The sequence below is a fragment of the Scandinavium sp. genome (assembly GCF_036271055.1).
GTDB lineage: Bacteria > Pseudomonadota > Gammaproteobacteria > Enterobacterales > Enterobacteriaceae > Scandinavium.
On the sequence record NZ_DATBBJ010000100.1, the window covers coordinates 57,672 to 115,342 of the forward strand.

The following is a 57,671-nucleotide window of genomic DNA, read 5'->3' on the forward strand; positions in this document are numbered from 1 at the left end:
GCCGCGCAGACGGAAACCGTTCAGCTGTGCGCCCTGACCACGGGTCGCGGTGAACAGTTCGTTACGCATTGGATCGTAAACCACAGCCACTTCAGTACGGCCTTTGATGCGTACGGCGATGGAAACAGAGAAATGAGGAAGACGTTTAACGAAGTTGGTGGTGCCATCCAGTGGATCGATAACCCATTGAACATCCTGATCTTCGCCTGCTAATTCGCCGGATTCTTCGGCGATGATGGTGTGCTGCGGGTAAGATTTGCGGATCGTTTCGATAATCATCGCTTCAGCGGCTTTATCGACGTTAGTCACGAAATCATTGCTGCCTTTCTGGCTGGTTTCTACGGAATCTGGCATTTCGTAGTGCTTGGCAATTACATTACCCGCCTTGCGCGCTGCGCGCACGGCGATGGTCAACATAGGATGTTGCATCGGTCACTCTCACTGGATGTTAAAGAACGGGAAAAACGGCGCATATCATAGCAGTGAATTCGGATCCTGTCTTCGCTTTATGATAATATGGGTGAATAATCTTTAGCCGAAGACTCATAATGCTGCAAAATATCCGAATCGTACTGGTAGAAACGTCTCACACTGGCAACATGGGCTCCGTGGCCCGCGCGATGAAAACCATGGGGTTAACCAACCTGTGGCTGGTCAATCCGCTGGTGAAACCTGACTCTCAGGCCATTGCTCTGGCGGCCGGTGCCAGCGACGTCATTGGTAACGCGCACATCGTCGATACCCTGGACGACGCGCTCGCCGGTTGTAGCCTTGTGGTGGGCACAAGCGCACGTTCTCGTACGCTGCCGTGGCCGATGCTCGACCCGCGTGAGTGCGGGCTGAAAAGCATTGGCGAAGCCGCTCAGGCGCCTGTTGCTCTGGTGTTTGGTCGCGAACGTGTGGGCCTGACCAACGACGAACTGCAAAAATGTCACTATCACGTAGCGATCGCGGCGAACCCGGATTACAGCTCGCTGAACCTGGCGATGGCTGTGCAGGTGATTGCCTATGAAGTGCGTATGGCATGGCTTGCGGCGCAGGAAAAAGAGCAGCCAGCGGAAGTGAATGAAGACGATGTCGCTTACCCATTGGTCGATGACCTGGAACGTTTCTACGGTCATCTTGAGCAAACGTTGCTGTCGACAGGCTTTATTCGCGCCAGTCATCCCGGCCAGGTGATGAATAAACTGCGTCGTCTGTTTACCCGCGCACGTCCAGAAAGCCAGGAACTGAATATCCTGCGCGGGATGCTGGCATCGATTGAGCAAAAGAATAAAGAGCAGTAAAACGGCATTGCCGGCGGCGCATCGCTTACAGGACCGACAAAACCGTAGGCCCGTGCAAGCGAAGCGCCGCCTGGCGATAAACCGCGAAAAAGCCAGAACGCACGTAACGTTAAATACCTGACTAAAACAGTCGGGTAAATAGTTGACTGTTTTAGTCGGGAATGTCAGACTTGCCCCCTGCTATGCGATATCACCATTTTAATAACAACCCCGGGCAGGGGCGAGTTTGAGGTTAAGTAAGACATGAGACTGACATCTAAAGGGCGTTATGCCGTGACCGCGATGCTGGACGTTGCGCTCAACTCCGAATCGGGTCCGGTTCCGTTGGCTGATATTTCTGAACGTCAGGGGATTTCACTTTCCTACCTGGAACAGCTGTTCTCCCGTCTGCGTAAGAATGGACTGGTGTCCAGCGTACGTGGCCCGGGCGGCGGTTATCTGCTGGGTAAAGAAGCCGGTAGCATTGCGGTGGGTGAAGTGATAAGCGCCGTTGACGAATCTGTAGACGCCACTCGTTGTCAGGGCAAAGGCGGCTGTCAGGGTGGCGATAAATGCCTGACTCACGCACTGTGGCGTGATCTGAGCGATCGTCTGACCGGTTTCCTGAATAACATCACCCTGGGTGAACTGGTGAATAACCAGGAAGTGCTCGACGTGTCTGACCGTCAGCACACAAACGAATCCCAACGTAGTACCCGCGGACAAGACGCTATCGACGTCAAACTGCGCGCATAATTTATCCGTCATATTTCGCGCTGCAACTGCGTTGGCCGCACTTGCTCGCCCCAGTCACTTACTTGATGTAAGCTCCTGGGGATTCTCAAGTTTGCCGCCTTGCTGCAACACGAACTATTTAGGGTAAAAATAACAAGATTTCAGAATCAGGCCGGGGCATTAAGCCCCGTCAACACGGTCGTACATCCAGCCGGTTGCCTGGTTCATTGCATTGAGTGATGTACGGAGTTTAAGAGCAATGAAATTACCGATTTATCTCGACTACTCCGCAACCACGCCTGTGGACCCGCGTGTTGCCGAGAAAATGATGCAGTGTCTGACCCTGGACGGAAACTTTGGTAACCCAGCTTCCCGTTCACACCGTTTTGGCTGGCATGCTGAAGAGGCGGTTGATATCGCCCGTAATCAGATTGCAGAGCTTGTCGGCGCTGACCCACGCGAAATCGTCTTTACTTCTGGTGCTACTGAATCCGACAACCTGGCCATTAAAGGTGCGGCAAACTTCTATCAGAAGAAAGGCAAGCACATCATCACCAGCAAAACCGAGCACAAAGCGGTTCTCGACACTTGTCGTCAGCTGGAGCGTGAAGGGTTTGAAGTGACTTACCTCGCCCCGCAGCGCAACGGTATTATCGACCTGAAAGAACTCGAAGCGGCGATGCGTGCTGACACCATCCTCGTTTCCATCATGCACGTGAACAACGAAATCGGCGTGGTGCAGGACATCGCAACCATCGGTGAGTTGTGCCGCGAGCGTGGCATTATCTATCACGTTGACGCCACCCAGAGCGTGGGCAAGCTGCCTATCGATCTGAGCCAACTGAAAGTGGATCTGATGTCCTTCTCCGGCCATAAAATTTACGGCCCGAAAGGTATCGGTGCGCTGTACGTGCGTCGTAAACCACGTATTCGTATTGAAGCGCAGATGCATGGCGGCGGTCACGAGCGCGGCATGCGTTCGGGTACTCTGCCAGTCCACCAGATTGTGGGCATGGGTGAAGCTTACCGTATCGCCAAAGAAGAGATGGAAACCGAGATGGCACGCATGCGTACCCTGCGTAACCGTCTGTGGGAAGGCGTGAAAGATATGGAAGAGGTGTACCTGAACGGTGACCTCGAGCAGGGCGCGCCAAACATTCTCAACGTCAGCTTTAACTACGTTGAAGGCGAATCGCTGATCATGGCCCTGAAAGACCTGGCCGTGTCTTCCGGCTCTGCCTGTACATCTGCAAGCCTTGAGCCATCCTACGTGCTGCGCGCACTGGGCATGACTGACGAGCTGGCACACAGCTCCATCCGTTTCTCTTTAGGTCGTTTTACTACCGAAGAAGAGATCGACTACACCATCGCGCTGGTACAGAAATCCATCGGTCGTCTGCGTGAACTCTCCCCACTGTGGGACATGTTCAAACAGGGCGTGGATATCAACAGCATCGAATGGTCGCATCACTAATCGGATTTAATAAGGAGAATTCATCATGGCTTACAGCGAAAAAGTTATCGATCATTACGAGAATCCACGCAACGTCGGTTCGTTTGACAACAGCGACGACAGCGTTGGCAGCGGCATGGTCGGTGCACCAGCCTGCGGCGACGTGATGAAGTTGCAGATTAAAGTCAACAATGAAGGTATCATTGAAGACGCGCGCTTCAAGACCTACGGCTGCGGTTCTGCTATCGCGTCCAGCTCGCTCGTGACCGAGTGGGTGAAGGGGAAATCCCTGGACGAAGCACAGGCTATCAAGAACACCGATATCGCCGAAGAACTCGAACTGCCACCAGTGAAAATTCACTGTTCTATCCTGGCAGAAGACGCGATCAAAGCCGCCATTGCGGACTACAAAAGCAAACGTGAAGCAAAATAAGAATTGAGGTCTGGTATGTCGATTACCCTTAGCGACAGCGCTGCCGCGCGAGTAAGTTCCTTCCTGTCCAACCGTGGTAAAGGCTTCGGTTTGCGTCTGGGCGTACGAACTTCCGGTTGCTCTGGCATGGCCTACGTGCTGGAATTTGTCGACGAACCAAACGCCGAAGACACGGTATTTGAAGACAAAGGCGTGAAGGTTGTGGTCGATGGCAAAAGCCTGCAGTTCCTCAACGGCACCGAGCTGGACTTCGTCAAAGAAGGCCTCAACGAAGGGTTTAAATTCACCAACCCGAACGTTAAAGACGAGTGCGGTTGCGGCGAAAGCTTCCACGTTTAATCACGCGTAAGATAACCCCACGGTGGCTCAGCTGCCTGTGGGGTTTGCTTTTTCAGAGATAGCTATGGACTACTTCACTCTCTTTGGCTTGCCTGCCTCTTATCACCTCGATAGTCAGCAGCTCGTCACGCGCTTTCAGGATTTACAGCGCCAGTTCCATCCGGACAAATTCGCCAGTCACTCTTCGGCCGACCAGCTCGCTGCGGTGCAGCAATCCGCAACCATTAATCAGGCCTGGCAAACGCTGCGTAATCCGCTGACTCGCGCGGAATACCTGCTTTCCCTGCACGGTTTTGATCTTGCCAGCGAACAGCACACGGTGCGCGATACGGCGTTTTTGATGGAACAACTGGAGCTGCGCGAAGAGCTTGATGAGATTGACCGCGCCAAAGACAGCAGTTGTCTGGAAGCCTTCATGAAGCGGGTGAAAGGGATGTTCGACACGCGCCATCAGCAGATGGTGGCGGAACTCGATAATGAAACGTGGGACGCGGCGGCAGATACCGTGCGTAAACTGCGTTTTCTCGATAAACTGCGCAGCTCAGCAGAACAACTCGAAGAAAAGCTGCTCGATTTTTGATTCTGGAAGCGTAATTACTATGGCCTTATTACAAATCAGTGAGCCTGGCCTGAGTGCCGCGCCGCACCAGCGTCGTCTGGCGGCGGGCATCGACTTAGGCACCACCAATTCTCTGGTCGCGACCGTGCGTAGCGGTCAGGCCGAAACGCTGGCCGATCATCAAGGCCGTCATCTGCTGCCGTCTGTGGTTCATTACCAGGCGCAGGGGCATGAAGTGGGTTATGACGCGCGCACTAACGCCACGCTGGATCCGGTCAATACCATCAGTTCCGTGAAACGTCTGATGGGCCGTTCGCTTGCCGATGTGCAGGCGCGTTACCCGCATTTGCCTTATCAGTTACAGGCCAGTGAAAACGGTCTGCCCATGTTGGCGACTAACGCCGGTCTGCTGAACCCGATTCGTATCTCCGCGGATATCCTCAAAGCCCTGGCGACCCGCGCACGCGAAGCGCTGGAAGGTGAGCTTGATGGCGTGGTGATCACCGTTCCGGCTTATTTTGACGATGCACAGCGTCAGGGCACCAAAGACGCCGCGCGTCTGGCGGGCCTGCACGTGCTGCGTTTGCTGAATGAGCCAACGGCAGCGGCTATCGCTTACGGCCTCGATTCTGGTCAGGAAGGCGTGATTGCGGTTTACGATCTCGGCGGCGGGACTTTTGATATTTCCATTCTGCGCCTGAGTCGTGGGGTGTTTGAAGTGTTGGCGACGGGCGGCGATTCCGCGCTCGGCGGTGACGACTTCGACCACCTGTTGGCCGATTTTATCCGTGAACAAGCGGGTATCAGCGATCGCAGCGACAACCGCGTACAGCGTGAATTGTTAGACGCGGCCATCGCTGCCAAAATTGCGCTTAGCGATGCCGACAGCGTTCACGTTGATGTCGCTGGCTGGCAGGGTGACATCACTCGCGAGCAGTTCAACGAGCTGATTTCAGCGCTGGTGAAACGTACCTTGCTGGCTTGCCGTCGTGCGTTGAAAGATGCGGGCGTTGAGTCAGAAGAAGTCAAAGACGTGGTGATGGTGGGCGGGTCAACCCGTGTGCCATTGGTGCGCGAACGCGTGGGCGAATTCTTTGGTCGCACGCCGCTGACCTCCATCGACCCTGACAAAGTGGTCGCCATTGGCGCTGCGATTCAGGCCGACATTCTGGTTGGTAACAAGCCAGACAGCGAAATGCTGCTGCTCGATGTCATTCCGTTGTCGCTCGGTCTTGAGACCATGGGCGGCCTGGTGGAGAAAGTTATTCCGCGTAACACCACCATTCCGGTGGCGTGCGCGCAGGAGTTCACCACCTTCAAAGATGGTCAGACCGCGATGTCCATCCACGTGATGCAGGGCGAACGCGAACTGGTGCAGGACTGCCGTTCTCTGGCGCGTTTCGCGCTGCGTGGGATCCCGTCGATGCCAGCAGGCGGGGCGCATATTCGCGTGACATTCCAGGTCGATGCCGACGGTCTGTTGAGCGTTACGGCGATGGAAAAATCAACCGGCGTGGAATCCTCTATTCAGGTGAAACCATCCTATGGTCTGAGCGATAACGAAATCGCTTCGATGATCAAAGACTCGATGAGTTTCGCCGAACACGACGTACAAGCGCGTATGCTCGCCGAGCAAAAAGTGGAAGCTGCACGTGTGCTGGAAAGCCTGCACGGTGCGCTGGCTGCCGATGCCGCGCTGTTGAGCAATGAAGAACGTATTGCGATTGACGACGGTATGTCTGCTCTGCAGAGTGCCGCCGCAGGCAGTGATGCCGACGCCATAAAAGAAGCCATTAAAAATATCGACACACAAACCCAGGAATTTGCCGCACGCCGTATGGATCAATCGGTCCGTAAAGCGCTGAAAGGCCAGTCCGTGGACGAGGTTTAATATGCCAAAGATTGTTTTTCTGCCACATCAGGATCTCTGTCCGGATGGCGCAGTTCTGGAAGCGAAGAGCGGTGAAACCATTCTTGACGTTGCGCTGCGCAACGGCATCGAGATTGAACACGCCTGTGAAAAATCCTGTGCTTGCACCACTTGCCACTGCGTCGTGCGCGAAGGCTTCGATTCTCTGCCGGAAAGCACAGAAGACGAAGACGATATGCTGGACAAAGCCTGGGGTCTGGAGCCGGAAAGCCGTTTAAGCTGTCAGGCACGCGTTACCGACGAAGACTTAGTCGTCGAGATGCCGCGCTACACCATCAACCACGCACGCGAGCATTGATATGGCGCTGAAATGGACCGACAGCCGTGAAATCGGCGAAGCTTTGTACGATGCGTACCCGGATACCGATCCGAAAACCGTCCGCTTCACAGATATGCATCAGTGGATTTGCGCGCTGGAAGATTTTGAGGATGATCCCAACGCATCCAATGAAAAAATTCTCGAGGCGATTCTGTTAGTCTGGTTAGACGAAGCAGAATAGTTTACCTGACGGGCTGCCTCTGGCGGCCCGTTTGCTCAATAAGGATAAAACAATGACCGAAGCGATGAAGATTACGCTGTCGACTCAGCCTGCCGATGCGCGCTGGGGCGAGAAAGCCGCTTATAGCATTAACAACGACGGCATTACCCTGCACCTGAACGGCAAAGACGATTTGGGTCTTATCCAGCGCGCCGCACGCAAAATCGACGGCATGGGCATCAAACATGTCGCGCTGGCGGGTGAGGGCTGGGATACCGACCGTAGCTGGTCTTTCTGGGCTGGTTACAAAGGGCCAAAAGGCAGCCGTAACGTCGAATGGGCAAGCGAAGATGATGAACTGAAAAATCGTCTGGCGATCATCGACTGGGTGCGCGACACCATCAATGCTTCAGCCGAAGAATTAGGCCCTGAGCAGTTGGCTGCGCGTGCGGTCGATCTGCTGTGTCGCTTTGGCTGCGACAACGTGCATTACCGCATCACCAAAGGCGAAGATCTGCGCGAGCAGAATTACATGGGGATCCATACCGTAGGCCGTGGCTCTGAACGCCCGCCGGTATTGCTGGCGCTGGATTACAACCCGACCGGTGACGCCAATGCCCCAGTGTTCGCCTGTCTCGTCGGCAAAGGGATCACCTTCGATTCCGGCGGTTACAGCATCAAACAGAGCGCGTTCATGGATTCCATGAAGTCCGACATGGGCGGCGCGGCGCTGGTAACCGGTGCACTGGCGTTTGCTATCACTCGTGGTCTGAACAAGCGCGTGAAGCTGTATCTGTGCTGCGCGGACAATATGGTGAGCGGCAATGCGTTCAAACTGGGCGATATCATTCGCTATCGCAACGGCAAAAACGTTGAGGTGATGAACACCGACGCCGAGGGCCGTCTGGTATTGGCTGATGGTCTGATCGACGCCTGTGCGCAAAAACCAGAGCTGATTATCGATGCGGCAACACTGACCGGCGCGGCGAAAACGGCGCTGGGGAATGATTATCACGCGCTGTTTAGCTTCGATGACAAACTGGCCGCGCGCCTGCTGGCGAGTGCGAGTGCTGAGAACGAACCCTTCTGGCGTCTGCCACTGGCGGAATTCCACCGCAGTCAACTGCCGTCGAACTTTGCCGAACTGAACAACACGTCCAACGCCTCTTTCCCGGCGGGGGCCAGCACGGCGGCAGGTTTCCTGTCTCACTTCGTGGAAAATTATCACGAAGGCTGGCTGCACATTGACTGCTCCGCGACCTACCGCAAATCAGCGGTAGATCAGTGGGCAGCCGGTGCGACAGGTCTTGGTGTGCGGACCATTGCGAATCTGTTGACCGCTGAGTAATTGTCTTGCCGGGTGGCGCTACGCTTACCCGGCCTACAAAGCCCGTAGGTGCGCAAATGCGGCGCCGCTGGCCAACAAAGCCCGTAGGCCCGTGCAAGCGCAGTGCCGCCGGGCGATTTTGATGTAGCGAAATTATGTCTGAACAAAAAAACGAATTAGAAACTTTACTGGAACAGGCAGCGACTGAACCCGCTCATCGTCCGGCTTTCTTCCGCGCACTGCTTGAATCCACCGTTTGGGTGCCAGGCACGGCGGCGGAAGGCGAGCAGGTGGTTGACGGCAGCGCTGTTGATTTGCAGCACTGGGAAAAAGATGACGGCACGTCAGTTGTTCCGTTCTTCACTTCCCTGGAAGCCTTGCAACAGGCGGTGGAAGACGAACAGGCTTTCGTCGTCATGCCAGTGCGTACGTTATTTGAAATGACACTGGGCGAGACTCTGTTCCTCAACGCTAAACTGCCGACCGGGAAAGAGTTCACGCCACGTGAAATCAAACATTTGATCGGCGAAGAAGGCAATCCGCTGAGCACGCAAACGGTGCTGGAAGGCGGTGCGTCCCTGCTGCTGTCTGAAGTTACAGAGCCGCCAGCGCAGATGATTGACTCGTTGACCACGTTGTTCAAGACGCTCAAAACCGTCAGACGCGCGTTTGTATGCTCGATTAAAGAGCATGCTGATGAGCAGCCGAACCTGCTGATTGGTATTGAAGCCGAAGGGGATATCGAGGTGATTATTCAGGCGGCGGGCAGTGTTGCCACCGACACCTTGCCGGGCGATGAGCCGATTGATATTTGCCAGGTAGTCGAAGGCGAGAAGGGCATCAGTCACTTTATGTTGGCGCACATCACACCATTCTACGAAAAACGCTGGGGCAGCTTCCTGCGCGACTTTAAGCAGAATCGAATTATTTAATGGCGTGCCCGGCGGCGCTACGCTTACGAGACCTACATTTTGAACTGTAGGCCCGTGCCAGCGCAGCGCCGCCGGGCAAAGATGTTAAGCAGGCTCAATCGGTAAATCAGACCGCGCGCCCCATTCACTCCATGAACCGTCATACAGCGTCACATCAGGCGCATTCAACGTGGCGAGTGCCAAAACGACAACCGCAGCCGTTACCCCTGAGCCACAGCTGGCGATGATTGGGGCTGCGATATCTACGCCCTGACGCTTAAAAATCGCTTCCAGCTCATCGGTGGTTTTCAGCTCGCCGTTAATCACTAAATCACCCCACGGCACATTTCGTGCACCCGGAATATGTCCACGTTTCAGGCCTGGACGCGGTTCATCCGCTTCGGCACGAAAACGAGGCGCCGGACGCGCATCGACAATCTGAGCATTGCCTTCGTGGCTGGCAAGCAACACGTCGGTCAGGCGCTTGACGTTATGCGCCGCAAACGTCACTTCAAAATCGCCTTCTGGGCGTTTGACTCCGCCGGTTTCCAGCAGTAATTCATCACGCTGCCAGCCCGCTAAACCGCCTGCCAGAATCGACACATTCTCCACGCCAAACGTGCGCAGCATCCACCATGCGCGTGGGGCGGAGAAAAGATTTCCCTCGTCATACACCACCAGATGTTTTTCACTATCAATCCCCAACTCACGCATGGCGACAGCGAAAGCCTCCGGGCGCGGCATCATGTGGGGAAGAGGGCTGGTGTGATCGGATAACGCTTCGATATCAAAAAAGACCGCACCCGGCAGATGTCCGGCGCGATATTCTGCGCTGAGATCGCGGTGCTCTTGTCCCGGCGGCGCCATGCGCGCGTCGATAATCTGAATTTGCGGATCATTGATGTGTTCTGCCAGCCAGTCGGCGGCAACAAAATAAGAGGTGGTCATGGCGCTCTCCATTTACTCTGTATTTTTCGATTGTCGGCTGTTTTACCGTTAGCGACAAGAGGTCTGATTTCATAATTGCTTCAAATAACCGGATTTATATGCTGTTGGTAAAACCGCTAATTAAGCATAATACTGTGTTGGTAAAATTTGAGGCTATCAGGGCCAGGGGTTAATGGATGAAACCGTATCGTTTGGCGGCGTTGTCATTTGCGCTACTTACTGCACTTTCGCTGGTGGGCTGCGACAATAACGACAAAGCGCAGACTGTGAAACCCACCGCTTCTGTGGCCGATAAACCGGCGAAACCTGCTCCGGCAGCCCCTGATGCCGCCACGCTTGATAAGTTGGCAGCGCAAAGCAAGGGCAAAGCGCTGACGCTGATCGATGCCTCGGAAGTGCAGCTCGATGGCGCTGCGACGCTGGTGCTGACTTTCTCCATTCCGCTTAACCCCGCTCAGGATTTCTCCAGCCGTGTACACCTTGTCGATAAAAAAACCGGCAAAGTGGATGGCGCCTGGGAACTGGCACCTAATCTGAAAGAATTGCGGATGCGCCATCTCGAGCCTAAACGCAATCTGGTGCTCACCGTTGATCCGGATCTGGTCGCGGTGAATAAAGCCAACTTCGATAAAACCTATGAACAGGCTATCGCCACCCGTGATGTGGCCCCAAGTGTGGGCTTCGCCAGCCGTGGTTCGCTGCTGCCGGGTAAAGTCGTCGCTGGTTTGCCGGTGATGGCGCTGAACGTTAATAACGTTGACGTGAATTTCTTCCGTATTAAACCTGAATCTCTGGCGTCATTTGTCAGTCAATGGGAATACCGCAGCTCGCTCAGCAACTGGGAATCCGATGAACTGCTGAAAATGGCAGATCTGGTGTACACCGGGCGCTTCGACCTCAATCCAGAACGGAATACCCGCGAAAAGCTACTGTTGCCACTGAGTGATATCAAACCGTTACAGCAGGCGGGCGTGTACGTCGCGGTGATGAATCAGGCGGGCCACTATACCTACAGTAATGCGGCAACACTCTTTACGCTGAGCGATATTGGCGTTTCAGCGCACCGTTATCATAACCGCCTCGATGTATTCACTCAGAGTCTCGAAAATGGTTCAGCACAAAGTGGCATTGATGTTCAGTTGCTGAATGACAAAGGCCAGACGTTGGCTCAGGCCAATAGCGATGCCAAAGGCCATGTCTCTTTACAGACAGATAAAGAGGCCGCGTTGCTGCTTGCCCGCAAAGATGGGCAAACCACACTGCTGGACCTCAAACTTCCGGCGCTCGATCTAGCCGAATTTGATATTGCAGGTGCGCCGGGTTACAGCAAACAATTCTTCATGTTTGGCCCTCGCGACCTTTATCGTCCGGGTGAAACGGTGATTGTGAATGGCCTGCTGCGTGACAGCGATGGCAAGCCGCTGCCCGATCAACCCGTTAAACTGGAAGTGGTTCAGCCGGACGGGCAAGTCGTTCGTACCGTCATGAGCAAAGCTGTGAATGGTCTGTATCAGTTCAACTGGGCGCTGGATGCCAGCGCAGCAACCGGCATGTGGCATGTCCGTGCCAGCGCGGGTGATAATCAGAAACGTGAGTGGGATTTCCAGGTTGAAGATTTTATGCCAGAACGCATGGCGCTGAATCTGACACCTGCAAAAGCACCGATTGCGCCGGATCAAGACGCGAGTTTTGGCGTGACGGGTTATTACTTATATGGCGCACCGGCCAATGGTAACGCGTTGCAGGGCAAATTGTTCTTACGCCCACTGCGTGAAGCGGTAACGGCGCTGCCGGGCTTTGAATTTGGCGATATCGCTGAAGAGAATCTCTCGCGCACGCTCGACGAAGTACAGATCAAACTTGATGGTCAGGGTCGCGGTGAGGTGAAAACCCAAAGTCAGTGGCAGGAAAGCCACTCACCGTTGCAAGTGATTCTGCAGGCGAGCCTGCTGGAATCTGGCGGTCGTCCGGTGACGCGCCGCGCAGAACAGGCTGTCTGGCCTGCTAATATTTTACCGGGCATCCGTCCGGAATTTACCAGCAAAGCCGTGTATGACTACCGCACTGACACCACCACTAATCAGCCGATGGTGGATGAAAACAGCAATGCCGGATTCGATATCGTTTATGCCAATGCGCAGGGCGAGAAAAAAGCCGTTTCTGGGTTGCAGGTGCGTCTTATCCGCGAACGTCGGGATTATTCGTGGAACTGGTCTGACAGTGAAGGCTGGCAGTCACAGTACGATCAAAAGGATCTGGTGGAAGGCGAACAGTCGCTGGATCTGAAAGCCGATGAAACCGGCAAAGTCAGCTTCCCGGTTGACTGGGGTTCCTATCGTCTGGAAGTGAAAGCCCCGGATGAGACCGTCAGCAGTGTGCGTTTTTGGGCCGGTTACAGCTGGCAGGATAACAGTGACGGTACGGGTGCAGCGCGTCCAGATCGTGTCACTATGAAGCTCGATAAACCGTCTTATAAGCCAGGCGACACCATCAAGTTGCACCTCTCCGCCCCGGCGGCAGGTAAAGGCTACGCGATGGTGGAATCCAGCGAAGGTCCGCTGTGGTGGCAGGAAATTGATGTGCCTGCGGAAGGCATGGACCTGTCAATTCCGGTCGATCAGAAATGGAATCGCCACGATCTTTACCTCAGTACACTGGTGATTCGCCCTGGCGATAAATCAAAATCCGCCACGCCGAAGCGCGCGGTGGGGCTGCTACATTTACCGCTTGGCGATGAAAACCGTCGTCTGAATCTGGCGCTTGAAACGCCGCAAAAAATGCGTCCGAATCAGCCGCTGACCGTCAAAATCAAAGCCAGCACCAAAGATGGTGTGTTACCTAAACAAGTGAACGTGCTGGTGTCTGCTGTGGATAGCGGCGTGCTCAATATCACCGACTACACTACGCCCGATCCGTGGAATGCCTTCTTTGGACAGAAGCGTTACGGCGCGGATATCTATGACATTTACGGTCAGGTGATTGAAGGCCAGGGACGTCTGGCGAGCCTGCGTTTTGGTGGTGATGGCGACGAGCTAAAACGTGGCGGCAAACCGCCAGTGAATCACGTGACGATTGTTGCTCAACAGGCGCAACCGGTCACACTGGATGACAAAGGCGAAGGTACTGTCACATTGCCGATTGGTGATTTTAATGGGGAACTGCGGGTGATGGCGCAAGCCTGGAACGCCGATGATTTCGGCAGCAGCGACAGCAAAGTCGTGGTTGCCGCACCGGTTATCGCCGAGCTGAACACGCCACGCTTCCTGGCGAGTGGTGACAGCAGTCGCTTGACGCTGGACATCACCAACCTGACCGATAAACAGCAAACGCTGAATGTGCAACTGGCTGCCAGTGGTTTGTTGCAGTTACAAGGCTCACAGCCGCAGCCTATCAACCTTGAGCCGGGTGCGCGGATGACGCTGTTTATCCCGGTTAGCGCGCAGGATGGCTTTGGTGACGGAACTGTGCAGGCCACCGTCAGCGGTTTGACACTGCCGGGTGAAACGTTCACGCCGCTGCAAAAAGAGTGGAAGATTGGCGTACGTCCGGCCTTCCCGGCGCAAACCGTTAACTCCGGGATTGCGTTACAGCCAGGTGAAAGCTGGACGCCTCCGGCTTCTCATCTTCAAGGATTTATCCCCGAAACGCTGCAAAGCCAGTTGCTGTTCAGTGGTAAACCGCCGTTGAATCTGGGGCGCTATATCCGTGAACTGAAAGCCTACCCTTACGGGTGTCTGGAACAAACCGCCAGCGGCCTGTTCCCGCAGCTTTATACCAATGCTGAGCAGTTAAAAGCGTTAGGCATTGCTGGCGATAGCGACGAAAAACGCCGTGCCGCCGTGGATATCGGTATTGCACGTCTGCTGCAAATGCAGCGTGACGATGGCGGCTTTGCGCTTTGGGATAAAGAAGGGGCCGAAGAATATTGGCTTAGCGCCTATGTTATGGACTTCCTGACCCGCGCAAGCGAGCAAGGTTACAGCGTTCCGGCCGATGCCATTACTCGCGGTAATAACCGCTTGTTGCGTTATTTGCAGGAGCCGGGGCTGATGACCATTCGCTATACCGATGATAGCCAGACTAGCCGCTTTGCCGTGCAGTCCTATGCTGCATTGGTTCTTGCGCGTCAGCAGAAGGCACCGCTGGGTGCGCTGCGTGAAATCTGGGAGCGCCATGCGCAGGCGAAAGCAGGCTTGCCGTTGTTGCAACTAGGTGTGGCCCTGAAAGCGATGGGCGATGCTGCGCGCGGTGATGAGGCGATTGCGCTGGCGCAGAACACGCCGCGTCAGGATAAAAACAGCTGGATGGCAGATTACGGCAGCGAGCTTCGTGACAATGCACTGATGCTGAGCCTGCTGGAAGAAAACAAACTGCTTCCAGACGTGCAGAATACGTTGCTGAATACACTTTCGCAGCAAGCATTCGGCGAGCGCTGGCTGTCAACGCAGGAAATGAATGCATTGTTCCTGGCCGCAAAAGGTTTGCAAGATTTGCCGGGCAACTGGCAGGCAGAAACGTCGTTGCAGGCGGAGCCGCTGAGCGGCGATAAAGCGCAGTCTCGAAATGTAGATGCTGATCAACTGGCTACGCTCAGCGTGAAAAACACTGGCACAGAGCCGATGTGGCTGCGTCTCGACAGCAGTGGCTATCCGCAATATGCACCTGATCCTGCCAGTAATGTGCTGCAAATTGAACGTCAGTTCCTTGGGACCGACGGCCAACTGAAATCACTCTCTTCGCTGCGCAGTGGCGATCTGGTGTTGGTGCATTTGCAAATTAAAGCCAACCAGAATGTGCCTGATGCGCTGGTGGTTGATTTGTTACCTGCAGGTCTGGAGCTGGAAAACCAGAACCTGGCGAACAGCAGTGCCAGTCTGCAAGACAACGCAGGCGAGGTTCAGAACCTGCTCAATCAAATGCAGCAGGCCGATATTCAGCATATTGAATTCCGCGACGATCGCTTTGTTGCGGCAGTTGCGGTCAATCAAGGCCAGCCGGTGACTCTGGTGTATCTTGCACGCGCCGTTACGCCAGGCACGTATGCTGTACCTGTTTCACAGGTGGAATCGATGTATGTGCCGCAATGGCGCGCCACCGGTACTGCCGATGGGCCGCTGATTATCGTTCCGTAAGATGACATTTACGCGTCTCAAAAAATCCCGCTGGCTGAGGCTAGCGGGATTTCTCATTTTTATCTGGCTGGCGGCACTGATCGCCGATCGCCTCTGGCCGTTACCGCTTAATGAAGTTGCGCCTGCCCGTGTGGTCGTTGCCGAAGACGGGACGCCGCTTTGGCGTTTTGCCGATACCGAAGGTATCTGGCGCTATCCAGTGACGATCGATGACGTTTCCCCTCGCTACCTACAAGCGCTGATCCAGTATGAGGATCGCTGGTTCTGGGATCATCCCGGTGTGAATCCGCTGTCGGTGTTGCGCGCCGCATGGCAGGATCTCACTGCCGGGCGGATCATTTCTGGCGGCAGTACCTTGACGATGCAGGTCGCGCGCCTGCTCGATCCGCATTCTCGTACCTTCGGGGGCAAGGTTCGCCAACTGTGGCGGGCGATCCAACTGGAATGGCATCTCGATAAACGCCAGATCCTGACGTTGTACCTGAATCGCGCCCCGTTTGGTGGCACGCTGCAAGGCATTGGCGCGGCGAGCTGGGCTTATCTTGGCAAACCGCCACAACAACTGAGCTATTCAGAAGCCGCTCTTTTGGCCGTGCTGCCACAGGCGCCGAGCCGTCTGCGACCGGACCGCTGGCCTGAGCGTGCGCAGGCCGCTCGCGACAAAGTATTGGAGCGAATGCTGACGCAAGGCGTGTGGTCGAAACAGGTTGTGAAAGAAGCCCGACAGGAACCGGTATGGCTTTTCCCGCGACAAATGCCGCAGTTAGCCCCGCTGTTCTCCCGTCGTGTTTTGGCGAGCAGTCGCAGTGAAAAAGTGGTCACTACGCTGGACGCTTCTTTACAGCGTCAGCTTGAAGAGCTGGCATTGAACTGGAAATCACGTCTGCCGCCGCGCAGTTCGTTGGCAATGATTGTCGTCGATCACACCAATATGAAAGTGCGCGGCTGGGTTGGGTCGGTGGATATCAGTGACGACAGCCGCTTTGGTCATGTTGACATGGTGAGCGCGGTGCGTTCGCCAGGGTCGGTGCTTAAGCCCTTTATTTACGGGCTGGCAATGGATGACGGGCTGATCCATCCCGCCTCTCTGCTTCAGGACGTGCCGCGCCGTTTTAGCGATTATCGCCCGGGTAATTTCGACAGCGGTTTCCATGGCCCCGTCAGTATGAGCGATGCTCTGGTTCGATCATTGAATCTTCCGGCGGTACAGGTGCTGGAAGCCTACGGGCCGAAACAGTTTGCCGCGCGTTTGCGTAATGCCGGATTGCCGCTGATCCTGCCTAACGGCGCAGAACCGAATTTGTCGCTGATCCTGGGTGGTGCTGGGGCGCGACTGGCGGATATTACCGCTGCGTATAGCGCATTCGCCCGTCATGGGCAGGCAGGGCGCTTACGCTTGTTGCCAGGTGATCCTTTGATCGAACGGCCACTTTTGTCGCCAGGATCGGCATGGATTATTCGTCGGATCCTCGCGGGCGAAGATCAACCTCTGCCAGACGGTTCGCTACCCGCAGTCGTGCCGCTGGCGTGGAAAACCGGAACCAGTTACGGGTATCGTGATGCATGGGCTATCGGCATTAATGCCCGTTATGTGATTGGGATCTGGACAGGTCGTCCGGACGGCACCCCTGTAGTCGGGCAATTTGGTTTTATCAGCGCAATCCCGTTACTGAATCAGGTCAGCAATATGCTGCTCTCCCGCGCCGCGTCGGCGAAAAGCGGGCTACCTTCTGACCCACGGCCCGCATCAGTGAGTTCAGGTACAATCTGCTGGCCAGGCGGTCAGTCTTTACCAGAGGGTGACAGTAACTGTCGCCGTCGCTTATCAAGCTGGCTGCTCGACAACAGTCAACCGCCTACACTGTTGCTGCCGGGGCAGGACGGTTTACGTGGGATCCGTTTCCCGGTATGGCTGGATGCGCAGGGGCAACGCGTCGCCGCAGATTGTCCTGGTGCGAAACAAACCACGCTTGATGTCTGGCCGCTGCCGCTAGAGCCGTGGTTGCCCGCAGGTGAACGCCGGGCTGCCCGTCTGCCTGCTGCATCCAAAACTTGTCCGCCATTACACCAACAGGATCTTATTCCATTGACCCTCTCCGGAGTGCGTGATGGGGCGATCATCAAACGTCTGCCGGGTGAAAAGCAGGTGGCGCTGGCGCTACAAACTTACGGTGGGGAAGGACGACGCTGGTGGTTTATCAATGGCGAACCGACCGAAAACACTGGCCCTAACGTGACATTGAATCTGAATAAAGCCGGGGACTATCAACTGGTGGTGATGGATGAGGCCGGACAAGTTGTGGCATTAAGTTTTACTCTGCAATAGGTACACTTTCAGTCACTTAGTCAGGTGTGTTGCTAATAATCATCTTATTTTAACAAAATGTTACCTTCATCCATATGCAGAGTCTTTATTGCTCACTATAATGCGCGCCAGGTCATACACCCCGTATGCACGCACAACAACAGAATATCGATTAGAGGTTATCATGACTATTGAACGTACTTTTTCCATCATCAAGCCGAACGCGGTGGCAAAAAACGTTATTGGCAACATCTTTGCGCGCTTTGAAGCTGCAGGGTTCAAGATTGTCGGTACTAAAATGCTGCACCTGACCGTTGAGCAAGCTCGCGGTTTCTACGCTGAACACGACGGCAAACCTTTCTTCGACGGTCTGGTTGAGTTCATGACCTCCGGCCCAATCGTTGTTTCCGTACTGGAAAGCGAAAATGCAGTACAGCGTCACCGTGACCTGATGGGCGCAACTAACCCGGCAAACGCGCTGGCTGGCACTCTGCGTGCTGACTACGCTGACAGCTTCACCGAAAACGGCACCCACGGTTCCGATTCCGTTGAATCCGCTCAGCGTGAAATCGCTTACTTCTTCGCAGAAGGCGAAGTGTGCGCGCGTACCCGTTAATCGGGGATTACACTTTATTTTGCTGATGCCGCGTGCAGACGTGGCATCCGTGCACCAAAATTTGTACAATGCAACGCCCCCGGACGAGCAGACTGCTCACCGGGGCGTTTCTTTTTCAACCCTCCAGGGGCCATAACGTGTAATAACGAGGCCGGAAAAAATTATGTCTGAATTAGTTAATACCAGTGAAGTCATCACACCTGCGGTGCCCAATAAAGATGCCAAAATCAATCTGCTAGATTTAAATCGTCAGCAGATGCGCGAGTTTTTCAACAACTTAGGTGAAAAGCCGTTCCGCGCCGATCAGGTGATGAAGTGGTTGTATCACTACTGCTGTGATGACTTTGATGAGATGACTGACATCAATAAAGTCCTGCGCGGTAAGCTCAAAGAAGTCGCTGAAATTCGTGCTCCGGAAGTCGTGGAAGAGCAGCGTTCTTCAGACGGCACCATCAAATGGGCTATCGCCGTGGGCGATCAGCGCGTTGAAACGGTTTATATTCCTGAAGACGATCGCGCCACTCTGTGCGTGTCTTCACAGGTCGGCTGTGCGCTGGAGTGTAAATTCTGTTCCACAGCGCAGCAGGGCTTTAACCGTAACCTGCGCGTTTCGGAAATTATTGGCCAGGTCTGGCGTGCGGCGAAAATTATCGGCGCACAGAAAAAAACCGGCGTGCGTCCGATCACCAACGTGGTGATGATGGGCATGGGTGAGCCACTGCTCAATCTGACGAACGTGGTTCCCGCGATGGAAATCATGCTCGATGATTTCGGTTTCGGGCTGTCTAAACGTCGCGTTACGCTCTCAACTTCAGGTGTTGTGCCTGCGCTTGATAAACTCGGTGATATGATTGATGTCGCGCTGGCGATTTCACTGCACGCGCCGAATGATGAAATCCGTGACGAGATTGTACCGATTAACAAAAAGTACAATATCGAGACATTCCTTGGTGCCGTACGTCGTTATCTGGAAAAATCTAACGCCAATCAGGGCCGCGTAACCATCGAATATGTCATGCTCGACCACGTCAACGATGAAACCGATCACGCGCATCAGCTTGCCGAACTGTTGAAAGACACGCCTTGTAAGATAAACCTGATCCCATGGAACCCGTTCCCGGGTGCGCCGTATGGCCGCAGTTCTAATAGCCGAATCGACCGTTTCTCCAAAGTTTTGATGGGCTATGGCTTTACCACGATTGTGCGCAAAACCCGCGGCGACGATATTGATGCCGCCTGTGGTCAGTTGGCAGGCGATGTTATCGACCGTACCAAGCGTACGATGCGTAAACGCATGCAGGGTGAACCTATCGCGGTAAAAGCAGTCTGACAGACCGTACCCCATACACGTTTTTCTGTATGGGGTCTAAAATGTTTAAGGAATAACCGAAACGCACTGATCCGATTAATAATTACGGTGCGTTTCTGCCCGGTTTGAGGCAGTATGTAACGAAGCAACAATAAGTTAGCCTGATGTATCAAAGGCAAGCCGAACAGGTTGATACTGTCTGTCAAATGACGGGCAATGAGATGTTTCGCGGTGGTGGATAATTCCGCCACAGGACCTTAAATTTACGTACCAGCAGCTGTAGCGAATGAATACTGAAGCCACTCAAGACTCACAAGCAGCACAAAGCACGGGGACGCGTCTGCGTAACGCCCGTGAACAACTCGGACTCAGCCAGCAAGCTGTCGCTGAACGCTTATGCCTGAAGGTTTCCACGGTTCGCGATCTTGAAGACGATACAATGCCTGCGGATCTCGCTTCAACCTTCCTGCGTGGCTATATCCGTTCCTATGCTCGCCTTGTTCATATCCCTGAAGAAGAGCTTTTGCCAATCCTCGAGAAAGAGGTTCCGGTTCGTGCGGCTAAAATGGCGCCGATGCAGAACATGTCTCTGGGCAAGCGCCGTAAAAAGCGTGATGGCTGGCTGATGAGCTTCACCTGGCTGGTTTTGTTTGTGGTCATTGGTCTGACTGGCGCGTGGTGGTGGCAAAACCATAAAGCGCAGCAGGAAGAGATCTCCACGATGGCCGATCAATCCAGCGCAGAATTGAATGCGAACGACAGCAGCAATGGTCAGAGTGTTCCACTGGATACCAGTGGTGCACAGGACCAGGCGCCTGACGCGACAGCGGATAATTCGCAAGCTGCGCCAGATGCTAACGCAACGGCTCCGGCCGTAACCGCACAGACAGCACCTGAACAAACCGCGCCTGCGGTGTCTCCGGACGCTCAAAGCAATGCGGTGGTTTCACCTTCTCAGGCAAATGTCGACAATACCGCGACAGCGCCAGCAAACCCTGAGGCTCCACTACCGACCGATCAGGCCGCAGTCACGCCAACGGCTGGCGCCAATGCGCTGGTGATGAATTTCAACGCTGACTGCTGGCTGGAAGTGAGCGACGCTACCGGTAAAAAACTGTTCAGCGGTTTGCAGCGCAAAGATGGCACACTCAATTTAGACGGTCAGGCACCGTATAAACTTAAAATCGGTGCGCCGTCTGCAGTACAAATTCAGTTCCAGGGTAAACCTGTCGACCTGAGCCGCTTTATCAGAACAAACCAGGTTGCACGTCTGACCCTGAATGCTGAAGAATCAGCGCCACAGGCTCAGTAACAGACGCGTAACGCGGGAGATTTTACATGCATAACCAGGCTCCGATTCAACGTAGAAAATCCACACGTATTTACGTTGGTAACGTGCCAATCGGCGATGGGGCACCTATCGCCGTCCAGTCTATGACCAACACGCGTACCACTGATGTGGCAGCGACGGTCAATCAGATTAAAGCCCTTGAGCGCGTCGGCGCGGATATCGTCCGTGTTTCCGTTCCAACCATGGATGCGGCAGAAGCGTTCAAGCTTATCAAGCAACAGGTTAACGTCCCGCTGGTGGCCGATATTCACTTCGACTATCGCATTGCGCTGAAAGTGGCTGAATATGGCGTTGACTGCCTGCGTATCAATCCCGGCAATATCGGCAGCGAAGAACGCATTCGTATGGTTGTCGACTGCGCCCGTGACAAAAATATTCCTATCCGCATCGGCGTAAATGCCGGATCGCTGGAAAAAGATCTGCAAGAGAAGTATGGCGAGCCGACGCCACAAGCGTTGCTGGAATCTGCCATGCGTCATGTCGATCATCTCGATCGTCTGAACTTCAGTCAATTCAAAGTCAGCGTAAAAGCCTCTGATGTGTTCCTGGCTGTGGAATCTTATCGCCTGCTGGCTAAGCAGATTGATCAGCCACTGCATTTAGGGATCACCGAAGCGGGCGGCGCACGTGCCGGTTCTGTAAAATCGGCGGTTGGCCTCGGTTTACTCCTTTCCGAAGGGATCGGCGACACCCTGCGTATTTCACTGGCGGCAGATCCTGTCGAAGAGATCAAAGTCGGTTTCGATATTCTTAAGTCTTTGCGTATCCGCGCTCGCGGGATCAACTTCATTGCCTGTCCGACCTGTTCGCGCCAGGAATTTGACGTGATCGGCACCGTGAATGCGCTGGAACAACGCCTGGAAGACATCATTACGCCGATGGATGTTTCAATCATCGGTTGTGTGGTCAACGGTCCGGGTGAAGCACTGGTTTCAACGCTCGGCGTCACTGGCGGCAACAAGAAAAGCGGCCTGTATGAAGACGGCGTGCGTAAAGATCGCCTCGACAACGACGACATGATTAGCCAGCTTGAAGCGCGTATTCGTGCCAAGGCGAGCATTCTCGACGAAGCCCGTCGTATCGACGTCCAGCAGGTTGACGCAAAATAACGTATTGGGAAGCGGCGCGCTTCCCGTGTATGATTGAACCCGCAGGCGCTACCTAAGCGTCAGGGTTCATTTTTGTATCTATAAAGAGAAAAAACGTGGCAAAGAACATTCAAGCCATTCGCGGCATGAACGATTACCTGCCGGGCGAAACCGCTCTCTGGCAGCGCATTGAAGGCACTTTGAAACAGGTGCTCGGCAGCTACGGTTATAGCGAAATTCGTTTGCCGATTGTAGAGCAGACCCCGTTATTCAAGCGCGCGATCGGCGAAGTGACCGACGTCGTTGAAAAAGAGATGTATACCTTCGAAGACCGCAATGGCGATAGCCTGACGCTGCGTCCTGAAGGGACTGCGGGCTGCGTACGCGCCGGCATTGAGCATGGTCTTCTGTACAATCAGGAACAGCGTCTGTGGTACATCGGTCCGATGTTCCGCCATGAGCGTCCACAGAAAGGGCGCTATCGTCAGTTCCATCAGTTGGGCTGTGAAGTCTTTGGCCTGCAAGGCCCGGACATCGACGCCGAACTGATCCTGCTCACCGCCCGCTGGTGGCGTGCGCTGGGTATTTCTGAACATGTCAGCCTTGAACTGAACTCCATCGGATCGCTGGAAGCGCGCGCAAATTATCGCGAAGCGTTGGTAGCGTATCTGGAACAGTTCAAGGACAAGCTCGACGAAGACTGCAAACGTCGCATGTATACCAATCCGCTGCGCGTGCTGGATTCGAAAAACCCGGACGTGCAGGCGTTGCTTGATAACGCGCCTGCGCTGGGTGATTACCTCGACGAAGAGTCTCGCGAACACTTTGCTGGCCTCTGTGCTCTGCTCGACGATGCTGGCATTGCATATACCGTTAATCAGCGCCTGGTGCGCGGTCTCGACTACTACAACCGTACCGTTTTCGAATGGGTCACGACGAGCCTTGGCTCCCAAGGAACCGTGTGTGCTGGTGGCCGTTATGATGGTTTAGTGGAACAGCTTGGTGGTCGTGCTACCCCATCGGTTGGCTTCGCAATGGGCCTTGAGCGTTTAGTTTTACTGGTTCAGGCTGTTAATCCGGAATTTAAAGCGGATCCTGTTGTCGATATATACCTGGTAGCATCAGGCACCGGTACTCAGTCTGCCGCTTTGCGTTTGGCTGAAGCGCTGCGTGATGAGATGCCAGCCATCAAACTGATGACCAACCACGGTGGTGGTAACTTCAAGAAACAGTTCGCTCGTGCAGATAAATGGGGCGCTCGCGTCGCATTGGTACTGGGTGAATCTGAAGTGGCCGACCGCAATGTCGTGGTAAAAGATTTGCGCTCTGGTGAGCAGACGACTGTAACGCAGGACAGCGTTGCCGCGCATTTGCGCACACTGCTGGGCTAATCGCCCGGGACTATTATTCAGGAGAAGAACTGCGTGGAAGTCTACAGTAACGATAACGAACAGGTCGACGCACTCAAAACTTTCTTTGCTGAGAACGGCAAAGCGCTGGCAGTGGGCGTTGTGCTTGGGATTGGAGCGCTGGTTGGCTGGCGCTACTGGACCTCGCATCAGGAAGGTAACTCACGTCAGACCTCACAGGCCTATGAAAGCGCCGTGAGTACCCTGAAAGCGGACAAACCTGAAACCTACGGCCCGGTTGAAAAAATCGCGACCAACGAAAAAAATGCTTATGGCGCATTTGCCGCCCTGGAACTGGCTCAGAACTTTGTCGATGCCAACCAGCTGGATAAAGCAGAAAAACAACTGCAACTGGGATTGGCTGCGGCGCCTGATGACAACCTGAAATCGGTTATCAATATGCGTCTGGCCCGTGTTCAGCTGCAAATGAAACAGCCTGATGCAGCACTGAAAACCCTTGAAGGCATTAAAGGGGATGGCTGGACAGCAATCGTCGCGGATTTACGCGGTGAAATCCTGTTAAGCAAAGGCGATAAGCAGGGGGCTCGCGCCGCCTGGGAAGCTGGCGTAAAAAGTGATGCTTCACCAGCGCTCAGCGAAATGATGCGCATGAAAATGAATAATTTGTCCATCTGAGAGGGACCCGATGCAATTGCGTAAATTACTTTTGCCAGGACTGCTATCTGTTACGTTATTGAGCGGCTGTTCACTGTTTAACAGCGAAGAAGACGTTGTAAAAATGTCCCCGCTGCCAACGGTTGAAAACCAGTTTACCCCGACGACCTCCTGGAGCGAATCCGTAGGTAGCGGTATTGGTGATTTCTATTCCAACCTCCACCCGGCTTATGCCGATAGCGTGGTGTATGCAGCGGATCGTCAGGGTCTTGTGAAGGCTCTGCACGCGGAAAGCGGGAAGGAAGTGTGGTCTGTGAATCTGGCTGAGAAAGACGGCTGGTTCTCCCACCTACCGGCGCTGCTGTCCGGTGGTCTGACCGTGAGCGGCGGCCATGTGTATGTTGGCTCAGAAAAAGCACAGGTTTATGCGTTAAACACCAGCGACGGCACTGTTGCATGGAAAACGCCTGTTGCGGGTGAAGCATTATCACGTCCGGTTGTCAGCGACGGCGTTGTGCTTATCCACACCAGCAATGGCCAGTTGCAGGCACTGAACGAAAGCGATGGCGCCATCAAATGGACCGTTAACCTCGACATGCCTGCACTTTCCCTGCGTGGGGAATCGGCTCCAGTGACGGCCTTTGGTGCAGCCATTGTTGGCGGCGATAACGGTCGTGTAAACGCCGTGTTGATGCAGCAAGGTCAATTGATTTGGCAGCAACGTATCTCCCAGGCGACTGGCCCGACTGAAATCGATCGCCTGAGCGATGTGGACACTACGCCTGTTGTCGTTGATGGTGTTGTTTACGCCCTCGCGTACAATGGCAACCTGACCGCGCTGGATCTGCGCAGCGGCCAGATCATGTGGAAACGTGAACTGGGCTCGGTGAATGATTTTGTCATCGACGGAAACCGTATTTATCTGGTCGATCAGAACGACCGTCTGCTGGCGCTCAGCACCGATGGTGGTGTGACGCTGTGGACGCAGAGCGATCTGCTGCACCGTTTGCTGACTTCGCCTGTGCTGTATAATGGCAGCCTGGTGGTTGGCGACAGCGAAGGTTACATGCACTGGATTAACCCGCAGGATGGCCATTTTGTTGCTCAGCAGAAAGTGGACAGCTCAGGTTTCCTGACCGATCCTGTAGTGGCCGATGGTCAACTGCTGATCCAGGCGAAAGACGGTACGTTGTACTCCATTACGCGTTAAGTCTGTTCGCAGTATGCATTGCAAACGGCTCCTGTTTTAGCAGGGGCCGTTTTATTGTTTTTAGAATTTAAGAGGCATTTATCATGGTACCTGTGGTCGCGCTTGTCGGGCGCCCTAACGTTGGCAAATCCACGCTGTTTAACCGTCTGACGCGCACGCGAGATGCGCTGGTCGCGGATTTCCCGGGTCTGACTCGTGACCGTAAGTACGGTCGTGCTGAAGTGGAAGGCCGCGAGTTTATCTGTATTGATACCGGTGGTATCGATGGCACTGAAGAAGGCGTGGAAACGCGCATGGCGGAACAATCGCTGCTGGCGATTGAAGAAGCTGACGTAGTGCTGTTTATGGTCGATGCTCGTGCGGGGCTGATGCCAGCGGACGTCGCTATTGCTAACCATCTGCGTTCTCGTAAAAAAGCGACCTTCCTGGTTGCTAACAAAACTGACGGCATCGACCCGGATCAAGCCGTAGCTGATTTCTGGTCTCTGGGTTTAGGCGATATTCACCCTATCGCTGCGTCTCATGGCCGTGGTGTGACCAGCCTCATCGAACAGGCTTTGCTGCCGTTCATGGACGAGATTGCACCGGTAGAAGAAGTGGACGAAGACGCTGAATACTGGGCGCAGTTTGAAGCCGAGCAAAATGGTGAAGAAATTGAAGAGCCAGAAGACGATTTCGACCCACGCAGCCTGCCTATCAAACTGGCTATCGTTGGCCGTCCTAACGTTGGTAAGTCAACGCTAACTAACCGTATTCTCGGTGAAGACCGCGTAGTGGTTTACGACATGCCGGGCACCACCCGTGACAGCATCTACATCCCGATGGAACGCGATGAGCGTGAGTACATTCTCATCGACACCGCCGGGGTGCGTAAGCGTGGCAAGATAACCGAAACTGTCGAAAAATTCTCGGTTATCAAAACGTTGCAGGCGATTGAAGACGCGAACGTGGTGATGCTGGTCATCGATGCCCGTGAAGGCATTTCAGATCAGGATCTCTCGCTGTTAGGCTTTATTCTCAATAGTGGGCGCTCACTTGTTATTGTGGTCAACAAATGGGATGGCCTGAGCAATGAAGTGAGAGAGCAGGTCAAAGAAACCCTCGATTTCCGTCTGGGCTTCATCGACTTCGCCCGTGTGCATTTCATCTCTGCCTTGCATGGTAGTGGTGTTGGCAACCTGTTTGAATCCGTGCGTGAAGCTTACGACAGTTCAACACGTCGTCAGAGCACCGCAATGCTGACCCGTATCATGACAATGGCTGCTGACGATCACCAGCCGCCGCTGGTACGTGGCCGTCGCGTGAAACTGAAATATGCGCACGCGGGTGGCTATAACCCACCGATTGTGGTGATTCACGGCAACCAGGTAAAAGACCTGCCGGATTCTTACAAGCGTTACCTGATGAACTATTTCCGTAAATCGCTGGACGTCATGGGCACGCCAATCCGTATTCAGTTCAAGGAAGGGGAAAACCCGTTCGCGAACAAACGCAACACCCTGACACCGAATCAGATGCGTAAACGTAAACGTCTGATTAAGCACATCAAAAAAGGTAAGTAAGCACCTCTGTCCTTCTGGTGCGGAACTCACTCTAACCCGCCTGATGGCGGGTTTTTTGTCTTTGAGGTTGATGATGAAACTTGGGTTTGTTGGTCTTGGCGCGGTGATCGACACCGCCTATCTGCCTGCGCTTAGGCGCCTCGGTATTTCTCCTGAACATTGCTTTGGCTTCGATACTGACGTGTCGCGAGCGCCTGTGGGTATTCAGCGCTGCCATTCGCTCGACGCATTACTGGCGACAAACCCGCAAATGGTGTTTATCACAACCGGTTCGCTATGGCATTTGCCTGTGCTGGAGCAAGTGTTGAAATCTGCGGTGTCACGGATTGTGGTGGAAAAGCCTGTCGCCGCTACGCTGGAGCAACTGGCGCAGTTGCAGGTTTTGCTCGCTTTGCCGGAGAATGTGAATCGGGTGTTGGCGCTCGATCACTGGATGGCGCGTGACGGAGTGGCGCAGTTGGTGCGGGGAAATCCTGAAAGCGACTGGATAGCCGAAGCCGATGACCCGAGTATGCGTGCGCAGATTTCATCGCTTGCAGACATTGTGAAGATTGAAGGCTATTTGCAGGAGCCGAGCGGGTTTAACGCCAAAGGTGAACCGATAGCCTTAAATTTCGCGACAGGCGAACCAGACACCCGACAGCTTCGTCACCCTGACGGCGTGATTGTCGATATCGGTACGCATGTGTTGGCGATGATGCATGAAACCCTGGCCGCAATGGGGGCCACTAATCAGCTCAGACTCACATTATGTGAGGCCAAAGATCGGCTGGGTAACGCGATTACGACTGGCGATATCACAACGGCCGAAGGCAGCGCGCATCTGAAAGGTGAGTTGTGTGGCATTCCGCTGGAAATGTGGCTGAACAAATACGCCGGGCCATCTGGGGGGCAGAAAGGTATTCGTCTGCATTTGCGTAACGGCATGGTGCTCAGCCAGGACAGACGAGGCGCTCACGAAGTGCTGGAAGTGTGGCAGGGTGAAAAAGTTCAACGCTGGACGCTGGAAGGCCCGGTATACGATCGCTGCCTGGGGCGTCTTATTCTCGGGGCAAACAACGTGTTTGAACGCACGCCTGAGCAGATCAGCACGCTCACCCAACGTCGTATTACCGAAGTGACGGCGCTCCTGCAATTACAGCAGCAACTGCGCGGCCCACATTGATGATGTGGTAAAATAGCCGTAAGATTTTGCGTATCAGCAAGGAGTGAACGATGGAACTGAACTGTCCGGTTTGTGATGCTCAGATGGAGTTGCAGGGCGATAAAGCCCATTGTGCGAAGTGTCAGCAGGATTATGCGTTGCAGGCGCTGTGCCCGGAATGCCATAAGCCGCTGGAGGTGTTAAAAGCCTGTGGGGCGGTGGACTATTTCTGCCAGAACGGTCATGGGCTGATTTCGAAAAAACGCGTAGAGTTCGTGCCTGTCTCGCAGTAAAACAGCTTTAACGCCCGGTGGCGCTGCGCTGACCGGGCCTACTGAGACAGAAAATACGGCGTGATTATTTTGCTTTACGGACGCGAGTTTTTTTCACCGGTGTGATTTTTGTTACTTCACTTTCCACCACGCCATCTTCCAGACGCGTTGTCAGTTTGTCACCCGCATTCACCTGTTTCGCTTTCTTCACCAGTTTGCCATCGGCGGCGGTCGTGACGCTGTAGCCGCGTGCCAACGTGGAAAGCGGGCTAACGGCTTCAAGATGCGTAACCGCATTGCCAAACCTTTCGCGAGTGGTACTAAGCTGCGCACGAAGCGTTTGCGCCAGACGGTATTCCAGCTGCTGAATGCGTGTCTGTGCCCGGTAAATGCGCGGCTGTGGATTCTGTTGATTCAGGCGCTGAATCACTCGCTGCTGGCGTTGCGTGCTCTTCTTCAACTGATTATCCAGCGCAAAGCTCATGCGTTGACGCAGCCTGTCGAGTACCGTTTGCTGACGCGCGAGGCGCAACTGCGGATGCTGTTGCTGTAAACGATGCTGGAGTTGTGAGAAGCGGCGATTACGGTTGGCAATAAAGTAATCCATCGCCATTTCCAGCCGCTGCTGGGCTGACTGTACCTGGCGCAGCAGCTCCAGTTGGTTGCGGCTGACCATTTCCGCAGCGGCAGAAGGCGTGGGAGCACGTAAATCGGCAACAAAATCGGCAACGGTGACATCGGTTTCATGACCGACGGCGCTGACAACGGGAATGCGGCTGGCAAAAATCGCCCGTGCTACGCGCTCATCGTTAAAGCTCCATAAATCTTCCAGCGAGCCGCCGCCACGCCCAACAATCAGCACGTCGCACTCCTCACGCAGATTCGCCCGTTCAATCGCACGCACAATTTGCGCAGGCGCATCGTCGCCCTGGACCGATGTCGGGTAAATGACGACCGGCAGCGAAGGATCGCGGCGTTTCAGAACGTGAAGAATATCATGCAGTGCGGCACCGCTTTTGGAGGTGATCACCCCGACGCAGTGCGCAGGTGAAGGCAGAGGCTGTTTGAATTGCTGGTCGAACAGCCCTTCCGCTGAAAGCTGGGCTTTAAGCTGCTCATATTTTTGCTGCAACAACCCTTCGCCCGCAGGTTGCATGCTTTCGACGATAATCTGGTAATCGCCGCGTGGTTCGTACAGCGTAATATTGGCGCGAACTAAAACCTGCTGTCCGTGCTGCGGTCGAAACGTAACGCGTCGATTGCTGTTGCGAAACATCGCGCAGCGCACCTGAGCGTTATCGTCTTTGAGCGTGAAGTACCAGTGGCCGGAAGAGGGCTGGGAAAAGTTGGAGATTTCGCCGCTGATCCACACTTGCCCCATTTCTTGCTCGAGCAGCAGACGCACCGACTGATTGAGGCGGCTGACGGTAAAAATTGAGGGGGATTGAGAAGGTAACATGTGAGCGAGATCAAACTTTAAATCAGCAGGTTATTCAGTCGATAGTAACTTGCTCAGACGCGATCGCAAGCATTTTTTGCAAAAAAGTGTGGATGCAACCGATTACGCTCTGTATAATGCCACGGCAATATTTATTAACCATCCAGGTAGAGATATTGCCCATGCTACGTATCGCCAAAGAAGCACTGACGTTTGACGACGTCCTCCTCGTTCCCGCTCATTCCACCGTTCTGCCGAATACTGCCGATCTCAGCACGCAGTTGACCAAATCCATTCGCCTGAACATTCCTATGCTCTCCGCAGCCATGGACACCGTGACGGAAGCGCGCCTGGCAATTGCCCTGGCTCAGGAAGGCGGCATCGGCTTTATTCACAAAAACATGTCGATTGAGCGCCAGGCGGAAGAAGTTCGCCGCGTGAAGAAATACGAATCCGGCGTTGTTTCTGACCCACAAACCGTTCTGCCAACAACCACCCTGCAAGAAGTCAAAGAACTGACCGCCCGTAATGGTTTTGCTGGTTATCCTGTTGTGACCGAAAGCAACGAACTGGTCGGTATCATTACCGGTCGTGATGTGCGTTTCGTGACCGATCTCAGCCAGCCTGTCAGCGTGTACATGACGCCGAAAGAGCGTCTCGTCACCGTGCGCGAAGGCGAGTCTCGCGACGTGGTGTTCGGCAAAATGCACGAAAAGCGCGTAGAAAAGGCGCTGGTGGTTGATGCGAATTTCCATCTGACCGGCATGATTACCGTAAAAGATTTCCAGAAAGCAGAACGTAAACCACAGGCATGTAAAGATGAACATGGCAGCTTGCGCGTCGGTGCGGCTGTTGGCGCGGGTGCGGGTAACGAAGAGCGTATTGATGCGTTGGTCGCTGCTGGCGTTGACGTACTGCTGATCGACTCCTCACATGGTCATTCCGAAGGCGTTCTGCAACGTATCCGCGAAACTCGTGCGAAATACCCGGATCTGCAAATCATCGGTGGCAACGTCGCGACGGGCGCAGGCGCGCGTGCGCTGGCTGATGCTGGTGTGAGCGCGGTGAAAGTGGGTATCGGTCCTGGTTCTATCTGTACCACCCGTATCGTCACGGGCGTAGGTGTACCGCAGATCACCGCTGTAGCCGATGCCGTTGAAGCGCTGGAAGGGCTGGGCATTCCGGTTATCGCCGATGGCGGGATCCGTTTCTCTGGTGATATCGCGAAAGCTATCGCCGCAGGCGCAAGCGTAGTGATGGTCGGCTCTATGTTGGCAGGAACTGAAGAATCGCCAGGTGAAATCGAACTTTACCAGGGCCGTTCTTATAAATCTTACCGCGGTATGGGATCGCTTGGCGCGATGTCTAAAGGTTCTTCTGACCGTTACTTCCAAAGCGATAACGCTGCCGACAAACTGGTGCCGGAAGGGATCGAAGGCCGCGTGGCGTACAAAGGTCGTCTGAAAGAAATCATTCACCAGCAGATGGGCGGCCTGCGCTCCTGTATGGGTCTGACTGGCTGTGGCACCATCGACGCGCTGCGTACCAAAGCGGAATTCGTCCGTATCAGCGGAGCGGGCATTCAGGAAAGCCACGTACATGACGTGACCATCACCAAAGAATCCCCGAACTACCGCATGGGTTCTTGATTATTTCCCGCGCCCGGCATTAGCCGGGCGCTTTGATTTTGTTTCACTTGCCCTGGAATTATCGTCAATGACCGACAATATTCATAAACATCGCATTCTTATCCTCGATTTTGGTTCTCAATATACTCAGCTGGTGGCGCGCCGCGTCCGTGAACTGGGCGTTTACTGCGAACTGTGGGCCTGGGACGTTACCGAAGCACAAATTCGTGAGTTCAATCCGAGCGGTATCATCCTTTCCGGCGGCCCGGAGAGCACCACCGAACACAACAGTCCACGCGCACCAGAATATGTCTTCAATGCAGGCGTTCCGGTATTCGGCGTATGCTACGGTATGCAGACCATGGCAATGCAACTGGGCGGTCACGTTGAGTCTTCTAACGAGCGCGAATTTGGTTATGCGCAGGTAGAAGTGAAAACCGACAGTGCGCTGGTTCGTGGCATCGAAGATTCCCTGACCGCTGACGGCAAGCCGCTGCTCGACGTGTGGATGAGCCACGGCGATAAAGTCACCGCGATCCCGTCTGATTTCGTGACCGTTGCCAGCACCGAAACCTGTCCGTTTGCCATTATGGCCAACGAAGAAAAACGCTTCTACGGTGTGCAGTTCCACCCGGAAGTGACCCACACCCGCCAGGGCCTGCGCATGCTCGAACGTTTTGTACTCGACATCTGTCAGTGCGAAGCGCTGTGGACGCCAGCCAAAATCATCGACGACGCAGTGGAACGCATTCGCCAGCAGGTTGGCGATGACAAAGTCATTCTCGGCTTGTCCGGCGGTGTTGACTCTTCGGTGACGGCGATGCTGCTGCACCGCGCCATCGGCAAAAATCTGACCTGTGTGTTCGTGGACAATGGACTGCTGCGCCTGAATGAAGCGCAGCAGGTGATGGACATGTTCGGCGACCATTTCGGTCTGAACATCGTTCACGTGGAAGGCGAAGAGCGTTTCCTGACTGCGCTGGCGGGCGAGAACGATCCAGAAGCTAAACGTAAAATCATCGGGCGCGTGTTCGTGGAAGTCTTCGATGAACAAGCGCTGCGACTGGAAGATGTGAAGTGGCTGGCGCAGGGGACCATTTACCCTGATGTTATCGAGTCAGCGGCTTCCGCGACGGGTAAAGCTCACGTCATTAAATCTCACCACAACGTGGGCGGCTTGCCGAAAGAGATGAAAATGGGCCTCGTTGAGCCGTTACGTGAACTGTTCAAAGACGAAGTGCGCAAAATTGGTCTGGAATTGGGTCTGCCGTATGACATGCTGTACCGTCATCCGTTCCCGGGGCCAGGTCTTGGTGTGCGCGTGCTGGGCGAAGTGAAGAAAGAGTACTGCGACTTGCTGCGCCGCGCGGATGCAATCTTCATTGAAGAACTGCACAAAGCGGATCTGTACAACAAAGTGAGCCAGGCGTTCACCGTGTTCCTGCCGGTACGTTCCGTGGGCGTGATGGGCGATGGCCGTAAGTACGACTGGGTAGTTTCCCTGCGTGCTGTCGAAACCATCGACTTCATGACCGCACATTGGGCGCATCTGCCGTATGATTTCCTCGGCCGCGTTTCCAACCGCATCATCAACGAAGTGAACGGCATTTCCCGTGTGGTGTATGACATCAGCGGTAAGCCGCCAGCGACGATTGAGTGGGAATAATGTGATACCCGCTATCGCATCCTGAAAAAACAAAACCCGCGATGTCGCGGGTTTTTTTATGCCTGAGAGATGAGGGCGACTATTTGTTTTCTTCCTGTTCAGGCTCTTCTTCTTCAGGTTCCGTTGACGCAGTGATATCCACCATGGCTTCCTGAATCACGTCTTCATCCATCGAGGGATTCAGCGCGACAGCAAGCGGGGAAGACATCAGGCTGTCTGGCATCACCACGTGGGGTAGCGGAGCATCAACAATAATCTCTGGCTGACGTTTTCTGATCCAACTGATCGCCCCGATGGTGATCCCGCAAAGCGTGAAGCAGAAGTAGAGCACGTTACCGCCGAAAGGCTGCATTATCGCGCCGGTTATCAACGGCCCGATACAGGCACCCACGCCGAAGGCCATCAACAGGCAAGCGGTCAGTGATACGCGTCGTTCAGCCTCTACGCGGTCATTGGCAATGGCGACGCCTAAAGGATACAGCGAGAACATCGCCATGCTCGACAAGAAGGCGATACCCAGCAGCCAGTAAAACGAGATATGCGGCAAGAGTGACAAAGGGAGAGAGGCGACGGCGAACAGAACCGCAGTATAAAACAGCAGATGTTGACGGTCGTATCGGTCAGATAGCCAGCTTAGCGGGAACTGTGAAACCATCCCGGCGAAAATGGTGACGCCCATAAACAGGCCAGTTTGACGGGTGGTTAATCCTTGTGAAATGGCATAAACAGGCGCCAGACCGTAAAACGCACCCGCGGCCATCCCCATCACCAATGTTGCCGCCAGCAGTTTAGGTATGGCTTTGAAGAAGTAGCCGAGTTCCATCGGTGCGGGCGTCATCGGTTGGGCAGACGTTCGGGTGGTGAGGGCGATGGGCACCAGACACAACGCAAAACACAGCGCGACGATAAGCAACATCGCAGGGCCCGTTCCGGCTGCAGCCATCAGGATAATTTGCCCGCCACACAGACCAAGGTAGGTCGCGACCATGTAAAAGCCAAAGATGGCGCCGCGCTGTGAAGATTCTGCGCGATCGTTCAACCAACTCTCCAGCACCATGTACTGACACATCATGCACAGGCCGATGATAAGGCGCAGGAAGATCCAGAGCGGAATGAAATCGCTAAGCCCATGACCGACGACGGAGGCGGTGATTATCCCTGCGCAAGAAACATAGGCGCGAATATGCCCGACGCGGGCAATCAGGTTATGGCCGACTTTTCCGCCGATCACCAGACCGAGATAGTTAGCTGCGGTAATCGAACCGATAACCATGCCACTGACCTCTTCATGTGCGAGACGCAATGAGATATAGGTGGTCAACAGCCCAGAACCGAGCAGCATTAACAGGGTCGTGGTGTACAGCGGCATAAAGGTATTAAGAATGTTTTTCATACATTTCCCTGTATTGGCTGTTCGTTACGGATTCACCTCATCGTGCTTGGTTTTACCGTCAGATGCAAATTCAGGGGTATGACAGAGAAAAGCAGGTGGCTCAGAAGGGGCTAGTTTCGCTCACTGGAAACCTGAGTTTCAACGACCTGGCTCGACTGCTGCGCAGCCTTTTTATCCTGATGATGATACCAGGCGCCGATAGAGGAGTAGACGAAGCGGCCAAAAAAGAAGAGGAAGCTAATAAGGAGAATGATCCGGGTCATGCGACTGTTGAATTGATGTCGTTTTCGCATAGGGGTTGCCTGGCTCACTGAGGGTTCCTTTAAAAATACCCGTTATGGGCGATGGGCATATTAAGGCACAGCGGCGCATCAGGGTCAATTAACAACTGCATAAAAAATGTGCAAAATGCAAAGGGAAAGGTCCAGTCTGCGTACAACCGTGAGAAAAATGGGATAAATCGTATTTTGGGTAGTGTTTATTGATTTAAGTCAAGTTGCTCATTTTTTAGATGACTATAATCTATTGCCCCATTTCGCGGAGTGGTTTTCGCGGACATCAAAATCAGGTTGGATGCCTGTTTTTATCTGCCCATCAGGAATTGGGTCCTCTTTTTGAGCCTCTATGCATCTTACTGAACTCTATAAAAATAATCGTGATAAGTGGTGGGGACTGCCACTCTTCTTACCGTTGTTGCTGCTGCCTCTGGCCCGTAGCGCGAATACCTTTGCACACATTGATGGCGGTATCGTCGCGCTTTACTATCTTCCCTTGGCCCTCTTACTGAGTTTTATGCTCTTTTTTGGCTGGAAGGCGATACCAGGGATGCTGTTGGGGATTTGGCTGGTTGTTGCCAAAGGCATGACTATCCCCGAAACCATCTGCATTACGTTCCATTTTTTAATACCGGTTATCCTCAGTTGGGGAGGCTATCGGGTATTCGTTCCGAGACGACACTCTGTCGCCTACGGCTGTACACGCTTGATGCCACAACGGCTGTTCTGGCAGATGTTTTTCCCCGCGACCCTGTTCCAGATCTTACTTCTGGCCTGCGTATTCTTTAATATTTTACCGACAAGAATCTCATTGGCAGGGGCCGGCCCCCTGACACTGCATAGCTTAATCAACTATCAATCGATGCTTGTAGGATGCTTAACGGGCGTTCCGCTTTGTTACCTGCTCATTCGAATTATCCGTAACCCCTGGTATGTGCGATCGTTAATGTCGCAGATTCGACAGCAGATTGATTCAAAAGTGAGTACGTTTGAAATATTTCTGTGGGCATTTATTCTGCTGATTATTATGGGATTATTGTTAATCCCTGCCGCCAATTCAGCATCGATCTTTACCACCAACTACACCTTTTCCTTGCTGCTGCCGGTAATGTTGTGGGGGTCGATGCGTTTCGGCTACCGACTGATGTCGATTGCCTGGACACTGGTGTTGATAGTTAGTATTCACTTCTACTATCGTTATTTGCCTGTTTACCCGAGCTATAGCATCCAGCTAGCTATTACCTCTTCCAGCTATTTAGTGTTCTCATTTATCGTGGTTTATATGGCTATGCTGTCGACTCAGCAACGTTATATTCACGCGCGTGTCCGACGAATGGCCTACATTGACCCTGTGGTTCAGATGCCGAATTTGTGGGCGCTCACTCGCAAGCTCGCTGCCACACCGTGGTCTGTGCTTTGTTTTTTACGTATCCCTGAGCTCGAAGTGTTGGGTCGCCATTACGGCATGATGGTACGCATCCAGTACAAACAAAATCTGGGTAAATGGCTGGAGTCTGAGCTACAAGATGGCGAGTGCATTTATCAGTTGTCCGGACATGACTTAGTCATTCGTTTGAATACGGAAGCCCACGAGTCACGCATCGACGCCATCGACGCGCAAATCAAAAAATTCCGCTTCGTATGGGACGGGATGCCACTTCAGCCGAATGTTGGGGTGAGTTATTGCCATGTGCGTTCTCCAGTGATGCAATTGCCGATGCTGTTGGGTGAACTAAGCACAATTGCCAACTCCTCACTGCTGACCGGTTCGCCTGAAAATTTACAGCATCGTAATGCGGCACATTTGCAACAGCGTCTGAAAGACAAAGTCACCATGATGAACCGCTTACAGCTGGCGCTGGAACATGGTCAGTTCTGCCTGATGGTTCAGCCCATTGTCGGCATTCGCGGTGATAACTATCACGAAGTGTTGTTACGTCTGAAAGGTGAGAATAACCAGCTGATCGCCCCGGAAGAGTTTCTGCCGGTGGCGCACGAGTTTGGCCTGTCATCCCGCATTGACCTGTGGGTGCTTGAAAACACCCTCAAATTTATGGACAGCTGTCGTGAAACGCAGCCAGGCCTAAGGTTATCCGTTAATATTTCGCCCTCATCGGCCTGTGGCTCACAGTTCCCCAAAATTGTTGCGGATCTATTGAAGCGACACAATATTCAGGGCTGGCAGATTATCTTTGAGATAACGGAAAGCCAGTCACTGAGTCACCCCGAGCAGGCCATGCAAAACATGGAGCAGTTGCAGGAGTTGGGTTGTCGAATTGCGATTGATGATTTTGGCACCGGTTATGCCAGCTACGCTCGTCTGAAAAAGGTCAAAGCGGACATTCTTAAAATTGATGGCAGCTTCATCCAGAACCTGCTGTCGAGCAGCCTCGACTATCAAATTGTGTCTTCAATCTGTCATTTGGCGCGAATGAAGAATATGCAGGTCGTTGCAGAATACGTTGAAACGGAAGAGATCCGGGATGCGGCGTTGGGGCTGGGGATTGATTATTTGCAGGGCTTCTATATCGGCAAGCCAGAACCTTTAGAAGGTCTGGCTGCCGTTAATACAGAATTATTACTGTCAGGCCGCGATCACTGGTGATTCTTCTTCGGTGATCTTCAGCATCCAGCCAGTGACGCCTAACCAGTACTGCTGCTCTTTCTCCAGATCGAGCAGCACCAGCGCATTCTGGCTGAACCAGTTATGTGGGAAGCACAGTGTCCAGTGATTCGCCTCGGTGGTCAGTCTTAATGTGGGTGGTGTTGTGGTCGCCTGACGCTGGTTATTCAGCAGCACACCCAAACGCAATAGCTGGATCATCGGCAAAAACTGCTTCTTCTTAAACAGCGTAAAGCGCGGTAGATCGTCCAGTTTCACCCCTTTACGATGATAACGTACGAGGGTGGCAATAAGCGTCTGTTGCTCCTGGTTGAACCCCGGCAAATCGCTGTTTTGCAAAATATAAGCCGAATGGCGGTGCATCCCGCTGTGGTTGATATTCAGGCCCACTTCATGCAGCATCGCCGACCATTTCAGCAGGGCCGCCAATTGCGGATGTGCTTGCTTGGCATTCTGTTGCACCCACTGTTCATAGATCTGATTGGTGGTTTCCAGCACGCGACGCGCTTGTTCCCGGTCAATGTGGTACTGGCTCGCCAGACTTTCTGCGGTACGGCTGCGGATATCGTCATGGCGGAAACGGCCTTCCATCTCATACAACACGCCTTCGCGCAGTGCACCGTCAGACAGACGCAGCTCTTTGATGGCCAGCGAGTCAAACACGCCGCACAGAATTGCGAGGCCCGGCATAAATACCGCCTGACGATCTTCCGATAACCCCGGCAAGCTGAGTGCGCTAAAGCTTTTAAACTTCAGCACTTCATCAACCAGCATGTCCAGGCGTTCTGGTGTGATAATGCCGTCCTTCTCGCCCATTTCGACCAGCACTTCATGGACTGCTTTAATGGTGCCAGAAGCGCCCATCGCCACATTCCAGCCCTGAATGCGGTATTGCCAGGAGAGCGTTTCCAGTTTTTGCACCGCCGCAAGGCGCGCACGCTGGAAATTTTCTTTGCTGATAACGCCGCCCGGGAAGAACATCTGTGCAAAGCTGACGCAGCCCATACGGCGGCTCTCAACCAATTGCGGCGTGAAGTCTTCGCCGATCACAAGCTCCGTCGAACCGCCGCCGATGTCGATAACGAGCTTCCGGCCTTTTTCCGGCTGCGTATGTTCCACACCCATAAATATCAGGCGCGCTTCTTCGTTGCCGGAAATTATTTCAATCGGGTAAGGGATAACTTTTTCTGCCCGCTTGAGAAACTCTGGCGCGTTAAGCGCCTGGCGCAGGGTATGCGTCCCGACAATGCAGACGCTGGTCGGGGAAAAACCCTGCAAGCGTTCCGCAAACAGTGAGAGACAAGTCAGGCCGCGCTCCATCGCTTCTTCACTGAGCATATTGTTTTCATTCAGGCCATCGGCCAGATGGACACGCTGTTTCAGGCGTCCAATGATCTGCAACGCACCGTCGACGACGCGCGCGATGACCATATGAAAACTGTTCGATCCCAGATCGACCGCAGCAATTTCTTGCGGTCGTGATGTTTTGGTTTTTATGGGCATAGATTAATCGGGTTGCTCAAGTGATTTGATGTAGTCGTAAATCGCCAGCTGTGACCGGACTTTACGGCGATTGCCGCGGGGCACATAACGATTACTCAGTTCTTTGTCGATAAAACGGGCTTTCACGGTATCGCTAAATTGCAGATCGACAATATCCAGCACCTGCTGTTTCAGGCGCGGATCGAGGATCGGTGTGGCGACTTCAATACGGTAATCGATATTGCGCGTCATCCAGTCAGCGGAAGAGAGCCACACTTTTTTCGTGCCCCCATCTTCAAAAATATAGAGCCTGTCGTGCTCAAGATATCGGTCAACGATGCTAATCACGTTAATATTTTCGCTGATGCCTTCCAGTTGCGGGATGAGCGAGCACATTCCGCGAACCAGCAGGTTCACCGGCACACCTGAACCGGAAGCTGCGTACAGACGGTCAACGAGGCCTTTATCGACCAGGTTGTTGAGCTTTAACGTAATGCCGGACGGTTTGCCGTTTTGCGCGTTAGCGATCTCTTTATCAATCATCTCATACAGCAGGCGACGCGAGTTCTGCGGCGAAACCATCAGATAATCGAAATTCACCGGACGATAAGGGTTTTCGATGAAGTTAAATACCCGACGCACTTCATTAGTGATACGCGCATCGGCGGTCAGCAGGGAATAGTCGGTGTAAATCCGGGCGGTTTTTTCGTTGAAGTTACCGGTGCCGATGTGCGCATAACGCACCACGTCATCGCCTTCTTTACGCGAAACCAGGAACAACTTGGCGTGAATTTTCAGGCCTGGCGCGGAGAAGATAACGTGTACACCGGCTTCCGTCAGGCGCTTCGCCCAATGGATGTTGGCTTCTTCATCGAAGCGTGCCTGCAACTCAACCACCACCGTGACTTTCTTGCCGTTGTGCGCCGCGTGGATCATCGAATCAATAATCCGCGAGTCTTTCGCTACACGGTAAATATTGATTTTGATCGCCAGTACGCTTGGGTCAAACGAGGCCTGACGTAACAGTTCCAGTACGTGTTCGAAGGTGTGATACGGGTAGTAAAGCAGTACGTCGCGTTCGCGAATGGCATCGAAGCCGTTGCGGAATTTATCGAACCAGATATGGCGCAGGCGTGGCAGCGGTTTATTCACCAGATTGGCTTTCCCGACGTTCGGGAAGCTAATGAAATCTTTGAAGTTATGGTAACGACCGCCAGGAACAATCGAGTCATAGCGCGTGATAGCGAACTTTTTACGCAGCATTTCGACCATCGCATCTGGCATATCGCGCTGATACACAAAGCGCACCGGCTCGGCGGTCAGACGTTGCTTGAGGCTGGAAGACATCAGCTCCATCAGACTCGATTCCATCTCGTGCACCAGATCGTACTCGGCGTCACGGGTCATCTTCATCGAATAGGCGTTCAGCGCATCGTATTCGAAGAAGCCCTTGAAGATATCATCCAGGCAATAGCGCAGGATGTTGTCCAACAAAATCATCGGCTTGCGGCGGCGCGGCGTTTCCGGCGGCAAATTCACAAAGCGCGGGACTTTATCCGACGGGATTTCCAGCAGCGCATAGCTGGTCTGCTCGCCGCGAATAATCTCCACGGCCAGATAGGTGTAATCGTCTTTCAGGAACTGCACCAGATCCGTTTCACGGTTAATCAGGATCGGTGTAATGTGCTGGCGCAGATAATGTTTGAAATAGTGGCGTAACCAGCCTTGCTGGTTGACTGACAGCTGACGCTCGTTGATCAGGAAGATCTGGTTACGGGCCATTTCGAGCAGCAGATCGTTATACAGGCCGTCAAATTCCTGATCGGCTTTCAGCACGCGAGCCTGAATTTTTCCCAGCAGATGGCGGGAATGCGCGGTAAGACCTTGTTCTTCACTGATGATAATGCGGCGCTTGAGTTCGGCAAAACGCACCTTATAGAACTCATCCAGGTTATTGGAATAGATGCCCAAAAACCGCATACGTTCTATCAACGGGTTGCTTTTATCCGCCGCTTCCTGGAGAACACGCTCGTTAAACGATAACCAGCTGAGTTCTTTTTCGATATAAAGCTTATCCTGACCCATTACTACTCACACTCCGGTTGATTGACGCGGACAGCCCTCACATTATGGCGAGCTTTGACCTGTGATGTCCAACTGTGCCAGATCAGTATGACAATAATCTGTTTGCTGTGGATCTGCGATAAGGTTTTTTTATTATTCAGCGGTATGGGAGAGGAGAGAAAGCGCTCGTTGTGACCAACAAGCGCTGGGGATTACTCTTCGCAAGCATGTCCCTGGGCCGGAAGCAGCGCGCCATCAAGCCATGCGTCGCCGTCTTTCATTTCCAGGCGTCCATCAACGAACCAACCGACGACCAAAGGATAAATGGCGTGTTCCTGGTGCTGCACGCGGGCGGAGATGTCATCTTCCGTATCTCCGGCAAATACCGGCACTTTAGCCTGTAAAATCACCGGGCCGCCGTCAAGCTCGTCCGTGACAAAATGCACAGAAGTGCCGTGCTCTTCGTCGCCGTTATCCAGCACCTGGCGATGGGTGTTCAGGCCTGGATATTTCGGCAGCAGGGAAGGGTGGATATTCAGCAAACGCCCCTGATAATGCGCGACAAACGCCGGGCTCAGGATACGCATGTAACCCGCCAGCACCACCACGTCGGGAGCGTAGGCGTCAATTTCCTGCATCAGTTCACGGTCAAACGCTTCTCGACTGGCAAACTGGCTGGCGCTCAGCGCATGGGCCGGAATATCTGCATCATGGGCGCGTTCAAGGCCGAACGCATCGGCCTTATTGCTGAATACCGCTCGTAAGGTGCCGTTAATTTTCTTCTGCTTGCAGGCGTCGATAATCGCCTGCAAATTGCTTCCATTGCCAGAAATCAGCACCACGATATTTTTCATTACTCGATGACCACACGCTGTTCAGAATCGGATGCTTTGATATAACCGATTTTCCACGCGTTTTCACCTTTCTCGTTCATCAGCGCAATGGCTTTGTCCGCTTCTGCTGCTGGCAGCGCAATCAACATGCCCACGCCGCAGTTAAAGGTGCGATACATTTCATGCTGACTGACGTTGCCCGCTTTTTGCAGCCAGTTGAACACCGACGGCCACTGCCATGAAGATTCATCGATAATGGCCTGGGTGTTATCCGGCAGTACGCGCGGAATATTTTCCCAGAAGCCGCCGCCGGTCAGGTGCGCGATGGCGTGAACATCAACATTCGCAATCAGTTCAAGGATGTTCTTCACGTAGATGCGGGTCGGGGCCAGCAGATGATCGGCTAACGGTTTGCCGTCGAGTTCGGTCGTTTCCGGGTTGCTGCCGCTCACTTCGAGAATTTTACGCACCAGCGAATAACCGTTGGAGTGCGGGCCGCTGGATGCCAGCGCCACCAGCACGTCGCCGTCGGCCACTTTGCTGCCATCGATGATTTCAGACTTCTCGACGACGCCGACGCAGAAGCCGGCCACGTCATAATCTTCGCCGTGGTACATGCCCGGCATTTCTGCCGTTTCGCCACCGACCAGCGCACAGCCGGACTGCAAACAACCTTCGGCGATACCGGTGATCACGCTGGATGCGGTGTCGACGTCCAGTTTGCCGGTCGCGTAGTAATCCAGGAAGAACAGTGGTTCAGCACCCTGAACCACCAGATCGTTAACGCACATCGCCACCAGGTCGATGCCGATAGTGTCGTGACGCTTGAGATCCATTGCCAGGCGCAGCTTGGTGCCCACGCCATCCGTACCGGAAACCAGCACCGGCTCACGATATTTTTGCGGCAGTGCGCACAGTGCGCCGAAGCCACCCAGGCCACCCATCACTTCCGGGCGGCGGGTTTTCTTCACCACACCTTTGATTCGGTCAACCAGAGCATTACCCGCATCAATATCAACACCGGCATCTTTATAGCTGAGAGAGGTTTTATCGGTCACTGCAAGTCTCCACGAAGGGCGTTAGCAAATAAAATCGGCGTCATTCTAACAGTCTAAGCAAACGTTTGCGAGCCTGGTTAACGGATATCTTACGGCTCCCCCTTTTTATGCATTGCAGCCGTTACGTTGCTCAAGTTTGAACCCGTTCACGAAAATGAAACCGGGTACAGTTTAGTGCTTGCAGGATGTCGGCAGAGCCCACAATATCTCACTGAAACCGGTTTCTGAAATGGCTTTCAGGAGGAATGGAACAGATGCACATAGCCGCGTTTGATATTGGTGGAACGGCGTTAAAAATGGGAGTGGTCACGCGTGAAGGCGAGATCCTCGACAAAGGAAAAGTGGCCATCAAGGACAGCGATGGCGATGCGATTCTGCAAGGGATTTTGCGCTGGATTGAAACGCACCCTGGATGTGAAGGCATCGCGATAAGCGCCCCGGGTTATGTCAATCCTCACACCGGTTTCATCGAAATGGGCGGAGCTATCCGCCGGTTCGACAATTTCGCCATCAAAGACTGGCTCGAAGAACGTACATGCCTTCCCGTTGCTATCGATAATGATGCCAACTGCGTGCTGCTGGCCGAACGCTGGCAGGGCAAAGCCGCTGAAATGAGCGATTTCCTGGTGTTGACCATCGGCACCGGTATCGGCGGCGCAATTTTCTGCAATAACCAGTTGGTGCGCGGCGCGCGTTTTCGCGGCGGCGAATTTGGCTACATGTTTACCGACCGACCCGGCAGCCGCCACCCCACGCACTACACCATGAATGCCACCTGCACATTGCGCGTCCTGCGCCAACGGTACAGCCATCATTACGACAAACGGCTCGACGACGTCAGCGGTGAAGAGATTTTTGACGCTTACGATGCAGGCGACGTGACCTGTCAGCGGCTGGTGGATGATTTCTTCAACGGCATCGCAAGCGGCCTGTACAACCTGGTCAATCTGTTTGACCCACAAACCATTTTGCTCGGCGGCGGCATCACCGAACGCCCGGGCTTCCTGAAACAACTTAAGCAGCATCTGGCCTGGTTTGGCATTGATGAGTTCGTCGATACCGTCAGCCATGGCAACGACGCCGGATTACTCGGCGCGGTTTACCATTTTAATCAGCAGTCTGAACGTTAAAGAGGGAGTTGTTATGTCCGGATTTAAAAGCGATTTTCTGTGGGGCGGTGCCGTTGCGGCACATCAGTTGGAAGGCGGCTGGAAAGAGGGCGGTAAAGGCCCAAGTGTTGCCGACGTAATGACCGCCGGGGCGCACGGCGTGGCGCGTGAAATCACCGACGGCGTGCTGCCAGGAAAAAACTACCCGAATCATGACGCGATTGATTTTTATCACCGCTATAAAGACGACATCAAACTGTTTGCCGAGATGGGCTTCAAATGCTTCCGTACCTCGATTGCCTGGACGCGCCTGTTCCCAAAAGGTGACGAGCTGGAGCCAAATGAAGCGGGCCTGAAATTCTATGATGACCTGTTTGATGAGTGCCTGAAATACGGCATCGAACCGGTTATTACGCTGTCGCATTTCGAAATGCCGTATCACCTTGTCAAAGAATATGGCGGCTGGCGCAACCGTAAAACCATCGACTTCTTTGTGCGCTTCGCGAAAGTGGCGTTTGAACGCTACCAGCACAAAGTGAAATACTGGATGACCTTCAACGAAATCAACAACCAGGCGAATTTCCACGAAGATTTCGCGCCGTTCACCAACTCCGGCATTAAGTATGAGGAAGGGGAAGACCGCGAGCCGATTATGTATCAGGCGGCGCACTATGAGCTGGTGGCAAGCGCCCTGGCGGTAAAAGTGGCGCGTGAAATCAACCCGTCGCTGCAAATCGGTTGCATGATTGCGATGTGCCCGATTTACCCGCTGACCTGCGCGCCAGACGATATGATGATGGCGATGAACGCCATGCATCGCCGCTACTGGTTCACTGATGTACACGTGCGCGGGAAATATCCGCAGCACCTGCTGAACTACTTCGAGCGTCGTGGCTTCGCGCTGGATATCACCGCCGAAGATAAAGCGGCGCTGAAACAGGGCTGCGTCGATTACATCGGTTTCAGCTATTACATGTCCTTTGCCACCAAAGCTACAGAAGACAATCCGCAACTCGACTACGACGAAACGACCAGTCTGGTCTCCAACCCATACGTCAAAAAGTCTGACTGGGGCTGGCAGATTGACCCGGTTGGCCTGCGTTATTCATTGAACTGGTTCTGGGATCATTATCAGTTGCCGTTGTTCATTGTTGAAAATGGCTTCGGTGCCATCGACGTGCGCGAAAGTGACGGCAGCGTGAATGACCAGTACCGCATCGATTATCTCTCCGCACACATCAGCGAAATGAAAAAAGCGGTGGTGGAAGACGGTGTCGATCTGATGGGCTACACCCCGTGGGGCTGTATCGATCTGGTGTCGGCAGGCACGGGTGAGATGAAAAAACGTTACGGCTTTATCTATGTTGATAAAGATAACGAAGGCAACGGCACGCTCGAGCGCAGCCGCAAAAAATCTTTTGCGTGGTATCAGAAGGTTATCAGCAGCAACGGAGAATCGCTGTAAATTGGCCTCACAAGACAAGACCTCGCTTCGGCGGGGTTTATTTTTATCCTTACTTTATAATAAGTAACAATGTGTTAATCACTTTGATTGATCCCGGTCAACGAGAACAGGTATGGCGCTACCGACAAAAAGCGGTATAATCCGGCGATTTTTTTGTGGCTGCCCCTCAGAGGAGAAAGAGAATGAAGATTGTGGAAGTGAAACACCCACTCGTCAAACACAAGCTGGGCCTGATGCGTGAGCATGACATCAGCACCAAACGCTTCCGTGAACTCGCCTCAGAAGTCGGCAGCTTACTGACTTATGAAGCAACGTCTGACCTCGAAACCGAAAAAGTCACCATCGAAGGCTGGAACGGCCCGGTGCAGGTTGATCAGATCAAAGGCAAGAAAATTACCGTTGTGCCAATCCTGCGCGCAGGTCTGGGCATGATGGAAGGCGTGCTGGAGCACGTCCCGAGCGCGCGTATCAGCGTTGTCGGCATCTACCGTAACGAAGAAACCCTCGAACCGGTTCCTTATTTCCAGAAGCTGGTGTCCAACATCGACGAACGTCTGGCGTTGGTGGTTGACCCGATGCTGGCGACCGGTGGTTCTATGATTGCCACCATCGACCTGCTGAAAAACGCGGGCTGTCACAGCATTAAGGTGCTGGTGTTGGTCGCAGCGCCGGAAGGTATCGCCGCGCTGGAGAAAGCGCATCCGGACGTAGAACTCTACACCGCCTCGATTGACCAGGGCCTGAACGAGCAGGGATACATCATCCCGGGGCTCGGCGATGCCGGTGACAAGATTTTTGGTACCAAGTAAATGATTCACTAAAAAAAGCCGACTTTGAGAGTCGGCTTTTTTTTGATTAAAACACAACAACAATACCACTTAGACAGAGGATTACACTATGACGCGCCGCGCTATCGGGGTAAGTGAGAGACCGCCGCTTTTGCAGACCATCCCGCTTAGTTTGCAGCACTTGTTCGCCATGTTTGGCGCAACCGTGCTGGTGCCTTTCCTGTTTCACATCAACCCGGCTACCGTTCTGCTGTTCAACGGCATCGGCACGCTAATGTATTTATTCATTTGTAAGGGCAAAATCCCGGCCTATTTAGGGTCGAGCTTTGCGTTTATCTCTCCGGTTCTGCTGCTGTTACCGCTGGGGTATGAAGTGGCACTCGGCGGCTTCATCATGTGCGGCGTGTTGTTCTGCCTGGTATCGTTCATCGTGAAAAAGGCCGGTACGGGCTGGCTCGACGTGATGTTCCCGCCAGCGGCGATGGGCGCGATTGTGGCGGTTATCGGGCTGGAACTGGCGCATGTCGCGGCGGATATGGCTGGTCTTCTGCCTGCGGCAGGGACAACGCCGAATACGACCAGCATCATGATTTCGCTGGTGACGCTCGGCGTGACGGTGTTCAGTTCGGTGCTGTTCCGTGGCTTCCTGGCGATTATCCCCATTCTGATTGGTGTGCTGACCGGCTATGCGCTGTCGTTTGCGGTGGGGATTGTGGATACCGCACCGATTGCGCAGGCTCCGTGGTTTGCGCTGCCAACCTTCTACACCCCGCGCTTTGAATGGTTCGCCATCTTCACCATTTTACCTGCTGCGCTGGTGGTAATTGCCGAGCACGTCGGGCATCTGGTGGTGACAGCGAATATCGTCAAAAAAGATCTGATTCGCGATCCGGGTCTGCACCGTTCAATGTTTGCCAACGGCCTTTCTACCATTATCTCTGGTTTCTTCGGCTCCACACCGAACACTACTTACGGTGAAAACATCGGCGTGATGGCGATCACCCGCGTGTACAGCACCTGGGTTATCGGTGGCGCAGCGATCATCGCGATTCTGCTTTCCTGCGTCGGGAAACTGGCGGCAGCGATTCAAATCATTCCGGTTCCGGTTATTGGTGGCGTTTCTTTACTGCTTTATGGTGTGATTGGTGCATCCGGTATTCGTGTGCTGATTGAATCGAAAGTCGATTACAACAAAACGCAAAACCTGATCCTGACTGCGGTTATCCTGATCATCGGCGTCAGCGGCGCGACCGTTCACATCGGTGCCGCAGAGCTGAAAGGCATGGCGCTGGCGACCATCGTCGGTGTGGCGTTGAGCCTGATCTTCAAACTAATCAGCGTCTTACGTCCGGAAGAAGTGGTTCTGGATCCGGCGGACAGCGATAAACCTGTCCACTGATCGACCAACCGGGCGGGGATCTCGCCCGGTTCTCTCCGTCACTCCTTTTGTGTTACACTCATCGCGATTTTTAGTAGTTCCATGTTGAGGTCACTCTGAACGCTCCGGCTCAGCTCTCTTTGCCACTCTATCTTCCTGACGATGAAACTTTCGCGAGTTTCTGGGCGGGCGATAACTCTTCCTTACTTGCCGCAGTGCAAACCATGCTGCGGGAAGATCACAGCGGATACATTTATGTCTGGTCGCGCGAAGGCGCTGGCCGCAGCCATTTGTTGCATGCAGCCTGCGCCGAACTGTCGCAGCGCGGCGATGCCGTAGGCTATGTGCCGCTGGATAAACGTACCTGGTTCGTACCGGACGTGCTGGAAGGAATGGAACATCTGGCGCTGGTTTGCATTGATAATATCGAATGCGTAGCGGGGGATGAGCAGTGGGAAATGGCGATCTTTAACCTCTACAACCGCATTCTGGAATCGGGCAAAACCCGTTTGCTGATAACCGGCGATCGTCCTCCGCGTCAGTTGAATCTCGGTTTGCCCGATCTCGCGTCGCGCCTCGATTGGGGACAGATCTACAAGCTGCAGCCGTTATCCGATGAAGACAAATTGCAGGCGCTGCAGCTGCGAGCCAAAATGCGTGGGTTCGAGATGCCGGAAGATGTGTGCCGCTTCCTGATGAAGCGCCTCGACAGGGAAACCCGAACTCTGTTTATGACGCTCGATCAGCTCGATCTGGCATCGATTACCGCCCAGCGTAAATTAACGATCCCGTTCGTTAAAGAAATCCTCAAATTGTAGGCCGGAAAGCGCAGCGCCATCCGGCGTAATTGCCCGGCGGCGCTTTGCTTGCACGGGCCTAAGACCGCTCCGCAATATCATCCAACAAATGCTGAACCAGCAACGGAATCGGTCTTCCCGATGCCACACTTCTGCCACCTTCACGCCACAACGCTGTGCCACTGATATCCAGATGCGCCCACGGAATGTCCGATGGGCAGAAATGATGCAGGAGCCACGCCGCCGATGAACTGATCGCCGCGTTGTTGGTGGGTGTGTTGCACAGATCGGCAATCGCGCTTTCGGTCTGTTTTTTCATGCGTGCGTCGAGCGGCAGCGACCATACTTCGTCGCCGCTTTGTTTCCCTGCGCGGGTCAGATGGTCACGCAATAATTCGTTTTGCGTGAACAGGCCGCTAAGCTCATAGCCCAGTGCTTTCACCACTGCACCTGTCAGCGTTGCCATGTCGATAATGAAATGGGTTTTCTCATGACGCTGACTGGTCCAGGCGATAGCGTCGGCTAACACCAGGCGGCCTTCGGCGTCGGTATTGTTGATTTCGACGGTCAGGCCATTGCAGGCGCGTGCCACGCTGCCGGGTTGCATGGCGTTCGGGCCAATGGCGTTTTCTGCGAGTGCCAGCACGCCCATTACTCGCACTGGAAGCGCAAGTTCAGCCACACTCAGCATCAGTCCGAGCACGTTCGCCGCGCCGCACATGTCATATTTCATGGTGTACATGCCTGCGCCTTCTTTCAGCCACAGTCCACCGGTATCGAACGTAATCCCTTTGCCGACATAGCTGCGCACCGGGCCGTCTTTTACGCCGTCATAATGGATCGCCAGCAGGCGAGGAGGGCGTGACGAACCTTTGCCGACTGCATGCAAAAGCCCCAATCCTTGTTCCTGAATGGCTTTTTCATCCAGCACTTCGCAGCGCAGTGCCGGGAATTGGACGCACAGGCGTAGCGCTTCCTCGACCACAAACTGTGGCGTACAAGTTTCCGATGGGATATCTGCCAGCCGACGCGCGGCGAGCATTCCGTTGGCGACGGCGTGTTGTTTTAGGAAGGCATCCTGCAAAGTTTCCCGTTGTAACGGCAGGCAGAATCCGGCCAGCGTTTTGACCCTCAATCTCTTATCGCTCGTTGTTTTCAGCCCCAAATCTTCCAGCGAATGATCGAGATTGAAGAACCCGCGTAGCACCGAATCGCGCACGTTGGTTTCTGTCAGCAACGTACAGTCGAGCACGATGTTTTCACTACAAGGCGCTTTGAACAACGGGCGTAAATGAGTCAGCAGGGCATCGGTCAGCGTGTCATGCCATGCTGAATCAGGAATCAGCGTGATACGGGCAAAGGGTGCGCAACCATAGCGGCTGTCAGCCAGTTCACCTTTTTTTGCCTGGGCCGCCATCTCCGCGAGAGCGGGAATATCCCACGTGGCCAGCAGCGGGCTGTCGGGCGAGGCAATCAAATGACTGCCGTGCGGTATGGTGGAAGGCTCAGTGATTAAACGGTATTCCATGGTTTACTCCTCAATCGGGGCGCGAATGCGCGCGGCATAGGCCTGCATCCATTCGTCATCCACCGGCTGGTAGTGTGTTTTTTCCTGTCGGCGTTCGGCGAGATACACGGTCAGCGGCTGTTTTTCTGACGCGACGACAAACGAGAAGGTTTTGATATTGGTGGCTGCACCAAATTCGCCGTGACGATTCATGCATACCACCGAAAGATCGCCGACACGCCCAAAGCGCGACATCAGTTTGTCCTCCAGTTCGAATACCACCGAATCAGCAGCATCCTGCGGCGTCATGCCACCCGCCATGCGGCGCACGATTTCATAGCTGGTGCAGCCTTTCATCAGATCTTCACCAACGCCCGTTGCGGTTGCCGCGCCCGTTTCACTGTCGCAATAAAAACCGGAGCCCATGATCGGCGAGTCGCCAACGCGCCCGCGTTTTTTCATAAACAAGCCGCTGGTGGAAGTGGCGACGCTCATTGAACCTTGTTTGTCGAGACCGATAATACCGACGGTGTCGTGACCGTCGTACGGGCTGAGGCCTTTATCAAGCGTTTCGCGACAGCGTTTGCGGTAATGCTGCATCGCGCGGTCGGTCAGCATGGTTTTCTCGGCGAAGCCCTGTTCCAGCGCCCATTCGCGTGCGCCCTGGCCGACCAGCAGCGAATTGTAGCGCTGGCGGCTGAGTGCTTGCGCCACCCGCACGGGATTAGCAATATCAATCAGATTACCGACCGCGCCAAAGGCCAGGGTGTCGCCGTCCATAAAGGCGGCGTCCAGTTCCACTTCGCCGTTTTCGGTCGGCAGGCCACCGTATCCCACGGATTTGTAGAATGGAAAGTCTTCAACGGCAACAACGGCATCCACCACGGCGGTGGACGCGGCTCTCCCTGCGGCCAGCGCCGACGCTGATTCGGTCACACCTTCCAGCGCCATACGCCAGGTTGCAATAATTCCCCACATCGTTACGACTCCTGTTTTGCCAACTGGCGGGTTTCATGTTCGGTAGCAATTTCCGCCGCGCGATACTGCTTGTCGAGAATGCGCATAAACGGCAGATAGAGCATTGCTCCAATCAATAAATTCAGTATTTGCATTACGCTGCCGGAGAGGTGTCCGGTGACGATAAAGCCGCTCAAGACCGGTGGCAGCGTCCATGGAATGAATACGCCAGTCGTCACCGCCACTGCGCCGATTTTCATCGCTACGTATTGAATAGTCACCAGAACGAGCGGCACGAGGTTAAACGGGATCAGCATGATCGGGTTCATGATGACAGGTAGCCCAAACAGCACGGGTTCATTGATGTTAAAGATGGATGCCCCCGCGCCAAGACGCGCCACTTCACGCATGTTTTTGCTGCGAGCGAAGATCAGCATTGCGATCACCAGAGACAGCGTCGCACCCGCGCCGCCCATCCAGATCATGTCGAAGAACTGCTCGGTAATGATGTGTGGCGGGGTGACGCCTGCCTGAATGGCGGCGATGTTGTCGGTCTGATTTTCCATCCAGAGTGGGCGAATAATGCCGTTGATCATCGAGCCGGAGTTAATGCCGACCGACCACAAAATGGTGATGCTGAATACCGTCATCAGTGCGCCAAAATAAGACGTGCCATAGTGACGCACCGGAGTGGCAACCACTTCATAGATGAACTGGTGAATGGTGTTGTAGTGGGTGTTTTCAAAGCCAATGCGGATTACCAGCACCAGGATCATCACCACCAGCGCCGGGATCAGCGCTGCGAAAGATTCCTGCACCGCAGGCGGCACACCATCCGGCATTTTGATGACCAGCTTTTTGCGTTTCAGCCAGCAGAACAATTCGGTCCACAGCAGTGAGCCGATCATCGCCACGAACAGTCCTTTGCTGCCGATCCACTCAACCGGTATCACGGTAATGCCGCCGTTTTCCGCGACTTTGATAAACGGCGTGAGGATAAGGAAACTCACCAGCGCCAGAATGCCGCAGGAGACGCGGTCCTCTTTGTAATGCTCCGCCAGTCGGAAGGCCACGAGGAAACTGACAAACAGCGACATCGTGGAGAACACGGCGTTAAACGGGATCTCTACGATGCTGCTCCAGCTGTCACCAAAGGTATGAGACATAAACTGCTGATAGCCCTGATTCGGGAACGACGAAATCACCAACAGGATCGAGCCGACGATAATAAACGGCATAAACGAAACGTACGCACCGCGAATGGCGCAAAGATGGCGCTGCTGCGCGGCTTTCGCCGCCAACGGCATCAGTTTTGCTTCTAAAAATCCCAGAACATTGTTCATTTTGAGCTCCGCACGAGACTGACGATTGGGTTGTGTGTTATGACTACCGATTATCAGTGAAAGGTTGAGCATGAAAGGTGAAATCGGTCACAACGCCAGCGCGTCAATCATGTAAGTCTCACAAGATTGGTTTGATTTGAATTCAGGAGCAGGCGATGGAAATTAAGCTGCACGCCAATGCCACTACCACACCCCGCGTGCGTCGTTATCTACAGCAGTCCGATAAAAGCGACCGTGAGCTGGCAAAAGAGTTGGGGATCTCGGTGACGACCGTGCGGCGCTGGCGTCATCGCGAACAGACGGGCGATCGGCACACTACGCCAAATGTGATACACAAAGCGATGAGACAGGAGCAAGTGGCGCTGGTCAATGTCTTGCGCGACACGCTGCAAGCGCCGCTCGATGAACTTCTGTTTATGGTGAATGACGGGCTAGGTATTCCGGTTTCACGCGCCACGCTGAACCGTTATTTACGTCCTGCGCATCAGCGGGAAAAAGGTACGCTGCAAGGGAAGAGGGCGCTAAAAGCGGGTGTATTGCCAGATACACTCACGTTGCACTATCGGCGGTTGTCGATGACCATGGACGACGGCGGCGATCATCATCTGCTATGGGCGCGCGAACCAGTGAGCGGCTGGTGTCACGCTCGGGTCTATTCCGGGATTTCGCTTCCCCTGGTCAAAAACTGGCTGAACGACACGCTGGCGTGTTGCCCGGCTGATATTCAATGTCTTGAGACTGAATTGGTAAAATGGCTGGGTATTGAGATGCCGGGCATGACTGTTTTTTGCCAGTCAAAGACCTGCGCGAACACCATTTTCTTTACTGATGCTTTGCAAACGCTGGTGCCTGCGGCAACGGAGCCGGATGAATTAGTGCAGCGATTGTGCGAACTGTGGAATACCGGGAAAACGCAGAAGAAGCTTGGGGAATGTACGCCGCAGGCATTTCTGGAAGCGCTGCGGCGATAGAATTAGATAATTTCCAGCACCTGTTCCGGTGGACGACCAATCCGCGCCTGACCGTTTTTCACCACAATTGGGCGCTCAATCAGCTTTGGATGAGCCATCATCGCATCAATCAAGGCGCTCTCGCTGAGCGTGCTGTCGTCCAGGTTCAGCTCTTTGTAGAGATCTTCTTTCTGGCGCATCAGTTCACGGGCGCTGCTCATGCCGAGCATTTTCAGCAGGTTTTTGATCGTCGCTGCATCCGGTGGTGTATCGAGATACACCACCACCTCTGGTTCAACGCCGTTATCTTTCAGTAGGGCTAAGGTTTCGCGGCTCTTGGAGCAACGTGGGTTATGGTAAATCGTAACCGCATGACTCATCGGGTGTCCTTACATCTTCATATAGGGTTTAAATGTTTCCTGCAACTGACGGAACTGGTCGATTCGCGCGTCGTAGCGGGCCTGTTGCAGACTGCCAAGCTTCACCTGTGAACTGGCACTGCTGAGCAGCGAAATCGCCTGATCGAGCCGTCCTACCAGCGCCATGCCTTCCGCACGCGCCGCCAGTTCCTGATCGCGATTACCGAGCTTGCCTTCGGCCTGCGCCAGTAAATCCCAGCCGTTGGAATCATCTTTGTAGGTAAAGGTGTAGCGGTTAAGCAGCGTCGCTGCTTCTGCTGGTTTGCCTGATTCAAGCAGGGCGTTAGCCAGATTCAATTGCAGTACCGGGTTGATGCGCAGATCTTTCGCCGCTTTCAGGCGATTGACCGCTTCATCGGGCTTGTTCTGTCCCAGTGAAATGTCCGTCGCGAGATCAAGATACCAGGTATTTTGCGGATTTGCGGCCAGCAGCGGCTGCAATTGTTTGCTGGCTTCACCAAAGTTATTCGCTTCCATTGCCAGCAGGGCGCGACCATATTGCGCGGCGTGCTGTTCGCGGATATTGCCCTTTGACCAGCCGTCGAGCAGGTCAGTTCTCAGCTGGTTTTGCCCGTTGTTGTACATGCCAAGCGTACGCGCTTTTGCCATGTAAAAATCTTCCGAAGATTGCGTGACCACCGGGCGCATTTGGTTGGCGCGGTTGCGCGCATCCGCCAGACGGCTTTCCGGCAAGGGGTGCGTCAGCAGCATTTCAGGTGGTTTCGACGAATAGCGTGACTGGTCCATCAACTTATCCATAAACTGCGGCATGCCCTGCGGATCGAAACCCGAGCGTTGCAGCACCTGAATCCCGATTCGGTCGGCTTCTTCTTCGTTCTGTCGCGTGAAGCTAATCAGCCCCTGTTGTGTGCCTGCCAGCGTACCGGTCAACGCCGCCATCCCGGCCTGCGGGCTTGCCATTGCCAGCAGAATCGAACCGAGCGCGCCCACCCAGGTCAGCGGCGCATTGCGCTTCTGATCTTCCATCGCACGGGCGAGGTGGCGTTGGGTAACGTGTGAAATTTCATGCGCCATTACCGACGCCAGTTGGCTTTCGGTATCGGCATAGCGGAACAACGCCGAGTGCAGCACCACATTCCCGCCAAAGAAGGCGAAGGCGTTCAGCTCGTCGTTATTGATTAAAAAGAAATGGAACGGAGTGCGCACCGAATTGGCATGTGACACCAGGCGCATACCAAGACCGTTAATGTACTGAACCAAAAGTGGGTCATTGATAAGCGGCGCGCTGCCGCGCAGTTGGCGTACGTAATAGTCGCCCATCTGCATCTCTTGCCCGATGGAAAGTGTGCTTCCTGCGGTCGTGCCGATATCTGGCAGTGAATCTGCGGAGTCCGCAAAGGCGGGCAATGCCTGGCCCAGGGTCAACGACGCGATGAGAGTCGCAACCAGCGTTTTCTTTAACTGCCTGAACATAGCTCGGTCCTGTATGTTGGGTGTGCCAGTTTGACCGACAACGCGGCGTAACGTTCCACTGTCGGCTGCCCTGGCAGTTTAGCTGTCTGCGGCACGGCTGAAAACACCCTTACGCGACTTTTGCTACAGGGTGCGGTGTAAGACAAAAAGCGCAGGCAATTTTGTGACATTTCGATACAATTCACGCGGGCCTTTTGCCCGCCATTCAGGGAACGGTGTAGTTATGCTCGAAATGTTAATGCAGTGGTATCGTCGTCGTTTCAGCGACCCGGAAGCGATAGCGCTGCTGGTCATTCTGCTTGCCGGGTTCGGCATTCTCTTCTTTTTCAGTGGGCTGCTCGCACCGCTTCTGGTAGCGATTGTGCTCGCGTATCTGCTCGAATGGCCGACCGTTCGTCTCGAGCGCATTGGCTGTTCGCGCGGCCTGGCAACGTCCATCGTGCTGGTGCTGTTTGTTGGCGTCGTGATGTTGATGGCCTTTGTCGTCATGCCTGTGGCATGGCAACAGGGCATCAATTTAATCCGCGATATGCCGGGGATGCTCAATAAATTGTCTGATTATGCCGCCACGCTGCCGCGTCGTTATCCGGCGTTGATGGACGCAGGCATTATTGATGCGATGGCCGAAAACATGCGTGGCCGCATGCTGACGATGGGCGATTCGGTGGTGAAATATTCCCTCGCCTCGCTGGTGGGGCTGCTGACGCTGGCGGTCTATCTGGTGCTGGTGCCGCTGATGGTGTTCTTCCTGCTGAAAGATAAAGAACAGATGCTTAACGCCGTGCGCCGTGTGCTGCCGCGCAATCGCGGGTTGGCAGGGCAGGTGTGGAAGGAGATGAACCAGCAGATAACCAACTATATCCGTGGCAAAGTACTGGAGATGATTGTGGTCGGCATTGCCACCTGGATTGGTTTCCGCTTGTTTGGCCTCAACTATTCGCTGCTGCTGGCGGTGCTGGTGGGCGTGTCGGTGCTGATCCCTTATATTGGTGCGTTTGTGGTGACCATTCCGGTGGTCTTTGTGGCGCTGTTCCAGTTCGGTCTTGGCTCCGAATTCTGGAGTCTGTTTGCCGTGTACCTGATTATTCAGGGTCTCGATGGCAATCTGCTGGTGCCGGTACTGTTCTCCGAAGCGGTGAATCTACACCCGCTGGTGATTATTCTCTCGGTGGTGATTTTCGGCGGACTGTGGGGCTTTTGGGGCGTGTTCTTTGCTATCCCGCTGGCAACGCTTGTCAAAGCGGTGGTTCATGCCTGGCCGGACAGTCCGGCGATTGTGGAAGAATAAGCTGGCTTAGAAATGAAAAAGGCCCGTTGGCGATGAGCGAACGGGCCTTTTGCTTACTGGTGTTATCAGGCGTTTTCTTTCAGCCAGTTCAGCACTACATCGTGGTGATTGCTGGTTTTGAAATCGTCGAATACGTGCTCGACTTTGCCGCTACCGTCGACCAGGAAGCTGATGCGATGAATGCCGTCGTAGGTTTTGCCCATGAAGGACTTCTCGCCCCAGATGCCAAACTGTTCGCAGACCTGATGGTCTTCATCAGAGAGCAGGGTAAAATTCAGCAGTTCTTTTTCGACAAAACGGGAGAGCTTTTCCGGCTTGTCAGTGCTAATACCCAGCACCTCAACACCCGCTTTTTTGAGCTCATCCATATTATCGCGTAAGCCACAGGCCTGCACGGTGCAGCCCGGGGTCATGGCTTTCGGGTAGAAATAAACCAGAACACGCTGTCCCTGGAAGTCGGTTAAATTTACTTGCTCGCCGTCTTGATCAGGCAAGCTAAATTTCGGTGCGAGATCACCGGCTTTCAGTGGGGTCATTACGAAACTCCATCTTGTTCATCATGCTGTGAATAATTGACGACGTTTATACTGCCTTGCGCTTTCAATTCTGTACACAGGTCTTTAAAGGCTTGTTCGATCTTTGCCGCATTTTGCGACTCCGGGCTGTGCGCAGTCACCTGAATAAATAGCTGCGGGGTGACCTCTTTCTCGCCCGGTTGCGTGCGAGAAACCAGCTCGGCGATGTTCATGCCGTGCGCGTCTAACAGCCCGGTAAAACGTTCGATAATATGCGCCGAGTCAGGCACTTCCACTTGAATCCATACGGTTGATGGCTGCGCCGGGCGCGGTTGCGCCGAGGTACGTTTCATCACAATCAGGAGATCCAGTTCCGCCCCTTTTAACGGTAACGTCGATTCAATGAGGGTAATGGCATTCCAGGTGCCGGAGAGCAGCATGATAAACGTGAACTCATCGCCAAGCATCGCCAGGCGGCTGTCTTCGATATTGCAGCCACAGCTACTGACGTGACGAGTGATGGTGTTTACGATACCAGGGCGGTCGGCACCCAGCGCGGTAATCACCAAATAGTGATGTAGGGAGGCTGTCAAACCTGTTCTTCCTGTGAAAAGGGGAGGTTGTGACTAGGAAAGCATAAAAAAAACCGGCATACAACATCCTGAGGGCCTCCCGTCTCTTGCTTTTATAACAAGACCAAACGTACCATTGAGGCTCTTGTCTGCACATCAGCACTGAGGATGGCCCATGTTCACGGGAAGTATTGTAGCGATTGTCACGCCGATGGATGAAAAAGGTCAGGTCGACCGCTCCAGTCTGAAAAAACTGATTGATTACCATGTCGCCAGCGGAACCTCGGCGATTGTTTC

At 54.0% G+C, this 57,671-nt stretch carries 50 protein-coding genes (2 of these 50 cut by a window edge); 34 read left to right on the plus strand and 16 right to left on the minus strand.

Features of this window, described 5'->3' with window-relative positions:
• On the minus strand, positions 1 to 429 hold the 5' portion of the coding sequence (suhB, locus tag VH187_RS21305) for an inositol-1-monophosphatase (protein WP_329703435.1). It extends 378 nt beyond the left edge of the window; only the first 429 of its 807 coding nucleotides appear in the window; the start codon lies at positions 427 to 429; its stop codon lies beyond the left edge, outside the window.
• 119 nt (positions 430 to 548) lie between these two features.
• Between suhB and trmJ the strand changes: the two genes are divergently transcribed.
• The 11 genes from trmJ (at position 549) to sseB (ending at position 9,452) form a co-directional block, all read left to right on the plus strand.
• On the plus strand, positions 549 to 1,286 hold the full coding sequence (trmJ, locus tag VH187_RS21310) for a tRNA (cytosine(32)/uridine(32)-2'-O)-methyltransferase TrmJ (RefSeq protein WP_329703436.1): 738 nt from the start codon (positions 549 to 551) through the stop codon (positions 1,284 to 1,286).
• 243 nt (positions 1,287 to 1,529) lie between these two features.
• Entirely contained in the window at positions 1,530 to 2,021 is a 492-nt protein-coding gene (gene iscR, locus VH187_RS21315) for a Fe-S cluster assembly transcriptional regulator IscR (RefSeq protein WP_329703437.1), read from the plus strand.
• 238 nt (positions 2,022 to 2,259) lie between these two features.
• Positions 2,260 to 3,474 (plus strand): IscS subfamily cysteine desulfurase, encoded by a 1,215-nt coding sequence (locus tag VH187_RS21320; RefSeq protein ID WP_329703438.1) that lies wholly within the window; start codon positions 2,260 to 2,262, stop codon positions 3,472 to 3,474.
• A gap of 25 nt (positions 3,475 to 3,499) precedes the next feature.
• Positions 3,500 to 3,886, plus strand: coding sequence for a Fe-S cluster assembly scaffold IscU (iscU, locus tag VH187_RS21325; protein ID WP_015703172.1), 387 nt, complete (start codon positions 3,500 to 3,502; stop codon positions 3,884 to 3,886).
• A 15-nt stretch (positions 3,887 to 3,901) separates the two neighbouring features.
• Positions 3,902 to 4,225, plus strand: a complete 324-nt coding sequence (iscA, locus tag VH187_RS21330; RefSeq protein WP_329703439.1) for an iron-sulfur cluster assembly protein IscA — start codon at positions 3,902 to 3,904, stop codon at positions 4,223 to 4,225.
• 64 nt (positions 4,226 to 4,289) lie between these two features.
• Complete coding sequence (gene hscB / locus VH187_RS21335; RefSeq protein WP_329703440.1) at positions 4,290 to 4,805, plus strand: co-chaperone HscB; 516 nt, start codon at positions 4,290 to 4,292, stop codon at positions 4,803 to 4,805.
• A gap of 19 nt (positions 4,806 to 4,824) precedes the next feature.
• Positions 4,825 to 6,675: a Fe-S protein assembly chaperone HscA gene (gene hscA / locus VH187_RS21340; protein WP_329703441.1), complete on the plus strand. Its 1,851-nt coding sequence runs from the start codon at positions 4,825 to 4,827 to the stop codon at positions 6,673 to 6,675.
• Position 6,676: 1 nt separating this feature from the next.
• A complete protein-coding gene (gene fdx, locus VH187_RS21345; protein WP_110508913.1) occupies positions 6,677 to 7,012 on the plus strand; it encodes an ISC system 2Fe-2S type ferredoxin in 336 nt (111 codons plus the stop codon).
• A 1-nt stretch (position 7,013) separates the two neighbouring features.
• Positions 7,014 to 7,214 carry a Fe-S cluster assembly protein IscX gene (iscX, locus tag VH187_RS21350; protein WP_110508915.1) on the plus strand — a complete coding sequence of 67 codons (201 nt, stop codon included), beginning with the start codon at positions 7,014 to 7,016 and terminating at the stop codon, positions 7,212 to 7,214.
• A 52-nt stretch (positions 7,215 to 7,266) separates the two neighbouring features.
• The gene (gene pepB, locus VH187_RS21355) at positions 7,267 to 8,541 is read left to right on the plus strand and encodes an aminopeptidase PepB (RefSeq protein WP_329703442.1); all 1,275 of its coding nucleotides are present in this window, start codon (positions 7,267 to 7,269) and stop codon (positions 8,539 to 8,541) included.
• 134 nt (positions 8,542 to 8,675) lie between these two features.
• The gene (gene sseB, locus VH187_RS21360; protein WP_329703443.1) at positions 8,676 to 9,452 is read left to right on the plus strand and encodes an enhanced serine sensitivity protein SseB; all 777 of its coding nucleotides are present in this window, start codon (positions 8,676 to 8,678) and stop codon (positions 9,450 to 9,452) included.
• A gap of 84 nt (positions 9,453 to 9,536) precedes the next feature.
• Here sseB and sseA read toward each other — a convergent pair whose 3' ends face one another.
• The gene (gene sseA, locus VH187_RS21365) at positions 9,537 to 10,379 is read right to left on the minus strand and encodes a 3-mercaptopyruvate sulfurtransferase (RefSeq protein ID WP_329703444.1); all 843 of its coding nucleotides are present in this window, start codon (positions 10,377 to 10,379) and stop codon (positions 9,537 to 9,539) included.
• A gap of 176 nt (positions 10,380 to 10,555) precedes the next feature.
• On the opposite strand from sseA, the gene VH187_RS21370 reads away from it, so the two are divergent.
• From VH187_RS21370 to VH187_RS21425, 12 genes are all read left to right on the plus strand, one after another.
• Positions 10,556 to 15,511, plus strand: coding sequence for an alpha-2-macroglobulin family protein (locus VH187_RS21370; protein ID WP_329703445.1), 4,956 nt, complete (start codon positions 10,556 to 10,558; stop codon positions 15,509 to 15,511).
• A gap of 1 nt (position 15,512) precedes the next feature.
• A complete protein-coding gene (pbpC, locus tag VH187_RS21375; RefSeq protein WP_329703446.1) occupies positions 15,513 to 17,837 on the plus strand; it encodes a peptidoglycan glycosyltransferase PbpC in 2,325 nt (774 codons plus the stop codon).
• Between the two features lie 163 nt (positions 17,838 to 18,000).
• Positions 18,001 to 18,432 (plus strand): nucleoside-diphosphate kinase, encoded by a 432-nt coding sequence (gene ndk, locus VH187_RS21380; RefSeq protein ID WP_125354190.1) that lies wholly within the window; start codon positions 18,001 to 18,003, stop codon positions 18,430 to 18,432.
• 163 nt (positions 18,433 to 18,595) lie between these two features.
• Complete coding sequence (rlmN, locus tag VH187_RS21385) at positions 18,596 to 19,762, plus strand: dual-specificity RNA methyltransferase RlmN (RefSeq protein ID WP_329703447.1); 1,167 nt, start codon at positions 18,596 to 18,598, stop codon at positions 19,760 to 19,762.
• A gap of 265 nt (positions 19,763 to 20,027) precedes the next feature.
• Complete coding sequence (gene rodZ, locus VH187_RS21390; protein WP_329703448.1) at positions 20,028 to 21,053, plus strand: cytoskeleton protein RodZ; 1,026 nt, start codon at positions 20,028 to 20,030, stop codon at positions 21,051 to 21,053.
• Between the two features lie 26 nt (positions 21,054 to 21,079).
• Positions 21,080 to 22,201, plus strand: coding sequence for a flavodoxin-dependent (E)-4-hydroxy-3-methylbut-2-enyl-diphosphate synthase (ispG, locus tag VH187_RS21395; protein WP_329703449.1), 1,122 nt, complete (start codon positions 21,080 to 21,082; stop codon positions 22,199 to 22,201).
• 95 nt (positions 22,202 to 22,296) lie between these two features.
• Entirely contained in the window at positions 22,297 to 23,571 is a 1,275-nt protein-coding gene (gene hisS, locus VH187_RS21400) for a histidine--tRNA ligase (protein WP_329703450.1), read from the plus strand.
• A 33-nt stretch (positions 23,572 to 23,604) separates the two neighbouring features.
• Complete coding sequence (locus tag VH187_RS21405) at positions 23,605 to 24,225, plus strand: YfgM family protein (protein ID WP_329703451.1); 621 nt, start codon at positions 23,605 to 23,607, stop codon at positions 24,223 to 24,225.
• A 10-nt stretch (positions 24,226 to 24,235) separates the two neighbouring features.
• Positions 24,236 to 25,414 carry an outer membrane protein assembly factor BamB gene (bamB, locus tag VH187_RS21410; protein ID WP_329703452.1) on the plus strand — a complete coding sequence of 393 codons (1,179 nt, stop codon included), beginning with the start codon at positions 24,236 to 24,238 and terminating at the stop codon, positions 25,412 to 25,414.
• 83 nt (positions 25,415 to 25,497) lie between these two features.
• On the plus strand, positions 25,498 to 26,976 hold the full coding sequence (gene der / locus VH187_RS21415) for a ribosome biogenesis GTPase Der (protein ID WP_329703453.1): 1,479 nt from the start codon (positions 25,498 to 25,500) through the stop codon (positions 26,974 to 26,976).
• Positions 26,977 to 27,049: 73 nt separating this feature from the next.
• Positions 27,050 to 28,141 (plus strand): Gfo/Idh/MocA family oxidoreductase, encoded by a 1,092-nt coding sequence (locus tag VH187_RS21420; protein WP_329703516.1) that lies wholly within the window; start codon positions 27,050 to 27,052, stop codon positions 28,139 to 28,141.
• A gap of 50 nt (positions 28,142 to 28,191) precedes the next feature.
• On the plus strand, positions 28,192 to 28,413 hold the full coding sequence (locus VH187_RS21425) for a zinc ribbon domain-containing protein (RefSeq protein WP_329703454.1): 222 nt from the start codon (positions 28,192 to 28,194) through the stop codon (positions 28,411 to 28,413).
• A gap of 64 nt (positions 28,414 to 28,477) precedes the next feature.
• Here the strand turns inward: VH187_RS21425 and xseA are convergent, their stop codons facing one another.
• Positions 28,478 to 29,851 (minus strand): exodeoxyribonuclease VII large subunit, encoded by a 1,374-nt coding sequence (gene xseA / locus VH187_RS21430; protein ID WP_329703455.1) that lies wholly within the window; start codon positions 29,849 to 29,851, stop codon positions 28,478 to 28,480.
• A gap of 161 nt (positions 29,852 to 30,012) precedes the next feature.
• Between xseA and guaB the strand changes: the two genes are divergently transcribed.
• Complete coding sequence (guaB, locus tag VH187_RS21435) at positions 30,013 to 31,479, plus strand: IMP dehydrogenase (RefSeq protein WP_329703456.1); 1,467 nt, start codon at positions 30,013 to 30,015, stop codon at positions 31,477 to 31,479.
• Positions 31,480 to 31,546: 67 nt separating this feature from the next.
• Complete coding sequence (guaA, locus tag VH187_RS21440; protein ID WP_329703457.1) at positions 31,547 to 33,124, plus strand: glutamine-hydrolyzing GMP synthase; 1,578 nt, start codon at positions 31,547 to 31,549, stop codon at positions 33,122 to 33,124.
• 79 nt (positions 33,125 to 33,203) lie between these two features.
• On the opposite strand, the gene VH187_RS21445 is transcribed toward guaA, so the two are convergent.
• Both VH187_RS21445 and VH187_RS21450 read right to left on the minus strand, forming a co-directional pair.
• Entirely contained in the window at positions 33,204 to 34,517 is a 1,314-nt protein-coding gene (locus VH187_RS21445) for an MFS transporter (RefSeq protein ID WP_329703458.1), read from the minus strand.
• 110 nt (positions 34,518 to 34,627) lie between these two features.
• Positions 34,628 to 34,828: a YfgG family protein gene (locus VH187_RS21450; RefSeq protein WP_329703459.1), complete on the minus strand. Its 201-nt coding sequence runs from the start codon at positions 34,826 to 34,828 to the stop codon at positions 34,628 to 34,630.
• A gap of 313 nt (positions 34,829 to 35,141) precedes the next feature.
• Here VH187_RS21450 and VH187_RS21455 point away from each other — a divergent pair, with 313 nt between their 5' ends.
• A complete protein-coding gene (locus VH187_RS21455) occupies positions 35,142 to 37,397 on the plus strand; it encodes an EAL domain-containing protein (protein WP_329703460.1) in 2,256 nt (751 codons plus the stop codon).
• Here VH187_RS21455 and ppx read toward each other — a convergent pair.
• The 4 genes from ppx to purM form a co-directional block, all read right to left on the minus strand.
• Complete coding sequence (ppx, locus tag VH187_RS21460; RefSeq protein WP_329703461.1) at positions 37,377 to 38,918, minus strand: exopolyphosphatase; 1,542 nt, start codon at positions 38,916 to 38,918, stop codon at positions 37,377 to 37,379. The genes VH187_RS21455 and ppx overlap by 21 nt on opposite strands.
• 3 nt (positions 38,919 to 38,921) lie before the next feature.
• On the minus strand, positions 38,922 to 40,982 hold the full coding sequence (gene ppk1, locus VH187_RS21465; protein WP_329703462.1) for a polyphosphate kinase 1: 2,061 nt from the start codon (positions 40,980 to 40,982) through the stop codon (positions 38,922 to 38,924).
• 191 nt (positions 40,983 to 41,173) lie between these two features.
• The gene (gene purN / locus VH187_RS21470; protein ID WP_329703463.1) at positions 41,174 to 41,815 is read right to left on the minus strand and encodes a phosphoribosylglycinamide formyltransferase; all 642 of its coding nucleotides are present in this window, start codon (positions 41,813 to 41,815) and stop codon (positions 41,174 to 41,176) included.
• Positions 41,815 to 42,852, minus strand: coding sequence for a phosphoribosylformylglycinamidine cyclo-ligase (gene purM / locus VH187_RS21475; RefSeq protein WP_329703464.1), 1,038 nt, complete (start codon positions 42,850 to 42,852; stop codon positions 41,815 to 41,817). Before purM ends, purN begins: the two co-directional genes overlap by 1 nt.
• Before the next feature lie 254 nt (positions 42,853 to 43,106).
• On the opposite strand from purM, the gene bglK reads away from it, so the two are divergent.
• The 5 genes from bglK to VH187_RS21500 all read left to right on the plus strand — a co-directional run bounded on the left by bglK (position 43,107) and on the right by VH187_RS21500 (position 48,410).
• Entirely contained in the window at positions 43,107 to 43,982 is an 876-nt protein-coding gene (gene bglK / locus VH187_RS21480; protein ID WP_329703517.1) for a beta-glucoside kinase BglK, read from the plus strand.
• Between the two features lie 13 nt (positions 43,983 to 43,995).
• Positions 43,996 to 45,426, plus strand: coding sequence for a 6-phospho-beta-glucosidase (locus VH187_RS21485; RefSeq protein WP_329703465.1), 1,431 nt, complete (start codon positions 43,996 to 43,998; stop codon positions 45,424 to 45,426).
• Between the two features lie 182 nt (positions 45,427 to 45,608).
• The gene (gene upp / locus VH187_RS21490) at positions 45,609 to 46,235 is read left to right on the plus strand and encodes a uracil phosphoribosyltransferase (protein ID WP_329703466.1); all 627 of its coding nucleotides are present in this window, start codon (positions 45,609 to 45,611) and stop codon (positions 46,233 to 46,235) included.
• 88 nt (positions 46,236 to 46,323) lie between these two features.
• On the plus strand, positions 46,324 to 47,613 hold the full coding sequence (gene uraA / locus VH187_RS21495) for a uracil permease (RefSeq protein WP_329703467.1): 1,290 nt from the start codon (positions 46,324 to 46,326) through the stop codon (positions 47,611 to 47,613).
• A 95-nt stretch (positions 47,614 to 47,708) separates the two neighbouring features.
• Complete coding sequence (locus VH187_RS21500) at positions 47,709 to 48,410, plus strand: DnaA inactivator Hda (RefSeq protein WP_329703518.1); 702 nt, start codon at positions 47,709 to 47,711, stop codon at positions 48,408 to 48,410.
• A gap of 58 nt (positions 48,411 to 48,468) precedes the next feature.
• Here the strand turns inward: VH187_RS21500 and VH187_RS21505 are convergent, their stop codons facing one another.
• Genes VH187_RS21505 through celB form a run of 3 tightly spaced genes read right to left on the minus strand, consistent with a single transcriptional unit; the run spans position 48,469 to position 52,196 of the window.
• Positions 48,469 to 49,917, minus strand: coding sequence for a leucyl aminopeptidase family protein (locus VH187_RS21505; RefSeq protein WP_329703468.1), 1,449 nt, complete (start codon positions 49,915 to 49,917; stop codon positions 48,469 to 48,471).
• Positions 49,918 to 49,920: 3 nt separating this feature from the next.
• Positions 49,921 to 50,874, minus strand: coding sequence for a glycosylasparaginase (locus VH187_RS21510; RefSeq protein ID WP_329703469.1), 954 nt, complete (start codon positions 50,872 to 50,874; stop codon positions 49,921 to 49,923).
• Positions 50,875 to 50,876: 2 nt separating this feature from the next.
• Positions 50,877 to 52,196, minus strand: a complete 1,320-nt coding sequence (celB, locus tag VH187_RS21515) for a PTS cellobiose transporter subunit IIC (RefSeq protein ID WP_329703470.1) — start codon at positions 52,194 to 52,196, stop codon at positions 50,877 to 50,879.
• Between the two features lie 155 nt (positions 52,197 to 52,351).
• On the opposite strand from celB, the gene VH187_RS21520 reads away from it, so the two are divergent.
• Positions 52,352 to 53,167, plus strand: a complete 816-nt coding sequence (locus VH187_RS21520) for a helix-turn-helix domain-containing protein (protein WP_329703471.1) — start codon at positions 52,352 to 52,354, stop codon at positions 53,165 to 53,167.
• A 2-nt stretch (positions 53,168 to 53,169) separates the two neighbouring features.
• Here the strand turns inward: VH187_RS21520 and arsC are convergent, their stop codons facing one another.
• Positions 53,170 to 53,526, minus strand: a complete 357-nt coding sequence (arsC, locus tag VH187_RS21525) for an arsenate reductase (glutaredoxin) (protein WP_329703472.1) — start codon at positions 53,524 to 53,526, stop codon at positions 53,170 to 53,172.
• A 9-nt stretch (positions 53,527 to 53,535) separates the two neighbouring features.
• Positions 53,536 to 54,999, minus strand: a complete 1,464-nt coding sequence (gene bepA / locus VH187_RS21530) for a beta-barrel assembly-enhancing protease (protein ID WP_329703473.1) — start codon at positions 54,997 to 54,999, stop codon at positions 53,536 to 53,538.
• A 223-nt stretch (positions 55,000 to 55,222) separates the two neighbouring features.
• Between bepA and VH187_RS21535 the strand changes: the two genes are divergently transcribed.
• The gene (locus VH187_RS21535) at positions 55,223 to 56,287 is read left to right on the plus strand and encodes an AI-2E family transporter (protein ID WP_329703474.1); all 1,065 of its coding nucleotides are present in this window, start codon (positions 55,223 to 55,225) and stop codon (positions 56,285 to 56,287) included.
• A gap of 65 nt (positions 56,288 to 56,352) precedes the next feature.
• Here VH187_RS21535 and bcp read toward each other — a convergent pair whose 3' ends face one another.
• Together bcp and VH187_RS21545 are read right to left on the minus strand one after the other, a co-directional pair.
• On the minus strand, positions 56,353 to 56,823 hold the full coding sequence (bcp, locus tag VH187_RS21540; protein ID WP_329703475.1) for a thioredoxin-dependent thiol peroxidase: 471 nt from the start codon (positions 56,821 to 56,823) through the stop codon (positions 56,353 to 56,355).
• The gene (locus VH187_RS21545) at positions 56,823 to 57,395 is read right to left on the minus strand and encodes a glycine cleavage system transcriptional repressor (protein ID WP_329703476.1); all 573 of its coding nucleotides are present in this window, start codon (positions 57,393 to 57,395) and stop codon (positions 56,823 to 56,825) included. Before VH187_RS21545 ends, bcp begins: the two co-directional genes overlap by 1 nt.
• A 154-nt stretch (positions 57,396 to 57,549) precedes the next feature.
• Here VH187_RS21545 and dapA point away from each other — a divergent pair, with 154 nt between their 5' ends.
• A protein-coding gene (gene dapA / locus VH187_RS21550) for a 4-hydroxy-tetrahydrodipicolinate synthase (protein WP_329703477.1) crosses the window boundary here: on the plus strand, positions 57,550 to 57,671 show its 5' end (the start). It continues 757 nt past the right edge of the window; 122 of the gene's 879 nt are visible here — the first part of the coding sequence; it begins with the start codon at positions 57,550 to 57,552; its stop codon lies off the right edge, out of view.

Coding starts and splice junctions, on each gene's coding strand:
- trmJ (WP_329703436.1), top strand. CDS start 549: ATGCTGCAAAATATCCGAATCGTACTGGTAGAAACGTCTCACACTGGC.
- iscR (WP_329703437.1), top strand. CDS start 1,530: ATGAGACTGACATCTAAAGGGCGTTATGCCGTGACCGCGATGCTGGAC.
- VH187_RS21320 (WP_329703438.1), top strand. CDS start 2,260: ATGAAATTACCGATTTATCTCGACTACTCCGCAACCACGCCTGTGGAC.
- iscU (WP_015703172.1), top strand. CDS start 3,500: ATGGCTTACAGCGAAAAAGTTATCGATCATTACGAGAATCCACGCAAC.
- iscA (WP_329703439.1), top strand. CDS start 3,902: ATGTCGATTACCCTTAGCGACAGCGCTGCCGCGCGAGTAAGTTCCTTC.
- hscB (WP_329703440.1), top strand. CDS start 4,290: ATGGACTACTTCACTCTCTTTGGCTTGCCTGCCTCTTATCACCTCGAT.
- hscA (WP_329703441.1), top strand. CDS start 4,825: ATGGCCTTATTACAAATCAGTGAGCCTGGCCTGAGTGCCGCGCCGCAC.
- fdx (WP_110508913.1), top strand. CDS start 6,677: ATGCCAAAGATTGTTTTTCTGCCACATCAGGATCTCTGTCCGGATGGC.
- iscX (WP_110508915.1), top strand. CDS start 7,014: ATGGCGCTGAAATGGACCGACAGCCGTGAAATCGGCGAAGCTTTGTAC.
- pepB (WP_329703442.1), top strand. CDS start 7,267: ATGACCGAAGCGATGAAGATTACGCTGTCGACTCAGCCTGCCGATGCG.
- sseB (WP_329703443.1), top strand. CDS start 8,676: ATGTCTGAACAAAAAAACGAATTAGAAACTTTACTGGAACAGGCAGCG.
- sseA (WP_329703444.1), bottom strand. CDS start 10,379: ATGACCACCTCTTATTTTGTTGCCGCCGACTGGCTGGCAGAACACATC.
- VH187_RS21370 (WP_329703445.1), top strand. CDS start 10,556: ATGAAACCGTATCGTTTGGCGGCGTTGTCATTTGCGCTACTTACTGCA.
- pbpC (WP_329703446.1), top strand. CDS start 15,513: ATGACATTTACGCGTCTCAAAAAATCCCGCTGGCTGAGGCTAGCGGGA.
- ndk (WP_125354190.1), top strand. CDS start 18,001: ATGACTATTGAACGTACTTTTTCCATCATCAAGCCGAACGCGGTGGCA.
- rlmN (WP_329703447.1), top strand. CDS start 18,596: ATGTCTGAATTAGTTAATACCAGTGAAGTCATCACACCTGCGGTGCCC.
- rodZ (WP_329703448.1), top strand. CDS start 20,028: ATGAATACTGAAGCCACTCAAGACTCACAAGCAGCACAAAGCACGGGG.
- ispG (WP_329703449.1), top strand. CDS start 21,080: ATGCATAACCAGGCTCCGATTCAACGTAGAAAATCCACACGTATTTAC.
- bamB (WP_329703452.1), top strand. CDS start 24,236: ATGCAATTGCGTAAATTACTTTTGCCAGGACTGCTATCTGTTACGTTA.
- der (WP_329703453.1), top strand. CDS start 25,498: ATGGTACCTGTGGTCGCGCTTGTCGGGCGCCCTAACGTTGGCAAATCC.
- VH187_RS21420 (WP_329703516.1), top strand. CDS start 27,050: ATGAAACTTGGGTTTGTTGGTCTTGGCGCGGTGATCGACACCGCCTAT.
- VH187_RS21425 (WP_329703454.1), top strand. CDS start 28,192: ATGGAACTGAACTGTCCGGTTTGTGATGCTCAGATGGAGTTGCAGGGC.
- xseA (WP_329703455.1), bottom strand. CDS start 29,851: ATGTTACCTTCTCAATCCCCCTCAATTTTTACCGTCAGCCGCCTCAAT.
- guaB (WP_329703456.1), top strand. CDS start 30,013: ATGCTACGTATCGCCAAAGAAGCACTGACGTTTGACGACGTCCTCCTC.
- guaA (WP_329703457.1), top strand. CDS start 31,547: ATGACCGACAATATTCATAAACATCGCATTCTTATCCTCGATTTTGGT.
- VH187_RS21445 (WP_329703458.1), bottom strand. CDS start 34,517: ATGAAAAACATTCTTAATACCTTTATGCCGCTGTACACCACGACCCTG.
- VH187_RS21455 (WP_329703460.1), top strand. CDS start 35,142: ATGCATCTTACTGAACTCTATAAAAATAATCGTGATAAGTGGTGGGGA.
- ppx (WP_329703461.1), bottom strand. CDS start 38,918: ATGCCCATAAAAACCAAAACATCACGACCGCAAGAAATTGCTGCGGTC.
- ppk1 (WP_329703462.1), bottom strand. CDS start 40,982: ATGGGTCAGGATAAGCTTTATATCGAAAAAGAACTCAGCTGGTTATCG.
- purN (WP_329703463.1), bottom strand. CDS start 41,815: ATGAAAAATATCGTGGTGCTGATTTCTGGCAATGGAAGCAATTTGCAG.
- bglK (WP_329703517.1), top strand. CDS start 43,107: ATGCACATAGCCGCGTTTGATATTGGTGGAACGGCGTTAAAAATGGGA.
- VH187_RS21485 (WP_329703465.1), top strand. CDS start 43,996: ATGTCCGGATTTAAAAGCGATTTTCTGTGGGGCGGTGCCGTTGCGGCA.
- upp (WP_329703466.1), top strand. CDS start 45,609: ATGAAGATTGTGGAAGTGAAACACCCACTCGTCAAACACAAGCTGGGC.
- uraA (WP_329703467.1), top strand. CDS start 46,324: ATGACGCGCCGCGCTATCGGGGTAAGTGAGAGACCGCCGCTTTTGCAG.
- VH187_RS21505 (WP_329703468.1), bottom strand. CDS start 49,917: ATGGAATACCGTTTAATCACTGAGCCTTCCACCATACCGCACGGCAGT.
- VH187_RS21510 (WP_329703469.1), bottom strand. CDS start 50,874: ATGTGGGGAATTATTGCAACCTGGCGTATGGCGCTGGAAGGTGTGACC.
- celB (WP_329703470.1), bottom strand. CDS start 52,196: ATGAACAATGTTCTGGGATTTTTAGAAGCAAAACTGATGCCGTTGGCG.
- VH187_RS21520 (WP_329703471.1), top strand. CDS start 52,352: ATGGAAATTAAGCTGCACGCCAATGCCACTACCACACCCCGCGTGCGT.
- arsC (WP_329703472.1), bottom strand. CDS start 53,526: ATGAGTCATGCGGTTACGATTTACCATAACCCACGTTGCTCCAAGAGC.
- bepA (WP_329703473.1), bottom strand. CDS start 54,999: ATGTTCAGGCAGTTAAAGAAAACGCTGGTTGCGACTCTCATCGCGTCG.
- VH187_RS21535 (WP_329703474.1), top strand. CDS start 55,223: ATGCTCGAAATGTTAATGCAGTGGTATCGTCGTCGTTTCAGCGACCCG.
- bcp (WP_329703475.1), bottom strand. CDS start 56,823: ATGACCCCACTGAAAGCCGGTGATCTCGCACCGAAATTTAGCTTGCCT.